Origin of the sequence: Nonomuraea sp. ATR24 (assembly GCF_041950485.1) — a bacterium.
GTDB lineage: Bacteria > Actinomycetota > Actinomycetes > Streptosporangiales > Streptosporangiaceae > Nonomuraea > Nonomuraea ceibae.
Genome location: NZ_JBGNUU010000003.1, coordinates 513157 through 567827 on the forward strand (window position 1 = coordinate 513157; position 54671 = coordinate 567827).

Sequence of the window (54671 nt, forward strand, 5' to 3'; positions counted from 1 at the left end):
GGTATCCGCAGGTGGCCCCGGTGGAGGAGATCCTGCCGGGGGCCGCCGCCTGGGTGCGGCGATTCGGCGCTTAGATGGGGGGATGTCCGAGCTGAGAAACAAGGTGCTGGTCGTCGGGATGGACGGCCTGCGCTTCGATCGTGTCCTGGCCGTGCGGCCTCCCGTGCTGACCTCGCTGATGGCGTCCGGCGTGTACGGGACGAGCAGGCTTCCGTACGGTGAGCGGGAGGCGCCCCGTACGGAGTCGCCGGGGGAGGTCGTGCCGGAGCCGCATGAGGCGGCGCCGGGGACGATCCGGGCGCGCACCGACTCGGGGCCGGGGTGGTCGTCGATCGCCACCGGGGTGTGGCCCGACAAACATGGCGTCGTGGACAACGGGTTCAGCGGCCAGCAGTTCACGAAATATCCGGACTTCTTGACTCGGGCGCTCCACGCCCGCCCCGGCCTCACCACGGCCGCGCTGTTCTCCTGGGCGGCGCTGGACGAGCACGGCGCGTTCGGCCGCGACATCGGGACCCGGGTGGTGCTCGACGGGTTCGCCATGACGTTCGCCGCCGCCGACCGGGAGATCGCGGCCAAGGCCGAGCGCCTCCTGGCGGACGCCGGGCCGGACCTGACGTTCGTCTACCTGGGCGACACGGACGAGGTCGCCCACGACCTGGGCCCGCACGCCCCCGAGTACACGGCGGCGCTCCTCCTCCAGGACGCCGACCTGGGCCGGTTCCTGGACGCGGTGCGCGCCCGGCCGGGGTTCGCGGGCGAGCGCTGGACGGTGCTGGTCACCACGGACCACGGCCACGTCGACGAGGGCGGCCACGGCGGCACGTCCGACGAGGAGCGCACGGTCTTCGTCGCCGCCGCCCGGCTGGGCGAGGACCTGGGCGGGGCGGAGCTGCCCGAGGCGCGGCTGGTGGACGTGGCCCCGACGGCACTGGCGGAGCTGGGCGTGGAGCCGGACCCGGCCTGGGGGCTGGAAGGGCGATCAATTTTCATCACTTGTTGAATTTCTGCCGGGAAAGGGGAACACTCGTCATGACGGCGCGTTGACGGCAGGAGAGCGACCGATGACGACGGCACTGGACTTTTCCCGGATCGACGGCGGCATGCTGGACGAGGTGGGCGGCAAAGGGGCCAACCTGGGCGAGCTCACCCGGGCCGGGCTGCCCGTCCCGCCCGGCTGGGTGCTCACCACCCGCGCCTACCGGCAGGCCGCCGCCGCGGCGGGCCTCGACGGCGTCATCGCCGCGGGCGGCGACGGGCTGGCGGAGAAGGCCAGGTCACGGCTGCTGGAGACGCCGGTGCCGCCGGAGGTCGCCGAGGCCGTGCTGGCCGCGTACACGCCGGGGCGGGCCGTCGCCGTGCGGTCCTCGGCCACCGCCGAGGACCTGCCGTTCGCCAGCTTCGCCGGCCAGCAGGACACCTACCTCAACGTGGTCGGCGAGCAGGCGCTGCTCGACGCGGTGCGCCGCTGCTGGGCGTCACTGTGGACCGACCGGGCCGTCGCCTACCGCGAGTCCAACGGCATCGACCACGCCGCCGTCTCGCTGGCCGTCGTCGTCCAGGACATGGTGGACGCGCGGGTCGCCGGGGTGATGTTCACCGCGAACCCGGTGACGGGGCGGCGGCACGAGGCGGTCATCGACGCCAGCCCCGGACTGGGCGAGGCCGTCGTGTCGGGCGCGGTCAACCCCGACCGGTTCGTCGTCCACGGCGCCGCCGTCGAGCGGCACGCCGGGGACAAGCGGGTGGCGATCCGCGCCCTGCCCGGCGGCGGCACCGAACGGGTCGAGACCGGGCACGAGGGCCTGTGCCTGACCGACGCCGAAGTGCGCGAGCTGGCCGCGCTCGGCGCCCGCGTCGAGGAGCACTACGGCGCTCCGCAGGACACCGAGTGGGCCATCGACGCCGCCGGACGGATCTGGCTCACCCAGGCCAGGCCGATCACCACCCTCTATCCGCTGCCGGAGCCGCGCGGCGACGGCCTGCGCGCCTACTTCTCCTTCAACGTGGCCCAGGGCGTCATGGGGCCGATCACGCCGATGGGGATCGCGGCGTTCCGGCTGGTCGGCTCCGGGGCCGCCACCCTGTTCGGGTTCGCGCCCGCCGACCCGCACGACGGGCCGCGCGCCATGACGGAGTCGGGGCAGCGGCTCTGGCTCGACCTCACCACCCCGCTGCGCAGCCGCGCGGGCCGCGTCATCCTGCCGAAGCTGCTGCGCGTCGGCGAGGCGCGCACGGTCGCGCTCGTCGACGGCCTGATGGACGACCCGAGGCTCTCGGTGATCCACCCCGGCCGCCGCCCGTTCGCCCGCGCCGCGCTCCGCTTCGCCCGCCGCGTGCGCGTCCCCGGACGGGTGTTCGAGGCGCTGACCAGGCCGGAGCGGGCGCTGGCCCGTACCCGGCGGCTGGGGGAGGAGCTGGACCGGCGGCTCGCCCTGCCCGCCGCCGCCACCCCCGCCGAGCGGCTGGCCCACGCCGAGCGGGCGCTGACCGCCACCTTCCCGGCCATCATCTCGATCATGCCGTACGCGCTCACCGGCTACGGCCTGTTCGCGCTGTCGTCGCGGCTCTCCGGCGTGCCGATCGGCGACATGCAGGACGTGCTGCGCAGCGTGCCGAACAACCCGACCACCCAGATGGACCTGGAGCTGTGGGCGCTGGCCACCCGCGTCGAGCCCGAGCCGTTCCGCACGCTGCCGGTGCCCGAGCTGGTCCGCCTCTACCGGGCCGGCGAGCTGCCGCCGCGCGCCCAGCGCGGCATCACGGCCTTCCTGGACACGTACGGGCACCGCGGCGTCGCCGAGATCGACCTGGGCGTTCCGCGCTGGTCCGACGACCCGTCGCACCTGCTCGGCGTGCTGGCCAACTACCTGCGCATGGACGGCGGGCCCGCGCCGGACGAGCTGTTCGCCAGGGGCGCCGCCGAGGCGGAGGCGGCCGTGGACCGCGTGGTGGCCGCCGCCCGCCGGCGGGCCCGGTGGCGGGGCGCCGTCGTGCGCTTCGGGCTGCGCCGCACCCGCAGGCTCGCCGGGCTGCGCGAGCTGCCGAAGTTCTACCTGGTCAAGGTGCTCGCGGCGGTGCGGCACAGCATGCTCGCCGTCGGCGCGCACCTGGCGGAACAGGGGGTCCTGGAGGCGGCCGGCGACGTCTACTTCCTCACGTTCAAGGAGGCCCGCGCCGCCCTGGCCGACGGCGACTTGCGCGACCTCGTGGCCGGGCGGCGGGCGGAGCGCGAACGGGAGGCGCGCCGCCGTCACGTGCCCAGGATGCTGCTGTCCGACGGCACCGAGCCCGAGGCGCTGGCCACCACCGCCGCGGCGGACGGCGCGCTGACCGGCACCGCCGCCTCCGCCGGCACCGTGACCGCCACCGCCCGGGTGGTGCTCGACCCGGTCGGAGCGCACCTGGAGCCGGGCGAGATCCTCGTCTGCCCGTCCACCGACCCCGGCTGGACGCCGCTCTTCCTCACGGCGGGCGGCCTGGTGATGGAGATGGGCGGCGCCATGTCGCACGGCGCGGTGGTGGCCCGCGAGTACGGCATCCCGGCCGTCGTCGGCGTGGCCGGGGCCACCCACCGCGTTGCCACCGGCGACACCGTCACCGTCGACGGCGCCGCCGGGACCGTCACGACGCCATGACCACGTCCGCGTAGCGGGCCTTCATCGTCGCCACCACCTCGTCGGGGTCGGCGGCCCAGACGTCGGCGTTGAAGATCTCCACCTCGACGTCGCCGGTGTAGCCGGCCTCGGCCACGGCCCGGGTGATCGGCGGGAAGCCGATCACCCCGTCGCCCATCATCCCCCGGCCCAGCAGCACGTCCGCCGGGAGCGGATGCAGGTAGTCGCACACCTGGTAGGAGGCGATCCGGCCGCCCGCGCGGGCGATCTGCTCGTGCAGCGCCGGGTCCCACCACACGTGGAAGGTGTCGACCACCACCCCGACCTGCTCCTGCGGATGGGCGAGCGCGAGGTCGAGCGCCTGGCCGAGCGTCGACAGCACCGCCCGGTCCGGGCAGTAGACCGGGTGCAGCGGCTCCAGCGCCAGCCGCACCCCCCGCTCCCCGGCGTACGGCGCGAGCGTGGCCAGCGCCTCGGTCACCCGCTGCCTGGCCCCGGCGACGTCCCGCGAGAAGCCGGCGGGCGGCGGCTCGCCGGGCGTCACCCCGGGCAGCCCGCCCACCACCATGACCAGGCAGGCGGCCCCCAGCTCGGCGGCCTCGTCCACGGCCCGCCGGTTGTCGTCCAGCGCGGCCCGGCCCCGCTCGCCGGACAGCTCCCCGGCGGTCAGGAAGCCGCCCCGGCACAGCGACGAGACTCGCAGCCCGCTCTCGCGCACCAGCCTGGCGCTGCGCGCGAGCCCGTGCTCGGCCACCTTCTCCCGCCACAGGCCGATCGCCTCCAGGCCGTGCCGGACGCACCCGTCGACGGCCTCGGGCAGCGTCCAGCGGCGGGTCGTCCACTGGTTCAGCGACAGGCTCACAGGCCGTTCACCTCCAGCAGCGCCTTCATCCGGTGCACGGCCAGCTCCTGGTCCGCCAGCAGCCCCGCCTGGTCGGCCAGCCGGAACACCTCCGCCAGGTGCGTGATCGAGCGCGCCGACTGGGCGCCGTTCACCATCGCGAACCCGTCCTGGTGGCCGTTCAGCCAGGCCAGGAAGACGATGCCGGTCTTGTAGTGATAGGTCGGCGTCTCGAAGATCTTGCGCGACAGCGGCACCGTCGGCGCCAGGATCTCCTCGTACTGGGCCAGCAGCCGCTCGCGGCCCGCCTCGTCGCAGGCGGCCTCGGCGGAGTCCAGCACCCGCAGCGCCATCGCGGCGACCGGCGCGATCGCGTCGAAGATGCCGAGCAGCGCGTGCGAGCCGGACCTGATCAGCGACGGGTAGTTGAAGTCGTCGCCGGTGTAGAGCCTCACCCCGCCGGGCAGCGCGGCCCGCAGCCGCACCTCGTGCTCCTCGTCAAGCAGCGACACCTTCACCCCGTCGACCAGCGGCGCGTGCGCGTGCACCAGCTCCAGGAACGACTCCGTCGCCGCGTTGACGTCCCGCGAGCCCCAGTAGCCGGCGAGCTGCGGGTCGAACATCTCGCCCAGCCAGTGCAGGATCACCGGCCGCCGCACCAGCCCGAACACCTTGCCGTACACCCGGTGGTAGTCGCGCGGCCCGCCCGCCAGCCGGGCGAGCTGCCGCGACGCCATGACGATCACGCCGGCGCCCGTCTCCTGGACGGTCTCCACCTGCTCGGCGTAGGCCGCGGTGACGGCGTCCAGGTCGGCGGCGTCCGGCGCGTGGTCGGTGCCCGCGCCGCACGCCACCAGCTCGGCCGGGTCGCCGAAGGCGCGCGCCTCGGCGGCGCTGCGCCGGATCAGCTCCCGCGTCGCCGCCCAGTCCAGCCCCATGTTGCGCTGCGCGGTGTCCATCGCGTCGGCCACCCGCAGCCCGTACGACCACAGGTGGCGGCGGAAGCCCAGCGTCGCGTCCCAGTCGACGGCGGCCGGGGCGCCCGGCGCGTTGCCGCCGCGCGGGTCGGCCACCACGTGCGCGGCCGCGTACGCCACCCGGCTCACGGCGGGCGTGCCGGACACCGGCCAGGTCACCGGCTCCCGCAGCGTGTAGGCGCCGCCCGGCAGGTCGATCCTCACAGCTGCGGCACCTCGATCCTGCGGCCCTCGGCGGACGAGCGCAGTCCCAGCTCGGCGAGCTGCACGCCGCGCGCGCCCGCCGCGAAGTCGTACGGGAACGGCGCGTCCTCCAGCACGTGCCGGACGAACAGCTCCCACTGGATCTTGAACCCGTTGTCGAACTCCCCGTTGTCGGGCACCTCCTGCCAGCCGTCGCGGAAGCGGGCGGTGGCGGGCAGGTCTGGGTTCCAGACGGGCTTGGGCGTGGCGGCGCGGTGCTGGATCCGGCAGCCGCGCAGCCCCGCGACCGCGCTGCCGTGCGTGCCGTCCACCTGGAACTCGACCAGCTCGTCCCGGTTCACCCGGACCGTCCAGGACGAGTTGATCTGTGCGACGATGCCGCCCGCCAGCCCGAACACGCCGTAGGCGGCGTCGTCGGCCGTCGCCTGGTAGGTCTCGCCCCGCTCGTCCACCCGCGCCGGGATGTGCGTGACGGCCTGGGCGTAGACGGACTCGACCCGGCCGAACAGGTTCTCCAGCACGTAGTGCCAGTGCGGGAACATGTCGAGCACGATGCCGCCGCCGTCCTCGGCCCGGTAGTTCCACGACGGCCGCTGGGCCTCCTGCCAGTCGCCCTCGAACACCCAGTAGCCGAACTCGCCGCGCACCGACAGGATGCGCCCGAAGAAGCCGCCGTCGATCAGCCGCTTGAGCTTGAGCAGCCCCGGCAGGAACAGCTTGTCCTGCACGACGCCGTTCTTGACGCCGCGCGCGGCGGCGGCCTCGGCCAGCGCGACCGCCTCCTGCACCGACTCGGCGGTGGGCTTCTCGGCGTAGACGTGCTTGCCCGCCTCGATGGCCTGGAGCACGGCCTTGACCCGGGCGGAGGTGACCTGGGCGTCGAAGTAGACGAGGTTGTCCTCGTCGGCGAGCGCGGACTCCAGGTCGGTGGTGTGGTCGGGGATGCCGTGGCGGGCGGCCAGCGCGGCCAGCTTGTCGGCGTTGCGGCCGACGAGCACGGGCTTCAGCGTGACGCGGCTGCCGTCGGAGAGCGTCACACCGCCCTGCTCGTTGATCGCCAGAACGGAACGGACCAGGTGCTGGCGGTAGCCCATCCGTCCGGTCACGCCGTTCATCACGACGCCGATGGTGCGCACGCTCATGGGAGTCCTTTCAAGGAAAGCGCTTTCCCGAACGGTACGGCGGAGCCGCCGGAGGCGTCAAGTGCCTTACTCCCGGGACTCCAGCCTGGCCAGTGCCGCGGCGATGGGACGAGCGGTCAGCCCGAGCTGCCACTCGCGGGCGCCCAGCCCGCGCAGCCTGGCCGTCACGCTCTCGTCGGTGATCTCCTCCGGCGGCTCCCACGTGAGCCTGCGCACCGCGTCGGGCTGCAACAGGTTCTCCGTCGGCATGTGGTGCTCGTCGGCCAGCGCCGACACCACCGCGCGGGCCGCGGCCAGCCGCCTGGCCGCCGCCGGGTCGCGGTCGGGCCACCGGTTGACCGGCGGCGGCCCGTCGCCCGGCGTGCTCGGCTGCGGAAGCTGCCCGTCGGGCAGGGCCCGCGCCCTGGTCACCGCGGCCAGCCAGTCGTTCATGTGCCGGCGCGCGCTGCGCCCGGTGAACGCGGAGATCTCGGTGAGCGCCTTCTTCGTGCGCGGCCCCTCCAGGGCAGCGCTGACGATCGCCGCGTCGGGCAGCACCCGGCCCGGCGCCAGGTCGTTCTCGCGGGCGATCCGGTCGCGCATCGTCCACAGCTCGCGCACGATCGCCAGCGCCCGCACGCTGCGCACCTTGTGGATGCCGGACGTGCGCCGCCACGGGTCGGAGCGCGGCGCGGGCGGCGGCGTGCCGAGCACCGCGGCGAACTCCTCCTGCGCCCACTCCAGCTTGCCGCTCTCGGCCAGCTCCTCGTGCAGCGCGTCACGGAGCTCGACCAGCACCTCCACGTCGAGGGCGGCATAGCGCAGCCAGTCCTCGGGCAGCGGCCTGGTCGACCAGTCGGCGGCCGAATGGCCCTTCTCCAGCCGCAGCCCGAGCACCGTCTCCACCATCGTGCCGAGCCCGACCCGCTCGTAGCCGAGCAGCCGGCCGGCCAGCTCGGTGTCGAACATCCGGCGCGGCCGGAACCCGATCTCCATCAGGCACGGCAGGTCCTGCGAGGCGGCGTGCAGCACGACCTCGGCGCCGGCCAGCGCGGCGTCCAGATCCGACAGGTCGGGGCAGGCCACCGGGTCGATGAGCGCGGTGCCGGCGCCGGCGCGGCGCAGCTGCACCAAGTAGGCGCGGTTGCCGTAGCGGTAGCCGGAGGCCCGCTCGGCGTCGACGGCGACGGGGCCGGTGCCCGCGCCGAACGCGGCGACGGCACGGGCCAGCGACGCGGCGTCGGCCACGACCGGCGGGATGCCCTCGCGCGGCTCGAGCAGCGGGACCACGGTTCGTTCTTCTGTCATGAGCGCACCGCCCTCACGACCACGCTGCTGTGTTGACTTGTGCCCTCACTTCGTTCGGTCACTCTCCGGATCATCGCGTCGGCGGGGCATGGCGGCCACATCCGGCGGAAGCGGCGGAATCCCGGCGGCCACACACATGAGATCGCACCAGGCGGCCACATGGCCGGACAGGTCCTCCTCTGCGGGGGACCAGGACGCCCGCAGCTCGAGCTCAGTGGTGACCGGGTCCTCGGCCTTGTTGCCGAAACCCTCGGACACCGCTCTGGTCACGGTACCGCCAGCCGCGGAGTAGTCGGCGTGATGGGCGTCGAGCGCCTCGGTCAGCCAGCTCCACGCGACGGGCCCGAGCAGCGGGTCGGAGGTGATCTCCGGCTCCATGTCGGCCCGCACGTAGGCGACCAGCCGGAACGGGCCGTCCCAGCCGCGCTGGCCGTCGGGGTCGTAGAGCAGGATCAGCCGCCCGACCGCGAGCTCGTCGTCGTCGCGGTAGACCGACGCGCCGATCGCCGCCGAGTGCGGGGCCAGCCGCTGCGGGGCCGGCAGGTCCTCGAGCTCGATCTCCGGCCGGACCTCGGCCGGCCGCAGGCTCTCGACCGCGCGCCTGAAGGCCGCGGGAACCGGTGGGCGGTCACCGAGGGTCATAGTCGAAGAGTAGGTCGAAGCGGGACGGAAGGGGACCACGGGGGTACTCATCGGTGGCGATCAAACCGCGGCCGTCACCAGCGGCCGGGCGCATTCGGCCAGGCCGAGCCAGATCGCGTGCCCGCACTCGGCGCACGCCCACTCGGGGCACTCGCCGGGCTCGTGCCCGTCGGAGCAGGCCGGGCGCTCGAACAGCCGCTCGCCGGCGCACGTCACGCAGTGTCCAAAACGGTGCTCCCCCTGGAGCACGGAACTCCGCAACGCGGTCATCGCACCAGTCATCGAACCGGGGCCTTTCTTCGGGACGTGGCTTCGACGTTGGCACGAGCCGCCGACATTTCCCCGCAACGCGCTCGGCGTGTCCCGAAAGTGGTCGCTGAATCGATGCCGCGCGGTGGGTTTGCGAAGTTTTGGCCCAGCCGAGACCGCCTCTCTGGTCGCCCATGGGGTGTGCGCGACCCGTGAAGGGTCCCGACGCCGGGCCGGCCGGTAAACATGCATTCCGCTATCTGATCATGAATTGGGGCGCGCCAGGCATATTTTTCCGACACCGCCCTCCGACACCGCCTTCCGGTGGCGGGGGCGAGCGCACCTCATGGCACCCTTGAGGGGTGAATCTCGCCGACTCAGCGTTCCTGCGTGCCTGCCGCCGTCAGCCCGTCCCGCACACCCCCGTCTGGTACATGCGGCAGGCCGGTCGTTCGCTGCCCGAATACCTGAAGGTCCGCGAGGGCGTCCCGATGCTGACCGCCTGCGCCACGCCCGACCTCATCGCCGAGATCACCCTGCAGCCGGTCCGCCGCTACGGCGTCGACGCGGCCATCTTCTTCAGCGACATCGTGGTGCCCCTCAAGGCCATCGGCGTCGACCTCGACATCAAGCCCGGCGTCGGCCCCGTCGTCGCCGACCCGATCCGCGACGCCAGGGGCCTTCAGGCGCTGCGTCCCCTGGAGCCCGGGGACGTCCCGTACGTGACCGAGGCCATCCAGGCGCTCACCGGCGAGCTCGGCGGCACCCCGCTGATCGGCTTCGCCGGCGCGCCGTTCACGCTCGGCTCCTACCTGATCGAGGGCGGCCCGTCCAAGAACCACGACCGGACCAAGGCCATGATGTACGGCGAGCCCGCGCTGTGGCACGACTTCATGGAGCGGCTGACCGGCATCGTGCTGGAGCACCTGCGCATCCAGGTGGCGGCGGGCGCCTCGGCGATCCAGCTGTTCGACTCCTGGGTGGGCGCGGTGCCGATGGCCGACTACCGCGAGTTCATCCTGCCGCACACCCGCCGCATCTTCGCGGGCCTGCCCGACGTGCCGCGCATCCACTTCGGCGTCGGCACCGGCGAGCTGCTGGGCGTGCTCGGCGAGGCCGGCGCCGACGTGGTGGGCGTCGACTGGCGGGTCCCGCTCTCCGAGGCCGCCCGCCGGGTCGGCCCCGGCAAGGCGCTGCAGGGCAACCTCGACCCGGCGATCCTGCTGGCCCCGTGGGAGGTCGTCGAGCGCAAGGCCCGCGAGGTGCTGCGCGAGGGCGCCGCGGCCGAGGGCCACGTGTTCAACCTGGGCCACGGCGTGCTCCCCAACACCGACCCCGACCAGCTCAAGCGCCTGACCGACCTGGTCCACGAGGCCGCCTGACCAACCCCTGCGCCGTTCCTGCCGCGCCCCGGCTCGCCGAGCCGGGGCGCTTTCGCATGCCCGGTGACGCCGCTCGTGCCCGATCCGCCCGGCTTGGTGCGATGCTTCGGCTTACTGAGTATTGTGGGGGGACCGTCGGGGTTGGGGGGCGCGGATGGAGTTCGGGGTCCTGGGGCGGCTCACGGTCGTGCGTGACGGCGCCGAGGTCGAGCTGACGGCCAAACAGCGCGCCCTGCTGGCGGTGCTCCTGAGCCGCGCGGGCAGGCGCGTCCCCGACGGGGTGCTCGCCGACGCCGTCTGGGGCGCCGCCCGCCCGTCGGGCTCCACCGTCCGCTGGCACGTCCACCAGGTACGGCAGCGCCTCGGCGGCGACCGGATCAGCCGCGACGGCGACGGCTACCTGCTGGCCGTCGAGCCGCACGAGCTCGACGCGCTCCGGTTCGAGGAGCTGTGCTCGCGGGCGGCCCCGGCCGCGGCGGCGGGCGACCACCGGGCGGCGGCCCGGCTCTACGGCGAGGCGCTGGCCTGCTGGCGCGGCGACGCCTACGAGGGCCTGGACGCGCTGCGCGAGGAGGCGGCCAGGCTGGAGCGATCACGTGTCTCGGCGCGCGAGGGCCGCGCCGAGGCGCTGATCGCGCTGGACCGCCCGTCGGAGGCCGCCGCCGAGCTCGCCGCCCTGGTGGCCGCCCACCCGCTGGACGAACGGCTGCGCGCGCTGCACCTGCTCGCGCTGCACCGGTCCGGCCGACGGGCCGAGGCGCTGACCGCCTACCACGAGGGCCGCGAGCTGCTGGTGGCCGAGCTCGGCCTGGAGCCGGGCCACCACCTGCGGGCGGCGCACGCCCGGGTGCTGGGCGACGAGGAGCGGGCCGTCGCCACGACGCCGCGCCAGCTCCCGCCCGGCGTCACCGCGTTCACCGGCCGCGCTCGCGAGCTGGCCGCGCTCGACCGCTGCGCCGGCGACGGCGCGGTGGCGCTGGTCGTCGGCCCCGGCGGCGTCGGCAAGACCGGGCTGGCCGTGCACTGGGCGCACACGCGGGCCGCCCGCTACCCCGACGGCCAGCTCTACGCGGACCTGCGCGGCCGGACGCGCCCGCTGCCGCCGGAGGAGGTGCTCGGCCGGTTCCTGCGCGCGCTCGGCGCCGGCGGCGTGCCCGGCTCCCTGGAGGAGCGCGCCGCCCTCTACCGGACGCTGCTGCGCGAACGGCGGATGCTGGTGCTGCTCGACGACGCCGCCGGAGCCGCCCAGGTGCGTCCGCTGCTGCCCGGCTCGGCCGGGTGCGGCGTCGTGGTGACCGGGCGCGGCGCGCTCGACGGGCTGGTCGCCGGGCAGGGCGCCCGGCCCGTCCCGCTCGGCGAGCTGCCGCCCGGCGAGGCCGCCGAGCTGATCGGCCGGGTCGCCGGCGGACCGGCGGGCGTCAGAGGCGGGCCCGCCGAGCTGGCCGAGCTCGCGCGGCTCTGCGACGGGCTGCCGCTCGCGCTGCGCATCGCCGGGGCGCGGCTGGCCACCCGGCCCGGCTGGACCGCCGCCGGGCTGGCCGCCCGGCTGCGCCGCGAGTGCGGCAGGCTCGACGAGCTGCGCGCCGGCGACCTGGACGTGCGCGCCGGCCTCGCGCCCGGCCACGGGGCGCTGGGGGAGCGGGAGCGGCTGCTGTTCGGCCTGCTCGGGCTGCTGCCGCCGCTGGCGGACTTCGCCCCGTGGACCGCCGCGGCGCTGCTCGGCGTCCCCGTCGGCGAGGCCGCCCGGCTGCTGGACCGGCTCGCCGACGCCCAGCTCGTCCGGCACCGCCGCGTCGACGCCGCCGGGCAGGAGCGCTACCGCCTCCCCGACCTGACCCGCCTGTACGCCGCCGAGCGCGCGGCCGCGGACGTGCCGGAGGACGAGCGGCGGGCGGCCGTCCCGCGCACGCTTGCCGCGCTGCTGGCGCTGGCGGGGGAGGCCCTGCGCAGGGTGAGCCCCGGCGGCCGCCCGCCCGGCCGCGACCGCGCGCCGCTCTGGCAGGCGGGGCCGGGCGAGGTGGAGGCGTTGCTGGGCGGCGACCCGCTCGGGTGGCTCCGCTGCGAGCGCGGCACACTGGCGCGCGCGGTGCCGGCGGCGGCCGGGCTGGGGGAGAGCGGCCTGTGCCGGGACCTGGCGCTCGCCGGGGCCCGGCTGTCCGACCTCCTCCGGCACCCCGGCCCGCCGCCGCCCGCGACCGCCCCCGGTCGCCGCCGGGTCGCGGGCGGAGCCGGGCAGGACGGGCCCGCCATCCCCGGCGCCGCCGTGCTCCTCGCGGACCGGCCCGCCGACCCGTCCGGCGCCGGCCGCGCGCACGAGGCCCTGCGGCGCCTGCGGGCCTGACCGCCCGGCGCGCTCACCCGGCCGGGAGATCCGGTCAGACAGGGGCCGCGTCCTTCACCGGCGGGGCCGGAGCCGGATCGTCGGATCCGTCCGTGCCGTCGGTGCCGTCGGTGCCGTCGGTGCCGTCCGTGTTGCCGATGCCGCCGGGGCCGCCGCCTCCGGCCCGGCGGCGACGCCGTACCAGGAAGATCGCCAGCGCGAGCGGCGGCACCACCACGACCAGCCACGGCAGGACCGTCCCCAGCACGGTGAGCAGCACCTTCACGAAGGACACCAGCCCGTTCCAGCCGCTCTTCAGCCCGCCGAGGAACCCCGCCGGCTCGTCCGAGGGCTCCTCCACCACCACGACCGGCCCCACCAGCCGCAGCGACAGCGTGGCCATGCCGACCTGCGCGGCCAGCTCCTTCTGCTGCGCCTGGAGCGACTCCAGATCCGCCTCGCGGCCGGCGATCTCCCGCTCCACGTCCAGCACCTGGCCGATCGTGTCGGCGCGCTTCAGCAGGCTGCGCAGCGACTCCAGGGCCTGCTCGGCCGACTTCAGCCGGCTCTCCACGTCGGCGACCTTCAGCGTGACGTCCTCGGTGCCCTGCTCCAGCCTGAGCTGCCTGCCCAGGTCCTTGCCCAGCGTGGCCAGCACCTCGTTGTAGCGGGCGGGCGGGATCTTGAACTCCAGGAGCGCCGAGGCCCGCGCGTCGTCGGACGAGCGGCTCTCCTCCCTGGCCAGGTAGCCGCCCGCCGTGGTGACCGTCTGCTTGGCCTGCTGGACGGCGGCGGCGACGTCCTCGGCCCGTACGGTCATGCTCGCCTTGTAGATCACCTGACGGTTCTGCTGGGTGACCTCGACGCCCGACGCCGCGTTCGCCGGGCGCCTCTGCGCCGGTGTGGGCCGCGCGGTGGCGGCGCTCTCCGGCGCCGTCACGTCCCGCGCGACCGCCTTGGCGGAATCGACCTGCGCCATCGGCACGTCCGCCCCGCCCGTGGCGCTCTCGCCGGCGCCCCCGCAGGCGGACAGCAGCAGCGCGGCCAGGACGCCCGTCAGCACGATCTGCGATCTCCTCATGCCCCTAAGACGGACCCCTGTGCGCACCGGTTTGAACCGTCGCGTCACGGTACGGTCACACGCCCCGGCAACGGGGCCGCGCCCGCGGGACGGTAGCGTCTGAACCGTGGCAGGCAAACAGGCACACGTGGTCGTCATCGGCGGCGGGATCTCCGGGCTGGCCGCCGCCTGGCACCTCAGGCAGGGCGCGGGCGAGCGGGTCAAGGTGACCGTCCTCGACGCCGCCCCGCGCATCGGCGGCAAGCTGTACGCGTCCGAGGTCGCCGGCGTCAGCGTCGACGCGGGAGCCGAGTCCATGCTGGCCAGACGGCCCGAGGGCAAGGACCTGGCCAGGGCCGTCGGCCTCGGCGACGACCTGGTCAGCCCAGGCTCCGCCGGCTCGGCCGTCTACACCAGGGGCGCGCTGCGCCCGCTGCCCAAGGGCCAGTTCATGGGCGTGCCCGGCGACCTGGCCGAGCTGGCCAGATCCGGCATCGTCTCGCCCGGCGGGCTGCTGCGGGTGCCGCTCGACCAGATCCTGCCCGCCACCCTCGTGCGCACCGACGTGTCCGTCGCCGCCTACATCCGCGCCAGGATGGGTCCCGAGATCGTCGAACGCCTGGTGGAGCCGCTGCTCGGCGGCGTCTACGCGGGCCGCGCCGACAAGCTGTCGCTGGAGGCCACGATGCCGCGGGTGGCCGCCGCCGCCCGCGCCGAACGCTCGCTGCTCGCCGCCGCCCGCCAGATCACCCGCGAGGCGCCCAAGAACGCCGGCCCGGTCTTCACCTCGCTCAGAAACGGCATCGGCAGCCTGCCCGAGGCCGTGGCCAAGGCGTCCGGCGCCGACATCAGGACCGGCGTCACCGTACGCGAGCTGGCCCGCACCGAGCACGGCTGGCGGCTCGTCACCGGCCCGGTGCCCAGGCCCGAGGTCGTCGAGGCCGACGCCGTCATCGTCGCCGTGCCCGCGGCCCCCGCGAGCCGCCTGCTCAAGGCCGAGGTGCCCAAGGCGGCGAGCGAGCTGGCCAGGATCGAGTACGCCAGCATGGCCGTCGTCACCCTCGCCTACCCGGTGTCCGCCTTCCCCGAGCCGCCCTCGACCAGCGGCTACCTCGTCCCGCCCGTCGACGGCCGGGCCGTCAAGGCCGTCACGTTCAGCTCCGTCAAGTGGCCGCACCTCGCCCGCGACCTGGTGATCCTGCGCTGCTCCATCGGCCGCGTCGGCGAGGAGCACCTGCTCCAGCGCGACGACGAAGACCTGGTCGCGCTCGCCCGCGCGGAGATGGCCGAGGTCATGGGCGTCCGCCAGGAGCCCGCCGACACCCGCGTCACCCGCTGGGGCGGCGGCCTGCCGCAGTACAACGTCGGCCACCTCGACCGGGTCGCCCGCGTCCACGCGGCCGTGGCCGGGCAGCCCTCGCTGGCCGTCTGCGGCGCCGCCTACGACGGGCTCGGCATCCCCGCCTGCGTCGCGACCGCCCGCACGGCGGCCTCCCGGATTCTGGACCACCTGGGCCGAGGAGGAGAATGACAGGCATGACAGAGGGCACGACGCGGCTCAAGGCCCGCGATCTCAATCAGGTGATCCGTTACACGATGTGGTCGGTGTTCAAGGCCGCCGAGCCGGTCCCCGGCAGCCGGGAGAACATCGCCGACGAGGTCGAGGAGCTCCTGGAGCAGGCGGCCGGCAAGGACGTGGTCACCCGCGGCCTCTACGACGTGGCCGGGTTCCGCGCCGACGCCGACTACATGTTCTGGTGGCACGCCCCCACGGCCGAGGACCTCCAGGACGTCTACTCCCGCTTCCGCCGCACCGGCCTGGGCCGCCACAGCACGCCCGTCTGGTCGGCGATGGCGCTGCACCGGCCCGCCGAGTTCAACAAGTCGCACATCCCGGCGTTCCTCGCCGAGGAGGAGCCGCGGGCGTTCGTCAGCGTCTACCCGTTCGTCCGCTCCCTGGAGTGGTATCTGCTGGACGACGCCGAGCGCCGCGCCATGCTCGCCGAGCACGGCCAGATGGCCCGCGGCTACCCCGACGTGCGGGCCAACACGGTGGCGTGCTTCGCGCTCAACGACTACGAGTGGATGCTCGCCTTCGAGGCCGACGAGCTGCACCGCATCGTCGACCTGATGCGTGAGCTGCGCGCCGCCCAGGCCCGCCGCCACACCCGGCTGGAGATCCCCTTCTACACCGGCGTGCGCAAGCCCGTCCAGGAGCTCGTCAACGCCCTTCCCTAGCGAGCCGTCCCGGGCTCCCGGGTTGGCCTGATCGGCTGACGGGACCGCACCCTGTTTGTCACAATCAGGGCAGTTGCCGGGTCCGGCCCCAGGGAGCGCCCACGTGAAGGAGCGCACAGGTCACCACCGCGCCACCGCCGCGCGGCCGTCCCTCTTCGGCCGGACCGGGGCCGCGACGCCACGCGCCCGTCGAGGCCGCCGTCGGCGCCCCTCGCGCAGGCCGTGGGGCCTTGCGGTGGCGGCGCTCGCCGCGCTCACGGGTTGCGTGCTCACCGGCGCCCTGCTCACCGCCCACGGGCCCCTGTCAACGACCGCCCCGGACGATGCGTACGCCCAGCCGCCCGCTCCATCGGAGACGTACCTCCGAGGAGGGACGGGCACGGAGGGGCCGGGGACCGGCACGGACGGCGGGGACGGGCGCGGGGGCCAGGCCGTGGCGACCGGCTCCGGCGAGCCAGCAGGTCACCCCGGCGCTCCTGGTGAGGCCGTCCCCGGTGAGGGAGCGGGCGGGACCGTCCACGAGCCGGATGGTGCGGAGGGGGATCCGTCCAGGCACACCGATCATGACGCGGTCACGTACTTCCGGAGCCGGTGGGACGACAGGGCGGCGGGCCACGTGAAGGACATCCGCACCATCGGCGGATATCTCCGCATCTACACCACCCTGCCGGAAACGGCGGGCAACTCCCGGCAGGCCCTCACCCTGTGCGAGCGCGGCCTGAGCTACCTCCAGGACACGGGCACCGCTGCCCCGGTGGTCTTCGTGCACGCCAGGTTCGGCGAGAACGGCAACCCGGTACTCGCCAACATCCTCGGCCCCGGCGACACCACCTGCCGCGTCACCCACCCCGCCCCCGGCTGACGGAGGCGAGGGGCAGATGGGGGCCCGTCCCGGAGCCGCCTCGGTGGCGGGACCGGGGGCTCGACGGGACGGGCTTCACGAGATCACCCGCGGGCCGTTCCGGGCGCTGGCGCGCCACCCGGCCGGCCGGGCCGATCGCCGGCGGCGCCAGCACGGGCGTGGGCTGTGCCGCTCGGGCGATCCTGCGTGTGATCTCACCCCATGGAGGAGGCGATGACACCCCCTTGTCGTCAAAGACGCATTTTCGCCCCAGATTGGATGCTTCCCCCTGCGGAGATCTCCTTTTGCCGTATCTCGTACCCTGGACGTATGGACAAGGTGGTCAAGAGCGAGGCCGAGTGGCGGGTCCAGCTCTCTCCCGAGGAGTTCCGCGTGCTCAGGCAGGCGGGCACCGAGGCGCCGTACACCGGCGAGTACGTCGACACGAAGACCGAGGGCGTCTACACGTGCCGCGCCTGCGGGGCCGAGCTGTTCACCTCCGGCACGAAGTTCGAGTCGCACTGCGGCTGGCCCAGCTTCTACGAGCCGTCGGAGAACGACGCCGTCACGCTGATCGAGGACCGCAGCCACGGCATGGTCCGCACGGAGGTGCGCTGTGCCCGCTGCGACTCGCACCTGGGGCACGTGTTCCGCGGCGAGGGCTATCCGACGCCGACCGACGAGCGCTACTGCATCAACTCGGTGTCGCTCCGGCTCGACCCCTCGGAGTGATCGTCCTGCGACTCCGCGTATCGATCGCCGGGTCAGGGTAAACATTTCCCGTGCGTCCTGTGCACTTTCGTCACCGCTGGGTGACGATCGAGACGATCGGCCGTGTCGTCACCCAGCGGTGCGACGTGTGTGCGAAGACCCGGGTGCGGGTGCGGTGAGCCGGCGTCCTTCCGGGGTTCTGTCGGGGGCGCCGGGTAGGTTGTGACGCATGGCATCGCCGTACATCGAGCTTGAGGTGGGGGAGCGGACCGTCAAGGTCACCAACCCCGACAAGGTCTACTTTCCGGAGATCGGCGCGACCAAGCGTGAGCTGGTCGAATACTACGTGAGCGTGGGCGACGGGGTGCTGCGCGCGCTGCGCGACCGGCCGACCAACCTCAAGCGCCACCCCGACGGCGTGCAGAACGACGCCATCTACCAGAAGCGGATGCCGCCCAAGCATCCCGACTGGCTGCGGACGGTCACCGTGACCTTCCCCAGCGGGCGCACCGCCGACTCGCTGCGGGTGACCGAGGTGGCCTCGATCGCCTACTGCGCCAACCTCGGCACCATCGACTTCCACCCGTGGCAGGTGCGCGCGGCCGACGTCGAGCATCCCGACGAGCTGCGCGTCGACCTCGACCCGCAGCCGGGGCTGGAGTTCGGCGCGGTCCGCCGGGCCGCCGCGCTGACCCGCGAGGTGCTCGACGAGCTCGGCATGACCGGGTTCGTCAAGACGTCCGGCAACCGGGGCGCGCACATCGCGGTCCGCATCGAGCCGCGCTGGGACTTCGTCCAGGTGCGCCATGCCGGCATCGCGCTCGCCAGGGCCGTCGAGGCGCGCGATCCGGGCCTGGTGACCACCGCCTGGTGGAAGGAGGAGCGCGGCGACCGCGTCTTCATCGACTTCAACCAGAACGCCCGTGACCGCACCGTCGTCAGCGCCTACTCGGTGCGCGCCCAGCCGCACGCCCCGGTCTCCACGCCGCTCACCTGGGACGAGCTGGCCGACGCCGACCCGCGCGACTTCGACATCCGCACGGTCCCGGCCCGCTTCGCCGAGCTCGGCGACGTGCACGCCGCGATCGACGACCGCGCCCACTCGATCGAGCCGCTGCTGGAGCTCTACGCCAAGGACGAGCGGGGCGACATGCCCTATCCGCCCAACTATCCGAAGATGCCCGGCGAGCCCAAGCGCGTCCAGCCCAGCAAGGCCCGCGAATAATGAATGGCGATCCTCGCATCCCGGGCATTACGCTCGCGGCTGTGTCGAACGACGTCCATACTCCGGCCCTGGGAAGGTGAGTTGATGTTCCGCCCTGCGCCATGCGCGCCTCGTCACTTCGTCATCCGCATCTGCCCCTGACCCGGGGCGAGGCCCGCACGGCGCTTCCTTGCTGCTCGACAAGCACCATTCCGGCAAGGAGAACCCAGGGTGTCCACCAACAAGATCCGTACCGTCACCGACACGTTCGCGTGCGTGCGCTGTGGGCTGACCGTGGCCGCAGCCGGTCCCGACGGGACCCGGCGCAACCACTGTCCGAGCTGCCTGCACTCGCTGCATGTCCTCGACCGTGCCGAGGGCGGCCCGTCCGAGTGCCGGTCGCGCATGACCCCGATCTCGATCGCGGTGCTGCGCAGCGGCGACTGGATGATCATCCACCGCTGCACCCGGTGCGGTGAGCTGACGTCCAACCCGATCTCCGGGGACGATAACCAGCTCATCCTCATGCGCATGGCCGTACGCCCGCTCGCTCAGCCGCCGTTTCCGCTGGAAACGTTCGGCGACCTGTGACGGGAGCGGACATGCCACGCAGGAAACCGGACCCGCGCAGGCCGCAGCGGCGCAAGGACGTCCGTCACGGCGAGCCGGGCGACGCGTTCCGATGCGTCGGCTGCCGCCTCGACGTGCCCGTCCTCGCGCCGGGCACCGCGCACCGCAACCACTGCCCGCACTGTCTGACGAGCCTGCACGTCGACCACCGCGTCCCCGGTGACCGGCGGGCGGGCTGCCGCGGGCGGATGGCGGCGCTGAGCGTGTCCGTGCGGCACGACGGGGAGTGGCTGATCATCCACCACTGCCAGTCGTGCGGCGGGCTCAGCGCCAACCGCATCGCGGGCGACGACAACGCGCTCGCGCTGCTCCGCATCGCGATGCGCCCGCTGTCGGACCGGCGCCTGCCGGTCAACGCGCTGCTCACGCTGTAGCGCGCCGCAGGAAGGCACGGGACCCATGACGAAGGGTTCCGTGCCTTCCGCCTTTCACGGGCCGCTCCCCCGGGGAGGGAACCTTTCATCGGCCGCTTCACCCGGGAGGGAACCTTTCACCGGCCGCTTCTCCGGGGAGGGAAGGGGCATGAAGGCACGGGAGATCCGCGTCAGGATGCGCCCCCGGGCGGTCGACGAGCCGCACCGCGCGGCGAGCGAGCTGGAGTTGCTGTTCGACCTCACGTTCGTGGTGGCGATCGCGGCCGCCACCGCGCAGTTCGCCCACGCCGTGGCCGACGGCCACGCGCTGCCCGGGCTGGTCCTGTTCCTCCAGGTGTTCTTCGCGATCTGGTGGGCGTGGATGAACTTCACCTGGTTCGCCTCGGCCTACGACACCGACGACGTGCCCTACCGGCTGCTCACGATGGTGCAGATGGGCGGCGTGCTCGTGCTCGCCGCCGGGGTGCCGGCCGCCGCCGACCACGCCGACTTCGGCGCGGTCACGCTCGGCTACTTCATCATGCGCATCGCGCTGGTCGCCCAGTGGGTGCGCGCCGCCGTCGAGGACCCGGCGGGCCGCCGCACCGCGCTGCGCTACGCGGCGGGCATCACGGTCGTGCAGGCGGGGTGGGTGCTGCGTCTCGTCCTCGTGGAGGCGGGCGCGGTGCCGGAGGGGGCGCGGCTGCCGCTGTTCGTCGCGCTGGCCGCCGCCGAGCTGGCGGTGCCGGTCTGGGCCGAACGCGCCGGCCGGACCCACTGGCATCCGCACCACATCGCCGAACGCTACGGGCTGTTCACGATCATCCTGCTCGGTGAGAGCGTCCTGGCCACGACCCGGGGCGTCGCGGGCGCGCTGGCGGCGGCCCGGACGAGCGCGCCCCTGGTCGTCATGGCCGTCTCGGGGCTCGTGCTGCTGTTCGCGCTGTGGTGGATCTACTTCCTCCTGCCCGCGGGCGAGGGGCTGGAGGAGCGCCCCCATCTGTCCTATCTGTGGGGGTACGGGCATTACGGCGTGTTCGCCGCGCTGGCCGCGCTCGGCGCCGGGCTGGAGGTGGCCGCCGAGCAGACCGGGCACGACGTCACCGCCACGCCCCTGGCCATCGGCTACGCCGTCGCGATCCCGGCCGCGGTGTTCCTCGTCCTGTTCCGGCTGATCCACGGGACCGTCGTGCGCGCCCGCGTCACCCATCCGGCCGTGGTGCTCGCGTACGCCCTGGTCATCCTGCTGCTGCCGCTCGCGGCGCCCCGGGCGGGGGTGTCGGCCGTGGTCGCGGGGATCGCGGCCGCCTGCGTGCTGCTGATCGTCACCGTCGTCGCGATCGGCCGCCGGCCCCCGGCGGTCAGTCGCCGAACTCCAGATGCAGGGCGCGGGTGAAGTCGGCGACGGCCTCCTCGTGCCGGTCGAGGTCCTGAAGGATCTCGCCGCGCACCCGGTAGGCCCAGATGTACTCCTCGTCCAGCTCGACGGCCCGGTTCAGGTCCTTCAGCGCCGCCTCGTTGTCGCCCAGCTCGCTCAGCACCGCGCCCCGGCTGCCCAGCGCCCGGTCGTTGTCGGGGTCGAGCTCGACGGCCCGGTTGAGGTCGGCCAGCGCCTCCTCGTAACGGTCGATCATGCGCAGCGCCTCGCCGCGCCTGCTCAACGCCCGGACGTAGTCGGGGTCGGCCTCCAGGGCGCGGCCGTAGTCGGAGATGGCCTCGGCATACAGGCCCATCCGCTGGTAGAGGTCGCCGCGGGCCAGCCACGAGTAGGCCAGCTCCTCGTTCAGCGCGATGATCTTGGCGTGCTCGTCCAGCGCCTCGTCGAACCGGTCCAGGTCGGCCAGCGCGTCGGCCTTGGCCTCCAGGATCCACAGCGACTCGGGCGAGAGCGTCAGCGCGTGCTCGAAGTCGGCCATGGCCTCCTCCATCCGGCCCATCGACGCGTACGCCTGGCCTCGCGAGCCCAGCGCGTAGGAGCTGTCGGGCTCCAGCCGCAGCGCCTCGTCGAAGTCGGCCACCGCCGCCTCGAACCGCTCGACGATCCGGTGGCTCTCCCCGCGCAGCCGCCAGGCCCGCGCGTTGCCGGGCACGAGCGCGATCGACTCGGTCAGGTCCGCGATCGCCGCGTCGTGCCGCCCCAGCGCGATGTACGACTCGGCGCGGCTGCGCAGCACCGAGGCCCGCGACTGGGCCGCCGCCTCGGACAACCCCGTCAGCTCCGGCAGCTCCGGCATGATCCCCTCGCTCATGAGCGCAATCTATCGCGCGACATACGCATCACGATCGGCTTTTCCGGGGCTGATCGCGTACGCCGGTGATCGCGCCGGTGGCGGGCCGAATCGACCGCCCGCACCCCGACCGTAAAGCCGATTACGGCGAAAAATCCCGACATAATGGCCAACTGTGCGCATTGACCTCACCTGGCCGGATTCCGCCGACGAAGAGCTCCAGTCCGCCGTCCACCGCGTGATGCACGCCGTCGCCGGGCTCGGCGGAGCCATCGGCTACCCGGAGCCCCCCGGCCGCGAGCAGACCGACCCCTGGCTGGAGGAGGTGCTCAAGGCCGTCAGGGACGGCGACGCCCGCCTCGCCCTGGCCCGCGTGGACGGCACGGTCCAGGCGATGGGTCTGTGGCGGCGCTCCCCGCACGCCGTGTTCACCCGCACCGCCGAGGTCGCCAAGATCATGGCCCACCCGTCGGCGCGCGGCCTGGGCCTCGGCAGGCTCGTCGTCTCCGCGCTCACGGCCGGCGCCCGCGCCGCCGGGCTGGAGACGCTCACGCTCAGCGTGCGCGGCAACAACCACGGCGCCATCGAGCTGTACGAGGAGCTCGGCTTCACCGAGTGGGGCCGCCTGCCGAACGTGGTCGAAGTGGGCCGCGAACGCTACGACGAGGTGCACATGTCGATCGCCCTCGGCCGGGCGCCCGACGTGATCCCGCGCGGCTCCGGCCCCGGCGGCCCCGGCTCGTCCCCCCGCCGCCGCCCCTAGCCCACAGCCCGGGCACACCGGGCCGCCGAGGCGGGCGCCGCCCGCACCGCCGGACACCCGCGCCGGGCCATGAGCGCGTGCGGGTCGTCCAGGCCCGTCAGGCGCACTCCTCACGCCCGGGGAACCCGGCCTTCCGGGCGCGGGCCCGGCGGGTCATAGGATCGGGGGCATGGAGCTGGTCCCCGGCGTGCACGTCGCCGTCACCGACCGCCACGGCGGCGTCAGCGCCGGCCCGCACGGCACCCGCAACCTCGGCGGCGGCACCGGCGACGACCCCGCCGCCGTCCGCGCCAACCGCGCCGGCGTGGCCGCCGAGCTCGGCGTGCGCGCGATCGTGTTCATGCGCCAGGTGCACGGCGCCGAGATCGCGTACGTGAGCGAGCCGTTCGGCGACGACCCGCCGCCCGTCGACGGCGTGTTCACCACCGAGCCCGGCCTCGCGCTCGCCTCGCTCGGCGCCGACTGCCCGGCCGTGCTCGTGGCCGACCCGGTCGCGCGCATGGTGGGCGCCGCCCACTCCGGCCGGCCCGGCACCGAGGCGGGCATCGCCGCCGCCCTGGTCGCCGCGATGGCCGGCAAGGGCGCCGTGCCCGCCCGGATGGCCGCGCTGATCGGGCCCGGAGCCTGCGGCCGCTGCTACGAGGTGCCCGCCGAGCTGCGCGACCGCGTCGCCGCCACCGTGCCGCAGACGCGCTCCACCACCTCCTGGGGCACCCCGGCGCTCGACCTGCGCGCCGGCATCGAGGCCCAGCTCCGCGAGGCCGGCGTCGCCGACGTCCGCCACGACGACCGCTGCACCATCGAGACCGCCGACCTCTACTCCCACCGCCGCCACGACCCCGGCCGCTTCGCCGGCCTCATCTGGCTCACCTGACCCCGCCGCTCTCCCACCCGTCCGGAGAGCACCGAGCCCCACCGGAACACCCTGCGGTTCCCAGCGAGAGCCTTGGGCGGCCGCCGGGCTTCTCCGATCACCCGCCGCGTGCCCTTGAGCGCCCTGAGCGCCCGCCGTCGACCTCCGTGCGCCCGGGGTCGCCGTCCCCGCGCGCCCGGCGGCGACCCTCCTGAGCGCCCGCTCGGTGCCCGCCCCGAGAGACCGGCGGCGGCCCTATCTGGGCGCTCGCGCGGTGCCCGCCCTGGGGGACCGGCGGCCCTTCCTGAGCGCTCGCCGGGTGCCCGGTGGCGGTCAGCCCTCGGCGGGTGCCGTCCCGGTGGCCGGGCCCCGCAGGGCCGTGGTGGGCGTCGGTCCGGGGGCGACAAAGACGGCGGCGGTTTTTCGTCGATCTTCACGCCTCCCCGTACGGGCGCGTCCTGACAGCGTGGACGGCAGGACGAAAGGGGACACCTCGTGCATGACACGTTGACCGCGGGCGCATCCGTCACCGGCCTGGGAGCGACCACCCCGCTGGGTGGTGACGTGGCCTCCACGTGGGCCGCGATGCTGGCGGGGCGCTCCGGCGCCGCGCTGGTCGAGGAGGAGTGGGCGGCCGGCCTGCCGGTGCGGATCGCCGCCCGGATGAGCGTCGACCCGGCCGAGGTGCTGGGCCGGGTGCCGGCCCGGCGGCTGGACCGCTGCCAGCAGGCGGCGCTGGTCGCGGCGCGGGAGGCGTGGGCGGACGCGGGCGCGCCGGAGGTGGAGCCGGAGCGGCTGGCCGTGGTGATCGGCACGGGCGTCGGCGGGGTGCTGACGTTGCTGGCGCAGGACGACTTGATGGAGGCGTCCGGCCCGCGCAAGGTGTCGCCGTACACGGTCCCGATGCTCATGCCCAACGCCGCAGCCGCCGTGGTGAGCATCGAGCTGGGCGCGCGGGCGGGCGCGTACACGCCGGTGAGCGCCTGCGCGTCCGGGGCGGAGGCGATCGCGATGGGCCTGGACCTGATCCGGCTGGGCCGCGCCGACGTGGTGGTCGCGGGTGGCGCGGAGGCGTGCGTGCATCCGCTCACGCTGGCGGGGTTCGCGCAGGCGAGGGCGTTGTCGCGGTTCGACGGCCCGCCGGAGGAGGCGTCGCGGCCGTTCGACGCGGCGCGGGACGGGTTCGTGCTCGGGGAGGGCGCGGCGGTGCTGGTGCTGGAGCGTGAGGGGTTCGAGGCGGGGCGCGGCGCCCGTGCGCACGCCACGCTGGCGGGCGCGGGCACCAGCTCCGACGCCCATCACATCACGGCGGGCACGGCGGAGGGCCAGGTGCGCGCGATGCGGCTGGCGCTGGACTCGGCCGGGCTGAGCCCGCTGGACGTCGGCCACGTCAGCGCGCACGCGACCTCCACGCCGACGGGCGACCTGACGGAGAGCGCGTCGATCGCCGAGGCCGTGGGCGTCCACCCGGCCGTCACCGCGGTCAAGTCGATGACCGGTCACCTGTGCGGCGCCTCGGGTTCGCTGGCGGCGATCGCGGCGATCCTGTCGCTGCGCGAGGGGGTGATCCCCGCCGTGCGCAACCTGGCCGACCCGGACCCCGAGGTGAAGCTCGACCTGGTGGCGGGCGCCGCCCGCCGGGGCCGGTGGCGGGCGGCGATGGTCAACTCCTTCGGCTTCGGCGGGCACAACGCCAGCCTGGCCTTCACCGCCTAGCGGGCGAGGATGTCGTCCAGGTCGTAGGAGACGGGCCGGTCGAGCTGCTCGTACGTGCACGACTCGGGGGTGCGGTCGGGCCGCAGCCGCCGCCACTGGGCGGTGTGGCGGAACCGGTCGCCCTCCATCTGGTCGTAGGCCACCTCGATCACCAGCTCGGGCCGCAGCGGGATGAACGACAGGTCCTTCTTGGCGTTCCACCGCGAGATCGCGCCCGGCACCCGCTGCCCGCCGGTGGCCGGGGTGGCGGCGGGCTGGCCGATGCCGGCGGCGGCCTGCTCGGCCCAGTGGCCCCACGGGTGCTCCGACAGCTCGGCGATGTACGGTCGCAGCTCCTCGACGAGCTCGGCCCGCCGCGCCATGGGGAACGAGGCCGCCACGCCCACGTGGTGCAGGCGGCCGTCGTCGCCGTAGAGGCCGAGCAGGATGGAGCCGACGATCGGGCCGCTCTTGTGCTCGCGGTAGCCGGCGATGACCACGTCGGCGGTGCGCTCGTGCTTGACCTTGAACATGGTCCGCTTGTCGGGGATGTAGGGCTGGCCGCCGGGTTTGACGATGATGCCGTCGAGCCCGGCGCCCTCGAACATGTCGAACCACTCGGCGGCCTGGGCGTCGTCCGTCGTCACCGGAGTGAGCCGGACGGATCCGCCTTTTTCGGGAAATATCTCGACCAGCCGCCGCCGGCGCTCCGCGAACGGCGTCTCCATGAACGACTCGTCACCCAGGGCCAGCAGGTCGAAGGCGACGAACGAGGCGGGCGTCTGCTCCGACAGCATCTTGACCCGCGACGCCGCCGGATGGATGCGCTGCTGCAGCGCCTCGAAGTCGAGGTGCGACCCGCGCGGCAGCACGATCTCGCCGTCGACCACGCACCGGTCGGGCAGCTCCGCCTTGGCGGCCTCCACCAGCTCCGGGAAGTAGCGGGTGAACGGCCGCTCGTTGCGGCTGCCGAGATAGACCTCGTCGCCGTCGCGGAACACGATGCACCGGAACCCGTCCCACTTCGGCTCGTAGAACAGGTTGCCGTCCTGCTTGGGCATCGCCTTGACCGGCTTGGCCAGCATCGGCGCGACCGGCGGGCGCACGGGCAGGTCGAGGTCCGGGATCGGCTCCGGCTCCTTGGCCGCCTTCTTCCCCCGTGGCGCGGTCGGCTCTGTCATGGGCCAGACTCCTTCGTGTAGCGGCAGAAGAGGACCCCCTCCTCTTCCAGCACCTGGCTGAGCTCAAGCTTGACGTGTGACGGCGCGCCGTTGAGGATGCGCGCCGCGTCGCCGCCGATCAGCGCCGGGCTGACGGTCAGGCACAGCTCGTCGACGAGCCCGGCGGCGGCGAGCTGGGCGTTGACCAGCGGCCCGCCCTCGCACAGCACCCGGGTCAGGCCGCGCTCGTGCAGCGCGGCCAGGGCGGCGGCCAGGTCGACGGACTCCTCGCCGGCCACGATGACGTCGGCGACCTCGGCGGCGGCCTTGCGCCGCTCGGCGGGCGCGCTCTCGCAGGTGACGACGATGGTCCGGCTGACGCCGCCGTCGAACAGCGGCCCGGCCAGGTCGAGGCCGAGGCTGCGGGTGATCACCGCGATGGGCGGCGCGGCGGGCCGGCCCGCCCGCATCTCGCGCCACGACTCGCGCGGCCGGACCGCGCCGTAGCCCTCGGCCCGGACGGTGGCGGCGCCCGCCACGATCACGTCGGCCAGCCCGCGCAGCACCCCGAAGACGCGCCGGTCGCCCTTGCTCGACAGCCCGCCGGACAGCCCCTCGACCCACGCGCCGCCGTCGGCGCTGGCCACCATGTTGAGGCGCAGCCACGGCCGGTCGGGATAGGCGTAGGCCCGCTCGATGTCGGGATTGTCTTCTATGTCGGGATGGATGCGACGCACCCCTCTACCTTGGCACACGCCTGTGACAAGTCATGGATGCCGGGGCTGGCGCAGCACCTGCAACGATCGGGAGGTGACCGCCACCAGGTCGCCGGGCCGCCACCCCTCGTCGACGAACACGCTCTCCAGCGTCTCGTGGCTGGTGTCGATCTCGGGGATCCAGGTGCCGCCGAACTCCTCGCCCGGCAGCGTGAACGTCATGTCCTCGTGATGGGCGTTGATCAGCAGCAGGAACGAGTCGTCGGTGATCTTCTCCCCGCGCGGCCCCGGCTCGGTGATCGCCTCGCCGTTGAGGTAGACCATGAGCGACTTGGCGTAGCCGATGTGCCAGTCGCCCGCCGTCATCTCCGCCCCGCCGGGCGTCAGCCACACCAGGTCGCGCAGGCCGTTGCCCGAATGCCGCCCGTGGAAGAAGCGCCGCCGCTGGAACACCGGGTGCTCCCGCCGCAGCTGCGACAGCCTGCGCACGAACTCCAGCAGGTCCGACTCGGTGTGCAGCATCGACCAGTCGACCCAGGCGATCTCGTTGTCCTGGCAGTAGGCGTTGTTGTTGCCCCGCTGGGTCCGGCCCAGTTCGTCGCCGTGGGAGAGCATCGGCACGCCCTGCGACAGGAAGAGCGTGGCCAGGAAGTTGCGCCGCTGCCGGTGCCGCAGCCCGACGATGCGCGGATCCTCGACCGGCCCCTCGGCCCCGCAGTTCCACGACCGGTTGTCGTCGGTGCCGTCGCGGTTGTCCTCGCAGTTGGCCTCGTTGTGCTTGTGGTCGTACGAGACCAGGTCCGTCAGCGTGAAGCCGTCGTGGCAGGTGACGAAGTTGATCGAGGCCACCGGCCGCCGCCCGGACGTCTCGTACAGGTCTGCCGAGCCCGTCAGCCGCGAGGCGAACTCCGGCAGCGCCGAGTGCGTCCCCCGCCAGAAGTCGCGCACGGTGTCGCGGTACTTGCCGTTCCATTCGGTCCACAGCGGAGGGAAGTTGCCCACCTGGTAGCCGCCGGGCCCCACGTCCCACGGCTCGGCGATCAGCTTGACCTGCGAGATCACCGGGTCCTGCTGGATCAGGTCGAAGAACGCGCTCAGCCGGTCGACGTCGTGCAGCTCCCGCGCCAGCGCCGAGGCCAGGTCGAACCGGAACCCGTCGACGTGCATCTCCAGCACCCAGTAGCGCAGCGAGTCCATGATGAGCTGCAGCGCGTGCGGCGAGCGCACGTTGAGCGAGTTGCCGCACCCGGTGTAGTCCAGGTAGTAGCGCCGGTCGCCGTCGTGCAGCCGGTAGTAGGCGGCGTTGTCGATGCCGCGGAAGCCCAGCGTCGGCCCCATGTGGTCACCCTCGGCGGTGTGGTTGTAGACCACGTCGAGGATCACCTCGATGCCCGCCTCGTGCAGCGCCCGCACCATCGCCTTGAACTCCGGCACCTGCTCGCCCCGCGTGCCGGAGCTGGAGTAGCCGCCGTGCGGGGCCAGGTAGGCCATCGTGTTGTAGCCCCAGTAGTTCGTCAGCCCGCGCGCCACCAGGAAGTGCTCGGGCATGTAGTGGTGCACCGGCATCAGCTCGACCGCCGTCACGCCGAGCGACACCAGATGGTCGATGATCGCCGGATGCCCCATCCCCGCGTACGTCCCGCGCAGGTCCTCGGGCACGCCGGGGTGGCGCATCGTCAGCCCCCGCACGTGCGCCTCGTAGATCACGCTCTGGTGGTACGGGACCCGCGGCGACCGGTCGTTGCCCCACTCGAAGAACGGGTTGATCACCACGTTCTTCGGCATGTACGGCGCGCTGTCGGCCGAGTTGGGCCGCGACGGATCGGTGAAGTGGTAGGGGAACAGCGCCTCGTTCCACGTCAGCTCGCCGTCGACGGCCTTGGCGTAGGGGTCGAGCAGCAGCTTGGCCGGGTTGCACCGGTAGCCCTGGGCCGGCTGGTAGGGGCCGTGCACCCGGTAGCCGTAGCGCTGCCCCGGCATGATCCCGGGCAGGTAGCCGTGCCAGACGAACCCGTCGACCTCGGGCAGGTCGATCCGCTCCTCGGAGCCGTCGTCGTGGAACAGGCACAGCTCGACCCGCTCGGCCACCTCGGAGAACACCGAGAAACCGGTGCCCACGCCGTCCCAGGTGCCACCGAGTGGATAAGGTTCGCCCGGCCAGACTTCGCGCATGTGACCCGATTGTCGCACGCGATCGCGGTCCCGCTACAGGAGTTCGGCGCGCAAGCTGATCGTGGTGCCCGCGAGCGCCTTGCTGACCGGGCAGTTCGCCTTGGCCGTCTCGGCCGCCTCCTGGAACTGCGCGGCGTCGATCCCCGGCACCCGGCCCTGCACGGTGAGCACGATGCCGGTGATGCCCTCGCCCGGCTGGAAGGTGACGTCGGCGCTGGTCCGCAGCGACTCCGGCGGCGTGCCGGCGCCCGCCAGGGCGTGCGAGAGCGCCATGGAGAAGCACGAGGAGTGCGCGGCGGCGATGAGCTCCTCCGGCGACGTCCGGCCGGCCGGCGCCTCGGCCCTGGACGGCCAGGACACCTCGAACGTGCCCACCCCGGACGTGTCGAGCGAGACGGTGCCGGACCCGTCGAGCAGGGCCCCCTTCCACTCGGTCGTGGCGGTGCGCGTGGTGGCCATGAATGTGCTCCCTCTGCTTCTGGACGTGCGACGACTCGTGGTGTCTTCTGACACTATCCCGGCCCGGCGGGCGCGCCGGGCTCCGACATCCGTCTGCCCTTTTCCGGCGAATAGTGACATGCTCGGGTCGCGGCACACCCGCCGCCTAGGTCCGGATCACGGGAGTGTGGTGCCAGTGGAGGCACCGTACGACGACCGCCTGCTGCACCAGCGGGTGGTCGGCGGCGACGAGGCCGCGCTCGGGGAGATCTACGATCGGCTCTCCTCGCTGATCTTCGGTCTCTCCCTGCGCGTCACGCGGGACCGGGTGATCGCCGAGGACATCACGCAGGAGGTGTTCCTCATCTTCTGGGAGCGCCCGCTGGCCTACGACCCGGGCCGGGGGACGCTGCGCGCCTGGCTCGCCACGATCGCCCACCGCCGCGCCGTCGACCACGTGCGCGCCGAGGAGCGCCGCCGCGTCTCCACGCTCGGCCCCCGCCTGTTCGAACGGGCGCCCGACCGGCTGGAGGACACGGTGCTCGCCGCCGACCAGGCCGAACGGGTGCGGCAGGCGGTCACGGCGTTACCCGACGCCCTGCGCGAGGCGGTCGAGCTCGCCTACTTCGGCGGCAGGACGTACCGGCAGGTGGGGGAGGAACTGGGCGTGCCCGAGGGCACGGCCAAGTCGCGCATCCGGCTGGCGCTGCGCCGCCTGGCCGGCGCGCTGGCAGAGGAAGAGGTGTGATGGAGCCGCTCGAGCGTCTGTACCTGGACGCGCTGCTCGAGGACCCGGTGGAGCCCACGGGCACGCTGCGTCCGCAACTGCTGGCCGGGGCCAGGGCGCGGCGCCGGCCCGCTGCCCCCACCGCGCCCTGGGCCGAGCCGTACGCCGGCCGCGTGGCCGCCCTGGACGCGCTGCTCGCCTCGGCCGTGGACGACGACTGGTCCCGCGTGATCGTCGAAGGCTGGACGCTCCAGGAACTCGTCGCGCACCTGGCCGCCAAGGACGGCCTGCTCGCCGCCTCCGTCGGCGCGCCCGTCCTGGGGCCCGAGCTCACCGCCGCCGACTCGGCCACCCGCACCGCGCACGTACAGGCGTACGAGCGCTCCCGCGACCCCGAGCAGACCCGCAGGGACTGGCGGGCGCAGGCCGACGCGCTCTGCCGCCACCTCGCCGGCCTGCCCGCCGGCACCCCCGCCACCCTCGACGGCCTGGAGGCGCCCGCCGCCGACCACGTGCTGGCCAGGATGCTGGAGACGTGGGTGCACACCGACGACGCCGCCCGCACCGCCCGCGTCAGCCTGCCGCACCCGCTGCCCGGCCACATCCACCCGGTCGCCGACCTGTGCGCCCGGCTGCTGCCGTGGACGATGCTGCTGTCGGGCCTGGACGCGTCCGGGCGCGGCGTGCGCGTCACCCTCACCGGGCCCGGCGGCGGCGAGTGGAACGTCGCCCTCGGCGTCGAGGACCCCGCCCCGCCCGCCGAGCCCGACGCGGGCATCACGGCGGACGTGGTCGCGTTCTGCTTCCTGCTGGGCGGACGCGGCGACCCGGCGAGCTTCCCCGCCGAGCTGACCGGCGACCGGGCGCTGGCCCGCGACGTCCTCGCCACCGCACCCGCCCTGTCAGGCCCCTGAGGGGCGCTGAGAGCTCCTGAGAGGCTTTACAGGGCCCGGCTCAGGCCTCGGTGACCAGCTCCACGGCGTACGGGTCGTCGGACTCCTCCAGCACCCGCTTGGCGCCCTGCTGCGCCCGCTCGTCGCCGCGCGCCCGCAGCCCCCGCGTCGCCTCGGCCACCGTGCGCAGGTCGGCGTCGTCGAGCCGGGCCGCCAGCGCGTCGCGGATCTGCGGCGTGTCGGCGTCCAGCCCGGCCAGCCCCGCCGTGGCCCAGTCACGCACCTCGGTCTCGTCGTCGCGCGTCATGTCGATGAGCAGCGCCAGCCCCTCGGCGTGATCCGGCGGCAGCACGTCGGCCAGCGCGATCGCGTCGGTCATCGTGCGCTTGTGACCCGGACGGCCGATGACGTCGAGCACCTGCGGCAGCGCCCTCGGATCGCCCGTGTGGCCCAGCGCGGCCAGCACCGAGCGCAGCACCTGAGGGTTGCCCTCGGTGGTCGTCATCTTCTGCAGCAGCGGCAGCGTGCGCTCCAGATAGGGCTTGTCCTCGCTCGTCACGCCGAACTGGGCGATCGCGTCGACGCCGAACTCACGCTCCCTGGCGTCCTCGCTCACGCACAGCTTCGCCAGCGCCTCGTACGTCTCGTCGTCGGCCCGCTTGCCCAGCGTGTCGGCCACCACCCACCACGTCTCGGCGTCCTCGTCCACGTCGCGGTGCGCCAGCGCGCGCGCCACCAGCCGGTCGATCGGCGTGTAGACGCCCGCCGCGTCCTCCAGCAGCGTCGCGATCGCCGCGTGGCCGCGCTGCGCCTGCACCTGCTCGCTCTGCGACCCGTCGGCCGAGCGGCCCGCCACCGTCACCAGCTCGGTGCCGTCCTTGGCGAACTGCCGCGCCACCACGTACTCCCAGTCATCCTGCCCGATCTGGTCGAGCAGCGCGCTCTCCAGGTGCACGCCCAGCCAGTCGGCCGCGATGTCCAGCGGCGTGTCGCCGTCGCCGTCGTACTTCTCCGGGTCGGCGCCCGCCGCCAGCAGCTCACGCACCACGCCCAGCGCGCCGCGCCGGGCCGCCAGCGACAGCGGCGTGTCGCCGGACTCGTTGACGGCGTCGACGTCGGCGCCCGCCTCGATCAGCACCCGCGCCGTGTCGGCGCTGCCGTTGGCGGCGGCCCACATCAGCGCCGTCCAGCCGCCGCTCTCCCGGCCGTCGGCCTCCGCGCCGGCCGCCAGCAGCGCCCCGGCGGTCTCCACCCGGTCCCAGGCGGCCGCCGCGCACAGCGGCAGCCCGCCCTCCTCGTCCGCGCCCTCGCTGGCCACGTTGGGATCGGCCCCCTGGGCGAGCAGCTCGCCCACCGCCTCGGTCTCGCCGTTCAACGCCGCCCGGTAGAGCTGTTCCTCATGCATGACAGGGACCCTAGCCTGGCCCGGCCGCGCCGCGGGACCAAGCCGGGGCCCGTGTCACCAACTGATACGCACAGGAAGGGGGTGAGCGGTTCGGGGGATGCCGATTCCTTCTTCGGGAGGATCGCAAACCCCCGCAAACGCGATATGTTGCGAGTATGACTGACCCTGGGGAGGTACGGGCCTCCGACGCCGAGCGGGAAGCCGTGGTGGAGATGCTGCGGGAGGCCTCCGTCGAAGGACGGCTCACGCTCGCCGAGCTGACCGACCGCACCGAGGCCGCCTACACCGCCACCACGCACGCCGAGCTGGCCCTGCTCACCCAGGACCTGCCCGCGGCCCCGGCCGTCCCCGGTCAGGTCCAGCCGCGCGAGGGCAGGAAGCGGCGCTGGTTCGTGGGCATCATGGGCGACACCAAGCGGCGCGGCACCTGGCGCATCGACCAGGAGCTCGGCGCCGTCGCGGTGATGGGCGACGTGCTGCTCGACCTGCGCGAGGCCGAGGTGCGCACCGATCTGGTGGAGATCACCGCCGTGTCCGTGATGGGCGACGTGAAGATCATCGTGCCTGACGGGGTCAACGTGGACCTCGACGGCGTGGCCATCATGGGCGACAAGCGCGTCGACGTGCAGGAGGCCGCACCCGGCACCAGCGCGCCCGTCGTGCGCGTGCACGCCTACGCGGTGATGGGCGACGTCAAGGTGCTCGGCGACTCGCGGGCCAAGCCGCTCAAGCGGCGCTGGTCGGCCTGGCGCGAGCACTGGCGGGAGCTGCACGGCGACGACTGGAACGAGCGCCGCTCCCTCGACCGGGGCTACTGAGACCCGGGCTGCTGAGACCCGGGCTGCTGAGACCGGGGCTGCTGACGGGCCCGCCGCCCGTTCACGCCGGGCGGCGGGGATCAGCTCATGAGGCCGCCGCGTCCACGGGGGCGCGCAGCGCGGCCTCGTAGCGCCGCAGCACCACCTGGGCCAGCTCCGGGGCAGGGCCGAGCACGTCGGCGACCACGTCGGCGCCGGCGGCCAGCGTGTCGCGCCGCACCTTGTCGGCGAAGTAGCCGGGGGCCAGCAGGTAGGGCGCCACCGCCACGCGGGGCGCGCCCGCCCGCCTGAGCAGCGCGACCGCCTCCGCGGGCGTCGGCCCGGCGGCCGACGCGTACGCCGCCGTCACCGCCCACCAGCCGCCGCCACCGCTGACAGGGCCCGTTGCGCGGCCGCCCAAGGGGCCGCTCAAAGGGCCGCTCAAAGGGCCGCTCGTGGGGCCGCTCAATGGGCCGCTCGCACGGCCGGGGGAGGGGCGCCAGGTGCGGGCCAGGGCCGCGACGACCGCGTTGGCGCGCGCGTCGCTGGAGCCCGCCGAGACGAGCACCACCGCCGTGCCGGGATCGCCCGGCGTCACGCCCGCCTCCGCCAGCCGGCGCTCCAGGACGGACACCAGCAGCGGGTGGGGGCCGAGCGTGTCGCCGTAGTGGACGCGCAGCAGCGGATCGCGGGCACGCGCCTCGTTGAGCGCCGCCGGCAGGTCGACACGGCTGTGGTAGGCCGCCGTCAGCAGCAGCGGCAGCACCACGGCCTCCGCGTGCCCGTGCAGCGCCTGCGCCAGCGTCGGCGCCGAGTGGTCCAGGTACGCGCCGCGCACCGGCAGTCCGGGCCGCGCCCGCCGCACCTCCTCCAGCAGCGCCTCGACCGTCGCGGCGGCCCTCGGGTCGCGCGACCCGTGAGCCACGGCGACCAGCGGCACCCCGCCGCCGGGCGGAGAGCCGAGCGGCCCGCCTTGGCCCGCCCCGTCTGCCAACGGGGCGGGCCGGCGGCCGGGAGTTACAGGTGAATGCCGCATTCGACCTTCCCCAGCCCCGCCCAGCGGCCGCTGCGCGGATCCTCCCCCTCGGCGACCTGGCGCGTGCACGGCGCGCAGCCGATCGAGGGGTAGTTGTCGTAGTGCAACGGGTTGATCAGCACCCCGTTGTCGGCCATGTAGTTGTCGACGTCGTCCTGGGTCCAGGAGGCGATCGGGTTGACCTTGACCATCTGCCGCTTGGCGTCCCATTCGACGACCTTGGTGCCGGTCCGGGTGGCGGACTCGTCGCGGCGGATGCCGGAGATCCACGCCAGGTAGGGCTCCAGGGCCCGGTTGAGCGGCTCGACCTTGCGCAGGTAGCAGCACAGATCGGGGTTGCGGCCGAACAGGCGCGGCCCGAGGTCGCGGTCCTGCTCCTGGACGGTGCGCGACGGCTTGACGTTGATCACGTTCACGTCGTAGACCTGCTGGACCGCGTCGCGGGTGCCCACGGTCTCGGCGAAGTGGTAGCCGGTGTCGATGAAGAGCACGTCCACGCCCGGCTTGACCCGGCTCACCAGGTCGATGAGCAGGGCGTCGCTCATGGAGGAGGTCAGGCAGAGCCGGTCGCCGAACGTCGCCGCCGCCCAGCGGATGATCTCGCGGGCGGGCGCGTCCTCCAGGAAGACGGCGGCCGACTCGACGATGTCCTGCAGGTCCAGCGTGCCGCGTTGCTGCGTCAGCCCGGCCTCGATGTCGACGAGCGTCACAGGTTCACCCCGATTCCGAGAAACTTCAGCTTGAAGGCGCGCGAGCAGGCGCGGCAGTACCAGCCGCCGTCGCCTTCGTACGGTTCGAGGTCCTCATCTCCGCAGTAGGGGCAGTGGAAGGGCACGGCGCGTGCGGTCATTTGAGGTCCGCCTCGTCGGCGCGCTGCACCCAGTCGGCGAACGTCTCGCCTTCCTTCTTCTGCTCGTCGTAGTGCGTCACGACGCGCTCCACGTAATCGGGCAGGCCCTCGACGGTGGTCTTGAGGCCGCGCACCTTGCGCCCGAAGCCGGAGTTGACGCCCAGCGAGCCGCCCAGGTGGATCTGGTAGCCGCCGACCTGGTTGCCGTTCTCGTCCATGACGAGCTGGCCCTTGAGCCCGATGTCGGCGGTCTGGATGCGGGCGCAGGAGTTGGGGCAGCCGTTGACGTTGATGGTCAGCGGCTCGTCGAACGTCGGCAGCCGCCGCTCCAGCTCGTCGATCAGCCGGGAGGCGCTGGCCTTGGTCTCGACGATCGCCAGCTTGCAGAACTCGATGCCGGTGCAGGCCATCGTCTGGCGGCGGAACGTCGAGGGGTTGACCTTGAGGTCGTTGGCCTCCAGCTCGGCGACGATCGAGTCGACCTGGTCGGGGGCGACGTCGAGGATGACCATCTTCTGCTCGACGGTGGTGCGCACCCGGTCGGAGCCGTGGCGCTCGGCGATGTCGGCGATCAGGCGCAGCTTGTCGCCGTCGAGGCGGCCCACGCGGGGCGCGAAGCCGACGTAGAAGTTGCCGTCGTGCTGCGGGTGGACGCCGACGTGGTCACGCCGGTTGGCGCGGGGCAGCGCGGGCGCGGGGCCGTCGGGCAGCTTCTCCTTGACGTACTCCGTCTCCAGGACCTCGCGGAACTTCTCCACGCCCCAGTCGTTGACCAGGAACTTCAGCCGCGCCCGGTGCCGCAGCCGCCGGTAGCCGTAGTCGCGGAAGATGCCGATCACGCCCGCGTAGACGTCGGCCGCCCGCTCGGGGGCGATGAACACGCCGAGCCGCTTGGCCAGCATCGGGTTGGTCGACAGGCCGCCGCCGACCCACAGGTCGAAGCCCCGCTCGCCCTGCTCGTTGACGACGCCGACGAACGCCACGTCGTTGATCTCGTGCACGGTGCAGTGGGCCGAGCAGCCGCTGAGCGCCGTCTTGAACTTGCGCGGCAGGTTGGAGTAGGCGGGATTGCCGATGAACTTCTCGTTCAGCTCGCGGATCTGGGCGCTGGCGTCGATCACCTCTTCGGCGTCGATCCCGGCCACCGGGCACCCGATGATCACGCGCGGGGTGTCGCCGCACGCCTCGGTCGTGCTCAGGCCGACGGCCTCCAGCCGCTCCCAGATGTCGGGCACCGACTCGATCTCCACCCAGTGGAGCTGCACGTTCTGCCGGTCGGTGATGTCGGCGGTGCCGCGCGCGTACTCGTTGGACAGGTCGGCGATGACGCGGAGCTGGCGGATGTCGAGCTGGCCGCCGTCGATGCGCACCCGCAGCATGAAGTAGCGGTCGTCGAGCTCCTCCGGGTCGAGGATCGCCGTCTTGCCGCCGTCGATGCCGGGCTTGCGCTGGGTGTAGAGGCCGTACCAGCGGAAGCGGCCGCGCAGGTCGGCGGGGTCGATCGAGTCGAAGCCGCCCTTGGAGTAGATGTCGATGATCCGCTGGCGGACGTTGAGCCCGTCGTCGGCCTTCTTGCTCTCTTCGTTCTTGTTCAGCGGCTCTCGGTAACCGAGGGCCCACTGGCCTTCGCCGCGCGGGCGCTTGTGGTGCCGGCTGGCAGGGGTGCTCATTGCGCGTCCTTTTGGGTTTATGGGCGCGCGCAGCGTTCCTCCTGCCTCGTCATCGAGTGCAGGGGAGAGGAGGTGCGACGCGCTCAGCGGAAGAAATCTGCGGTTACCGGGCGTCGCAACAGATGGCACTGCGGACACGCTGAAGGTCGACGTGGCGTCGGCCGACGAGCATGGGGTCCGCTGGCATGCCTCGAAGATACCCCGGCGGCGATCGATGTCCAAGACCGGGTCCAGACTCTGGACTCGCCCGGTACGTTCGCGGTATGTCTCCCCTGATGACGGCCCTGCTCATCGTCGCGGCCCTCTACGTCGCCTGGACGGTGCTCGCCAATCTGCCGCGCCGGGGGCGCTCGGCCTCCCACAGCGGGGCGGACCGCGCGGGCGTCGTCGTCTACTGGCGGCCGGGCTGCCGCTACTGCATGCGGCTGCGCACCGGGCTGCGGTTCACGCCGCTCGCCTACGCCGAGGTGAACATCTGGCGCGACCCCGAGGCGGCGGCGTTCGTCCGGTCGGTCAACGGCGGCGACGAGACGGTGCCCACCGTCACCGTGGGCGGCCGGGTGCTGGTCAACCCGTCGAGGCGGCAGCTCCTGGAGGCCGCCGGTCAGGCCGGCTAGCCCTGGCGCAGCCAGTTGACGACGGGCTCGTCCGGCTCCGGCTCGGGCTCCTGGTGCTGGCAGTCGCACCACGACCCGCCCCGGCACTCGTCGTGACGTCGTTCCTTGCAGCGTTCGCAGATCACCCCTGCATTATCAGGGTGATCCCCGATGTGGGCCGGGTACGCACGGTGACATGCTGTGACCATGCGCACCATCCTCAACGTCATCTGGCTCGTGTTCGCCGGCATCTGGCTCGCCATCGGCTACGCGCTCGCCGGGATCGTCTGCTGCGTCCTCATCATCACGATCCCGTTCGGCATCGCCTCGTTCCGGATCGCCGCCTACGCGCTGTGGCCGTTCGGCAGGACCGTGGTGCGCGACCCCGAGGCCGGGGCGCTGACGCTGATCGGCAACGTGATCTGGTTCCTGGTCGCGGGCATCTGGCTGGCGATCGGGCACGTGCTCACGTCCATCCCGCTGTTCGTGTCCGTCATCGGCATCCCGCTGGGCGTGGCCAACATCAAGATGATCCCCGTCTCACTTCTCCCGCTGGGCGCACGCATCGTCGACAACGCCTAGGGCAGGACGAGGGGGACGTAAGCTGTCCCCGAGAGTCACTGCGAAATAGCGTTGGGTGCCATGACGTCCACGGATGCGCCTGGCCGGTCCAAGAGGCGGCTCGCCGCCCAAGCCCGGGCGAGGCTGAGCTGGGTGCGCGACACGAGGTCGTGGGCGACCGCCCGCGCCGCGACCAACGCCGGCGTCAACTACCGGGTCACCGGCCTGGCGGGCGAGGCCGCGTTCTTCGCCCTGCTGTCGCTGCCCCCGTTCGTCCTGGGACTCATCGGCGTGCTGGCCAAGCTCGGCACCTGGCTCGGCAGGCAGCGCGTGCGCGACATCGAGGCGTGGGTGATCGACCAGGCCGGGCTGCTGTTCACCGACGACGCCGTCACCGGCGTCGTCCGCCCCTTGCTGGCCGACGTGCTGCGCGACGACGCGAGCAAGGTGTCGATCATCTCGCTGGGCTTCCTGCTGTCGCTGTGGTCGGGCTCGCGCGCCCTGTACGTGTACGTGGACCTCATCTCCGTCGCCTACGGCCTGGGCGAGGAACGCGGCATCATCCGCACCCGCCTCATGTCGTTCGGCCTGTACGTGGTCGGGCTGGTCATCGGCATCATCGTGATGCCGATCCTGGTCATCGGGCCGACGCTGCTGCGGGGCGTGCTGCCGGGCCAGTACGGCGTGCTCATCGACGTGCTCTACTGGCCGGTGGTGATCGTCGGCTCGGTGCTCTTCCTGACCGTGCTCTACCACGTGAGCGTCCCCGTGCGCACGAAGTGGTACCGCGAGCTGCCCGGCGCGATCCTCGCGCTCATCCTGTGGATCGTCTGCGCCGCCGTGCTGCGCGGCGTGCTGGCCGCCTGGTTCACGCCCGTCTCGGTGTACGGGTCGCTCGCGGCGCCCATCGCGGTGCTGCTCTGGCTCTACATCACCGCGCTGGCCGTGCTCATCGGGGCCATCCTGAACGCCGAGGTCGACCGGCTCTGGCCCGGCCTCGGCCGTGCGAAATGACCGTCGTTCCGCCATAATCGCCCCGATGGAGGCGCAGCAGAGGGTCGGTCCGTACGTCCTGCTCCGCAAGCTCGGCGAGGGCGGGATGGGCTTCGTCCACCTGGCCCGCGACGGGTCCGGCAGGCAGGTCGCGCTGAAGATGATGCGGCCCGAGCTCGCGGCCCGCGAGGAGTTCCGGCGCAGGTTCGGCAAGGAGGCGGAGGCGGCCCGGCGGGTCGCCCGGTTCTGCACCGCGCCCGTGCTCGACGCCGGGTTCGACGGCGGCACGGCCTACCTCGTCACCGAGTTCGTCGAGGGTCCCGACCTGGCCGGGGTGATCCGGCGGCACGGGCCCATGACGGGCTCCAACCTGGAGGCGCTGGCCGTGGGCGTGGCCACCGCGCTGGCCGCCATCCACCAGGCCGGCGTCGTGCACCGCGACCTCAAGCCGTCGAACGTGCTGCTGAGCCCCGTGGGGCCGCGCGTGATCGACTTCGGCATCGCGCAGCTCGCCGACACCGCCGACCTGCCCTTCACGGTCGCGCAGAGCATGGGCACGCCCGCGTACATGTCGCCCGAGCAGGCCAGGGGCGAGCCCGTCACCCCCGCCGGCGACGTCTTCGCGTGGGGCGCGCTGATGGCGTACGCGGGCACCGGCAGGCCGCCGTTCGGCACCGGGGGCGTCGCCGAGGTCGTCTACCGGGTGGTCAACCACGCGCCCGTGCTCGACGGGCTGGACGAGCGCATCCGCTCGCTGGTCGAGCGCGCCCTGGACAAGGACCCCGCCCGGCGGCCCACCGCCCAGCAGCTCCTCGACCGGCTGCTGGGCCGTACGGAGGTCCAGGTGGACGCCGCCACGCGGGTGGTGTCGGAGACGTGGACGCCCGTCCTGGCGCCGGCCGGCGGCGCGCCCGCGGCGTCCTACCCCGCGAGCTCCTTCCCCGCGAGCTCCTTCCCGGCGGGCCCCGGCGGCGGGAACGGCGGCGGGAACGGTGACGGCCGGCCGGGACCCGGACCGGCCGGGCGGCGCGGTGGGGCGGCAGGGCGCGGGCGGCGGTGGGTGCCCGTGGTGACCGCGCTGCTGGCCGCCGCCGTCGGCGCCGGCGTCACCGTGGCCGTCCTGCGCCCCTGGGAACAGGCCGCCGGCGAGCCCGGCACCCCCGCCGCCGCCAGCACGATCGACGCGCTCGGCAGCAGGCTGAGCGTCCAGGTCGACTCCCTCGTCCGGCAGGGCGGCACCGTCCGCCTGCAGTGGACCGTCAAGAACGTCGGCGAGGAGAACGCGCCCCTCGCGGGCAAGCTCGGCCGAGGCGCCCTCGACTCCACCGCCTCGCGGGTCAGCCTGGTCCCGCCCGGCGTCGGCTCGCCGATCTACCCGGCGAGCAAGGACGGCGGCTGCGACTGCACCGACCTGCCCGTCGCCCCCTTCCAGGGCGGCGACCAGGTCCAGCTCTACGCCATCTACGCGAACGTGCCCGAGGACGTCGCCCGCGTCGACGTCGACATGGGCCCGCTCGGCGTCATCAGGAACGTGGCCATCACCCCGAGCTGACAGCCCCCGCGCTTCCGATATCGTCAAGGCGTCGCGACTGGCGCAATCGGTGGGATCGACCACCAGGGAGCGGAAGGAGCGGAGGCCGTGCGCCTGGGTCTTCGCAGGATGTCAATGATGACAGGAGACTCATGAGTTCTCTCGCTAGCGTCGACCCGCAGATCGCCGAGCTCATCAAGGCCGAGGAGCGCCGCCAGGCCGACACGGTCAAGCTCATCGCCTCGGAGAACTACGTGTCCAAGGCGGTGCTCGAGGCGACCGGCACCGTCCTGACCAACAAGTACTCCGAGGGCTACGCCGGCAAGCGCTACTACGAGGGCCAGCAGGTCATCGACCAGATCGAGACCGTGGCCGTCGACCGCGCCAAGGCGCTGTTCGGCGTCAACCACGCCAACGTCCAGCCCTACTCCGGCTCGCCCGCCAACCTGGCCATCTACATGGCGTTCCTGCAGCCGGGCGACACCGTGCTGGGCATGGGCCTGCCGTTCGGCGGCCACCTCACGCACGGCTGGTCGGTCTCGGCCACCGGCAAGTGGTTCAACCCGGTCCGCTACGGCGTCCGCCAGGACACCGGCCGCATCGACCTCGACCAGGTCCGCGAGCTGGCCCTGGAGCACCGGCCCAAGCTCATCTTCTGCGGCGGCACCGCCATCCCGCGCACGATCGACTTTGAGGGCTTCGCCGCGATCGCCCGCGAGGTGGGCGCCGTGCTGGCCGCCGACATCGCGCACATCGCCGGCCTCGTCGCCGGCGGCGCCCACCCGTCGCCGGTCGGCCACGCCGACGTGATCTCCACCACCACCCACAAGACGCTGCGCGGCCCCCGCGGCGCCATGCTCATGGCCACCGCCGACGAGCACGCCGCCGCGCTCAACAAGGCCGTCTTCCCCGGCCTGCAGGGCGGCCCGCACAACCACACCACCGCGGCCATCGCCGTCGCCCTGCGCGAGGCGTCCACCGACGACTTCAAGGCCTACGCCCACCAGGTCGTCGCCAACGCCAAGGCGCTGGCCGACGAGCTCGCCTCGCGCGGCTTCGACCTGGTCTCCGGCGGCACCGACAACCACCTGATCCTGCTCGACCTGACGCCCAAGGGCATCGGCGGCAAGCCGGCCGCCCAGGCGCTCGACCGGGCCGGGCTGGAGACCAACTACAACACGGTGCCGTTCGACACGCGCAAGCCGTTCGACCCGTCGGGCATCCGCATCGGCACCCCGTCCGTCACCTCGCGCGGCATGCGCGAGGCCGAGATGCGGCAGATCGGCGCCTGGATGGACGAGGTCGTCACCGCGCTGTCCAAGGGCGACGCCGAGGACGTGATCACCCGCGTGCACCGCGAGGTCAGCGAGCTGACCGCGCAGTTCCCCGCGCCGGGCCTGTAAGCGAGTCCCCCGGGCGACCGGGAACGCCCCGCCGCACGGGCTCTCTCGTGCGGCGGGGCGCCGTCGCTCCCGGGGCGGGCCGGATGCCCCGGAGCGAGGGCCGACCGGCGAGCGGGGAAGGCCGCCGTCGGCCGTGGGTGGTTCGTCCCGGAGGTGACCGGCGTGTCCCCTGATCACGCCGGTCACGTACTCGTCGTACGAAAGCAGTACGGACGGCGGGCGGCCCCGGGTTCAACGGACGACGGGAAATCCTCCGTACCTGGACCGCCTCCGTCACACCTTCACGGTCAGCAGGGTGGCGCCCTCGGTGGTGACCACCTCGAAGTGGTCGATCCGGTCGAGCGGCAGCGCGCTCGCGCCGTGCACGTACAGCGGCCCGGGAGAGCCCGGCACGCCGTAGCCGGCGGGCGGGACGGCCCAGCCCATCATGATGCGGCGGTCGCCGTCGCGCGACACCGCGACCAGCGCGCACTCCAGCGGCCCCTTGACCCCCGCCAGCTTGAGCGCCGCGTGCGTGCCCCAGCCCTTCGACTCCAGCACCAGCCCGCCCGTCACGCCGCCGCTGCCGACGCCCTCGACCGGCGTGCCCGCGGCGTAGAACCGCTCGGCCGGGCCGACGCCGTCGTGCGGCGAGGCGACGGGCGCGGCCGGCGAGCCGCCGCCGAACTGGGCGCCCGCCACCAGCCCGCCCGCCACCAGCGTCACCGCCGCCGCCACCCCCACCAGGAACGTGCCCCGGCGCGACCGCCGGTCGGCCGCCTGCTTGCGGCGCAGCAGGTCGATCACCTCGGCGGGCTCCTCACCCCGCGGCGGCTCGTCCTCCAGCGGACCCAGCCCGGTCAGCGCCTGCGCCACCCCGGACAGCTCCGACAACTCCGTCACACACGACCGGCAGTGCGCCAGATGCTCCTCGAACGCCCGCCTGTCGTCGTCCTCCAGCAGGCCCAGGGCGTAGGCGCCGACATCGGTGTGCTCCACACGCGCGGTCATGCCGTCACCCCCCTCTCCTCCAGCGCCACCCGCAGCGCCCGGACCGCGTAGTAGACCCGGGACTTCACGGTGCCCACGGGGATGCCGAGCGCCTCGGCGGCGTCGTTGACCGACCGGTCCCGCAGGATCGTCTCGTTGAGGATCTCGCGATGGGCCGGCGACAGCGCCCGAAGCGCCTCGGACACGACCACCTGGTGCAGCAGCTTCTCCATCTCGTCGGGCACGGGCAGGCTCTCCAGCGGCCCGTCGCCCAGCTCCGCCGGGCGCGACTCCCGCCGCCGCCGGTCATCGATCACGATACGTCTGGCGACGGTCGCGAGCCAGGGCATGAGCGAGGCCGCGTCAGGATCCAGCCGCTCGGCGCTGCGCCAGGCCCGGATCATGGTCTCCTGGACCACGTCCTCCGCCCACTGCCGGTCACCCGCCGTCAGCCGGACCACGAACGCCAGCAGCGGCCCGTGATACTGCCGGTAGAGCGCGGACACGACCACCTCCGGGTCGGGCCGCGCCCGCCTCATCCAGTGCCGTAACCGCATGGGGGCTGCCCCCTCTGCCGAGGGTGGGGGATACGTGCTCAGTCGCATCTTTCCCCTTTCTCGCGTCCGTCGGCAGGGGGTACGGCCCGCGTCCCCGCCCGGGTTCAACCGGGGCGGCCGGGCGGCGTCCGAAAACCGGATTGCGTCCCTCCCGGCGGGTGCCGTAAAGTCGCCTCGCGAAACGGATCGAGAAGGAGGTGAGGACCCATGCGGATTGTCCTGTGCTGCGTGCCGTCCGACATCCTCCGGGGACTCCTCTAGTCACCCGGCATTCCTTCTCCGCCAAAGGTGTAATCCGTTGCTTCACGATCTTTCCCTGCTCGGCTGGACCGCGTCCCGCGCCGCCGAGCTGCCCGACGGCGCCGTCCCCGGCCGGGTCTCGCGGGTCGACCGCGGCGCCGCCGAGGTCATCGCCGCCGACGGCCAGCACAACGCCCGCTACGGCGCCCGCGTGCGCCGGGCCGCCGCCCAGGACCCCGTCGCGCTGCCGTGCGTCGGCGACTGGGTGGCGCTGCGCGCGCTGCCCGAAGGCCGCTACGAGCTCGACGGGGTGCTGCCCAGGACGACCGCGTTCGTCCGGGGCGGCGTCAGCCGCGACTCGCGCGGCGGCCTGTCCGGCGACGGCCAGGGCCAGGTGCTCGCCGCCAACGTCGACATCGTCTTCGTCGCCGAACCGTCCATGCACTCCACCGACTACGCAGACCTCGGCCGCATCGAACGCCTCGTGGCGCTCGCCTGGGAGTCCGGCGGCACGCCCGTCGTGCTCGTCACCAAGGCCGACCTGTTCGAGCAGGGGCTCGACGAGCTCCTGACCGACGTGCGCGCCGCCGCCCCCGGCGTCGACGTGCACGCCGTCTCCTCGCTGCGCGGCGAGGGCGTCGAGCTCGTACGCGGCTACCTCGACGGCTCACGCACCGCCGTCATCCTCGGCCCGTCCGGCGCCGGCAAGTCCACGCTCGTCAACGCCCTCGCCGGCGACGGCGTCATGGACACCCAGCAGGTACGCGCCGCCGACGGACGCGGCCGGCACACCACCGTGCACCGGGAGCTCATCCCGCTGCCCGGCGGCGGCCTCGTCATCGACACGCCCGGCATCCGGCGGGTCGGCCTGTACGAGATGAGCGAGGGCGTGGACCTCGTCTTCGCCGACCTGGAGGAGCTCGCGTCCCGCTGCCGCTTCCAGGACTGCGGGCACGACAGCGAGCCCGGGTGCGCCGTGCTGGCCGCCGTCGACTCCGGCGAGCTGCCCGAACGGCGCCTGCAGAGCTGGCGCAAGCTCCAGCGGGAGGCCGCCTGGATGGCCGCCCGCACCGACGCCCGCCTCCGCAAGGACCTGCAGAACCGGTGGAAGGTCATCCACAAGGAAATGCGCCGCTCCGGCCGCAACCGCCCCTGACCCCACCCGGCAAGCGGCACACCCCGCGCAGAGGGGCCGACCGCCCCCGGGCCGGTCGGGCCCTCGGGGCGGGCCGCCGTACGGGGCCCGCTCCCGCTGGGGGCGGGCCGCCCTACGGGGCCCGCTCCCTCCGGAGAAGGCCGCCGCCCTCCGGAAGGGAGCTCCGGGAGCGCGGCCGCCGAGGGCTGCCCCCGGAGGGCCGCACCCGGGACCGCCCGGCGCAAGGCCCACGCCCCCGCAAGGCCCACGCCCCCGCAAGGCCCACGCCCCCGCAAGGCCCACGCCCCCGCAAGGCCCACGCCCTCGGGGCCGTTCCCCGGGAGGGCGTTGCCTTCAGGGGGTGCGCTCCCGTCGGAAAGGGGTGATTCCGCCGGGGGCTACCCGAGAGAACGGCTCCTTCCGGCAAGGGGTGTCTCTCTGAGGGGGCGGGTCCTCCGTGAGAGGGCTTTCGGTGGGCACGGCCCGAAAGGGCGGGCGTCCCAAAGGTGGGATCGTGGGAAGTGGGGTGTTGCGGGTACGGGGGACGTATGGAGCGGATGTTCGCCGATCGGGCCGAGGCCGGGAGGTTGCTGGCCGAGCGGCTGGAGGTGCCCGAGCCGGTGGTGCTGGCGCTGCCGCGCGGCGGGGTGACGGTGGCCGAGCCGATCGTGCGGCGGCTCGGCGGGACGCTGGACGTGCTCGTCACCCGTAAGATCGGCTACCCGCCGCAGCCGGAGCTGGGGGTGGGGGCGATCGCCGAGGGCGGTGAGCCGGTGTTCGACGGCGCGCTGCTGGCCCGGCTGGGGCTGACGCCGGGGGCGCTGGCCGAGGTGGTGGAGGCGGAGCGGCGTGAGCTGGCCCGCCGGGTGGCGGCGTACCGGGGGGATCGGCCGCTGCCGGAGCTGGCGGGGCGCGAGGTGGTGGTGGCCGACGACGGGCTGGCGACGGGGGCGACGGCGCGGGCGGCGCTGCGGGCGGTGGCGGCGGCGCGCCCGGCGCGGGTGACGCTGGCGGTGCCGGTGGGAGCGCCGGAGACGGTCGAGGCGATGCGCCGGGAGGCGGACGAGGTGGTGGTGCTCATCGAGCCGCCCGACTTCCGGGCGGTGGGCCAGTGGTACGCGCACTTCGAGCAGTTGTCCGACGCCGACGTGCTGGACGTGCTGGACCGGAACCGGTGAGGGTGACGTCAGGCGGGCAGGACGGCCCACACGATCTTGCCGGGGCCGCCCGGGGCGACCCAGCCCCAGCCGGAGCAGAGCGCTTCGACGAGCCGCAGCCCGCGCCCGTACTCGGAGAAGATGTCGGCGCCCGCGGGCGACGGCGGCGTGGAGCTGTAGTCGGTGACGACGCACGCCACCTCGCCGCCGTGGCGCAGGAGGCGGAGCTGGATGGCGCCGCCTCCGTGGCGCATGGCGTTGGTCACCAGTTCGGACACGACCAGGGTGGCGTCGAAGGCCGCCCGCTCCGCCCCCCACGAGCCGAGCGTGCGGTCGACGAATCGCCTGGCCATGGCCACGCACCCGGGCTCGAACGAGCTGAGTTCGTGAAAGGGGAAGACCGCGTCGCCGTCGCCGGTGCGGCCGTCCAGTATCGCGGACGTCAGCCACGCCGGTGGCCGGGTAGCGCTGGAGGCTTGCGGCCGGGCGTCGAAAGTCGTCATCCTTGGCCCCCGAGGCGCGGTTTCTGGTGATCCATTCCCCATCTTTACGACCGTGCGGCACAGATGCAAGACTTTTCGATGTTTACCGATGCAGAATGCATCTGCACGTGCAGATGATCTGGGAGCGATGGACGTGAGCGCAGAGAGTGCCGAGAGTGCCGAGGGTCTCGGAAGCACGATCCTGAAGCATTCGACGGGGAGCCCGACGGTGCTGCGGATCCTGCTAGGGACGCAGCTGCGCCGGCTGCGCACCGAGCGCGGCATCTCGCGCGAGGACGCCGGCTATTCGATCCGCGCCTCCCACGCCAAGATCAGCAGGCTGGAGCTGGGCCAGGTCAGCTTCAAGGAGCGCGACGTGGCCGACCTGCTGACGCTGTACGGGGTCACCGACCCGGACGAGCGGGCGCCGCTGATCGCGCTGGCCAAGCAGGCCAACGCGCCGGGCTGGTGGCACAAGTACGGTGATCTGCTGCCGAGCTGGTTCGAGGTGTACATCGGCCTGGAGGGCGCCGCCTCGGCCATCCGCACGTTCGAGAACCAGTTCGTGCCCGGTCTGCTGCAGTCGCCGGCCTACGCCAGGGCGGTGATCGAGCTGGGCAACGAGCGGGCGGCCCCGGACGAGCTGGACCGGCGGGTGCAGTTGCGGGTGGCCCGCCAGCGGCGGCTGACCGGGGACGACCGGCTCAACCTGTGGGCCGTGATCGACGAGGCTGTGCTGCGGCGGGCGCCTGGCGGCCCGGAGGCCATGCGGGAGCAGATCGAGCACCTGCTGGCCATGACGGCGGAGCGCAACGTGACGGTGCAGGTCATGCCGTTCGACCGGGGCGGGCACGCGGCGGCGGGCGGCTCGTTCAGCATCCTGCGCTTCCCGGAGCGCGAGCTGCCGGACGTGGTCTACATGGAGCAGCTCACCAGCGCCCTCTATCTGGACAAGGCGGCCGAGTCCGAACATTACGTCAAGGTGATGGACCGATTGAGCGTGCAGGCTCAGGAGCCGAAGGAGAGCAGGCGGTTCCTCGAGAGCCTGCTTGACCGGTGAAAACGCGTGTGATCCACGGCATAGCGGATTTTTGGTCATCCCGTATATGGCGATGGGCTCGTCACCGTATTGTCTGCTCGTAAGCACGGATGCACGTGCATCCGTATGGCCGAGGAGCTGCCCCCATGCTTGAGTTCCGCAACGGAACGCCCGCGCGTCGTCTGCCCGTCGTCTGGCGCAAGAGCGCGCGCAGCAATCCCAACGGCAACTGCGTCGAGGTGGCGCCCCTGCCCACGGGCGAGGTGGCGATGCGCAATTCACGCTTCCCGGACGGGCCGGCGCTGGTCTACACCAGGGCGGAGATCACCGCATTCGTCCTCGGGGCCAAGGACGGGGAGTTCGACGACCTGCTGGTCTGAGCCGGTCTGAACGAGGGCATGCGAAAGCCGCCGTCCGGGATTGGACGGCGGCTTCGTCGTGCGCGGGGTGAGCTGCCTGATCAGGCAGTTGTCCCGACCGGGTTCGCCGGAGCCTGAGCGCGGTGTGCCAGGCTCCGGTTCATCGGGACAACTGCGTGATCACGCGATGATCTGCGCGGGGAATGCTGCCGGGTGTCAGGCGGCGGAGATGCCGGCGCTGGCGGCGCGGCGCATGCGACGGCGACGCTCGGAGGCGCGCTCGTCCTCGTTCAGGCCACCCCACGTGCCGTACTTCTCCGGACGGGACAGCGCGTAGTCCAGGCACTCGTTGCGGACCGGGCACCCGGCGCAGATCGCCTTGGCCTTCCGCTCACGTACGTCACGCTCGGGCTGCCGCTCTCCGTCAGGGCCGAAGAAGAGCACGAGGTCCTCACCCCGGCACGCGGCATCATCCTGCCAACCCCAGCTGGGGCGCGGGCGGGCGAGCTGCCGACGTACCTGAGACATGAGAAAACCACCTTCTTGAGAGGTATTTCGGTAATTGAGCCGCATTGGACGCTTTCGGCGTCACTGTTCCAACGCAAAGCGAGACCGTGATGTTCCCTTGGTCAGGTGAGGGCTGGCGTGGCGTACCGCACAGGCGTGAGCCTGTCCAGCGAAACCAGCCGGTAGGTGGTGATCGTCTCGGCGCAACCCGTGCCACACGGCGCTTGGCACGCCGATGGCTTGACCACAACCTGGAACCGGACGTCTCCGCAGCGCACGATGGCTTCGGTGACGTCGCCGTCCGACCTTGAGGATTCCACGGCCACCGCGCCGACGGAGCGCTCTCCCGTATGGGCTCGGGCGAAGTGCTCCACGGCTTGCAATGGCTCAGGGATGCCTGCGCGTCCCCGGAGACGGTCGAGAATGACCTCGCCCGACCGGTACGCGTCTGCCGCTGCGATCGCAGCAGCCTGAGACATGCTGCCGTAGAAAATTCCGTGTGGCAAGCACACAAGGTTGGCGGCGTAGCGATCGCCGCCAACGTGTGACGTTTCCCACACTCTGTCCGGCAGAAAATCCGCCAGCGACCGAGCGAGGGGCAATCCAATGCGGGCGCAGCACGCGTTGCGCTTGGCGTGCGTGCACACCAGAAATACCGGCTCGTCTTCAAGTATGCAGGACTCGGGGACCACTCCGGCCACCAGCGCGTCCAGGTCAAGATCGTCAGGACCTGCGACGACACCGCTGGCCAGCCAGGGCGCGTCTCCGACCCCGTACGCCAATAGCACACGGATGTCCTGGTTCCGTGGGCGGGTGCGGCGTCCGGGACGGCGGATCAGCTGCGGCCTGATACCGCGTTCGAGGGCTCTGGTGACGAGTTTGGCGATGTTCTCAGGAAGTTCTGAGCTTTCCAGGCGGGCCGGCCACGGGCCCTCGTGCTCGACGAGCAGCCACAGCCTGGCCCCCACCGTCGCACTGGCCAGGGTGGGTATGCCACCGGTGTGGCACCCCTCCGCGTGTTCACAGCCCTTCGCCACACCGTCCCCCTTCCGCGAATTAGGTAAGACTAACCTAACGGGATGGCGAGGTGTCAGGCGATCGCCGATTCCGCCGCTCCGGCCGCCGCCTGCCGGTCCTCCGGCACCAGCCCGAGCCGGGTCCGCCGGTCGAGCAGGTCGGCGGCGTCGAGCGCGCCCTCGTGCCGCGCCGACCACAGCAGGTCGCCCGCGCTCAACCCGAGCCCGACCGGCTCCGGGTGGTCGCGCACGAGCGGCCACACCGCCGCGGCCTCGGCCCCGTAGCGCTCGGTCAGCCGCCGCCACGTGCCCGCCGCCCCCTCCGGCACCGACGACGGCCGCCGCGCCGGCCCGGCGCCCACCAGGGGGAGCGAGGCCGTGCGGCACCGGCCCGCGCGCAGCCCCGCCAGCTCCGCGGCGCGGTCCACCGCGTCCTCGGCCATCCGCCGGTACGTCGTCAGCTTGCCGCCGACCACCGTGACCACGCCGTCGCCCGCGAGCACCGCGTGCCGCCGCGACAGGTCGGCCGTCCGTCCGTCGGCCGCCAGGAGCGGCCTCAGGCCCGCGTACGCGCCCGCCACCGCCTCCCGTGTCACCTCAGCCCCGACAACCCCGTTCAGCACCTCCAGGAGCGTCCTGACGTCCTCCTCGGGCGCCTCGGGCACGTCGGGCACCGGCCCGTCCACCGCCACGTCCGTCAGCCCCACGTGCACCCGGCCGTCGGGCTGCGGCAGCACCAGCGCGAACCGGTTGCGCTCGCCCGGGATCGGCACGTGCATCCCGGCGTACATGCCCGGCAGCGTGCCCGGCCGCAGCACCAGGTGCGTCCCGCGCGAGGGCCGCAGCCGCACCGACGGGTCCAGGCCGCCCGCCCACACGCCCGTCGCGTTGATCACCACCCGGGCCCTGATCGCGAACTCGCGCCCGGTCAATTCGTCCCGCACCCGCGCGCCCGTGCCGGTCAGCTCCAGCGCCCGGCACCGGGTCAGCACCCGCGCGCCCTGCCCGGCCGCCGTCCTGGCCACGGCCACGACCAGCCGGGCGTCGTCCAGCAGCCGCCCGTCCCACGACAGCAGCCCGCCGCGCAGGCCCTCGCCGTCCAGCGCCGGGACCAGCCGCCGCGTGCGCTCCGCCGTCAGCCGCGACGGGCCGGGCAGCAGCCGCCGCGGCGTGCGGGCCGCCGCGCGCAACCCGTCGCCCAGCCGGTAGCCGGCCATCACCAGCGCCTGCTGCCGCCGCGACACCTCCCGCGTCAGCGGCAGCACGTACGGATGCGCCCGGACCAGGTGCGGGGCCGTGCGCCTGAGCAGGAAGCCGCGCTCGACCGCGCTCTCGTACGCCACCCCGACCTGGCCCTTGGCGAGATAGCGCAGGCCGCCGTGGATCATCTTGGAGCTCCATCTGGACGTGCCGAACGCCAGGTCGTGGGCGTCGATCGCCGCTACGCTGAGCCCCCGGGACGCCGCGTCCAGCGCCGCCCCCGCGCCCGTCGCGCCCAGCCCCACGACGAGCACGTCGACCCGCTCCTCCGCCACGAGCTCCAGTTCGCGGCTCCTCCTGCCGGCGTTCAGCGAGGTGTCCGGCGAGGTGTCTCGCTTAGTCAACGTAACCCTCCAGCAGTGTGCGCAGTTCGGCGTCCAGCTCGTCGAGCGTCACCGGGTCCAGCATCGTCGGCGCCGACAGCAGCCACGCCTGCGCCACCAGCAGCACCGCCCGCGCCTTGCGGGCGTCGCCCAGCGCGGGCTCCAGCGCCGCCAGGGCCGCCTCGTGGCTGGCGCCCCGCCGGTGCAGCAGGTAGGGGAGCAGCAGCTCCGGGTCCGCCTCGACGATCTTGCGCCACAGCGGGTGCTCGCGCAGCCGCCGCACCCCGGTCACCACGGCCGTCACCGGGTCCGACAGGTCCAGCCCGGCGATCGCCGCCACCCACTCGCGCGTCATCAGGTCCGCGACCAGCGAGCGCACGTCCGGCCAGTGGCGGTAGATCGTCATCCGCGACACCCCGGCCCGGCGCGCCACGTCGGTCAGCGTCGTGCGCCGCACCCCGTAGGCCAGCACGCAGTCCCGGGCCGCGTCCAGGACGCCCTCATTGTGACGAATCGACGGCATGTGTCACAGTGTATGCGTGCCAACCGAACCCATGCTCTGGTCAGGGTGGGGCGACCCCGCCAAGGCCCGCGACCTGCCCGAGGAGATCACCCGGCTGCTGGGCGACCTGCTCGGCGTGCGCGCCCCGGCCGAGCCCGCCGCCACCCTGGAGTCCGTACGCCTGCCGCCCGTCTCGCTCGCCCCACGGCTGCTCACGGCGCTGGCCGGCCTGGTGGGCGCCGCGAACGTCGACACCTCCCGCGAGGCCCGCGTCCGGCACACGCGCGGCAAGTCCACCCCGGACCTGCTGCGCCTGCGCGCCGGCGACGGCGCGGACGCCCCCGACGCGGTCGTGCGGCCGGGCGGCCATGACGAGGTGACGGAGGTGCTGCGGCTCTGCTCGGCCGAGCGCGTCGCGGTCATCCCGTTCGGCGGCGGCACCTCGGTCGTCGGCGGCCTGGCGTCCCCGGGCCCCGGGTTCGCCGGCGTGATCAGCCTGGACCTGGGCCGGATGGACCGGCTCACCGGCGTCGACGCCGAGTCGATGATCGCCACGTTCGAGCCGGGCGTGCGCGCGCCCGAGGCCGAGCGGCTGCTGGCCGCGCACGGGCTCACGCTGGGCCACTTCCCCCAGTCCTACGAGTACGCGACGCTCGGCGGGTTCGCGGCGGCGCGCTCCAGCGGCCAGGCGTCGGCGGGCTACGGCCGCTTCGACGACATGGTCGCCGGGCTCACCCTCGCCACCCCGGCGGGCACGCTGGAGCTGGGCCGCGCCCCCAAGTCGGCCGCCGGGCCCGACCTGCGCCAGCTCGTCCTCGGCTCGGAGGGCGCGTTCGGCGTCATCACCTCGCTGCGCCTGCGCGTGCGCCGCCTGCCCGCCGCCCGCGGCTTCGAGGGCTGGCGGCTGCCGGACTTCGGCACCGGCGCCGCCGCCCTGCGCGCGCTCGCCCAGGGCGGCGCGCTCCCGGCGGTCCTGCGGCTGTCGGACGAGACCGAGACGATGATCGGCCTGGCCCGCCCCGACGCCATCGGCGGCGGCGACACCGGCTGCCTGCTGATCGCCGGCCACGAGACGCCCGCCGGCGGCTCCGCCGCGCTCGCCGAGGCCCGCCGCGCCGAGGTCGCCGCCGTGCTGGCCGGCCTCGGCGGCGCGCCGCTGGGGGAGGAGCCCGGCGAGTCGTGGGCGCGCGGCCGCTTCGAGGCGCCGTACCTGCGCGACTCGCTGCTCGCCGCCGGGGCCACCGTCGAGACGCTGGAGACGGCCGGCTTCTGGTCCGGCCTGCCCCGGCTGTACGACGCGGTCCGGCTCGCGCTGCTCGGCGCGCTCGGCACGCCGCTGGTCATGTGCCACATCTCCCACGTGTACGAGACCGGCGCGTCGCTCTACTTCACCGTCGTCATCGCCCAGGACGGCGACCCGGTGGCGCAGTGGGAGCGGGCCAAGCGGGCGGCGAACGAGGCCATCGTGACGGCCGGTGGGACGATCTCCCACCACCACGGTGTGGGCCGCGACCACCGTGACGCGCACGCCGCCGAGGTGGGCCCGCTCGGCTCGGCGATCCTGCGCGCGGTGAAGGCCCAGGTGGACCCGGCGGGCGTGCTCAACCCCGGGGTGATCGCCTAGGCGGGCGGCGTGTGGCCGTCGGCCTCCGACAGGGCCGCGGCGGCGTCGCCGTAACGCTGGAGCGACTCGTACACCTCGGCCAGGCACGCCAGCGACAGCACCAGCGCGGGGCCGCCCGCCTGGCGGGCCAGCTCGACCGACTCCGCGGCCAGCGGCAGCGCGTCGGCCGGGCGGCGGTGGCCGAGGTGCAGGCGGGCGGCCGTGCGCAGCGCGCGGGCCAGCAGCGGCGTGTGGGCGGGGTTCTCGGCCACGAGGGCGCGGCTCAGCGCGACGGCCCGGTCGGCGCTGCGCAGCCCGCCCCCGCCCCACCTGCGCCGAGTCGTCGCGTAGGCGAGCAGGCCCTCGACGGCCTCGACCCCCGTGGTGCCCCGCCGGAGCGCGTCATCGGAACCGTTCCGGGCCATGGGAGCCCTCCTTGGCGACGACAACCGCTTGCTTGGGGCGATTGAGGTTACACCATGGCGCACCTTCTGTGGCGGGTACGGCACGCTCCGTTTCAGGATGCGCTTCCCGGGCGGCACGGCAAAGATGTGGTCATGGTGGAAATCGCGGCAGAACGGGGGAAGCAGGCGTCCTCCCGGGTGTCCGAAGAGGGTGCCGGCTGGGCCTGCCAGGAGATCGGCACGTACGCCGGACTGCGGCCCGACCGGCAGGGCTTCAGCTGGCTCGACTTACGCACGCTGTGGAGGTCAAGGAACGAGATCCTCGCCGGCCTGTTCGGCGACCCGTCCGGCGAGGTGCGCCGCCGGTGGGTCGCGGCGCAGCGCGAACGCGGCGCCGGCGACAGGTTCGCGATCACGCCGGGGCTCGGCGACAGCTTCAGCTTCCTGCTGCTGGGCGACACCGGCGAGGGCGACGCCTCCCAGTACGCGGTCGTCCCCGGGATGCTCAACATCGGCGCAGGCACCGCCTTCGCGGTGATCGCCAGCGACGTCGTCTACCCCGCCGGGTCCGGCAACGAGTACCGCGACAAGTTCTTCCGCCCCTACAAGGACTACGACGCGCCGATCTACGCCATCCCCGGCAACCACGACTGGTACGACGGGCTCGGCGGCTTCATGCGGGTCTTCTGCGACGCGCCCCCGCTCAAGCCCAGGCCCGACCGGGGGCTGCGCGGGCTGCTGTGGCGCAAGCCCGAGACCGTCGACGAGAGCGCCCTGGCCGAGGCCCGCGCCCTGCGCGGCAAGCCCGCCCAGCAGGCCACCCAGCCCGGCCCGTACTGGGTCATCGAGAGCCCGTCGCTGCTCGTCGTCGGCGTCGACACCGGCATCAGGGGCGCGATCGACGCCGAGCAGGCCGACTGGCTGCGCCGCGTC

General features: G+C 73.6%; 57 protein-coding genes and 1 riboswitch (2 of these 58 only partly in view). Of the genes, 30 read left to right on the forward strand and 27 right to left on the reverse strand.

What is annotated here, in order from left to right; translation table 11 throughout:
* From ACBI99_RS09950 to ACBI99_RS09960, 3 genes are all read left to right on the forward strand, one after another.
* On the forward strand, nt 1-74 hold the final stretch of the coding sequence (locus ACBI99_RS09950) for a sugar phosphate isomerase/epimerase family protein (RefSeq protein ID WP_375072141.1). It extends 703 nt beyond the left edge of the window; only the last 74 of its 777 coding nucleotides appear in the window; its start codon lies off the left edge, out of view; the stop codon is at nt 72-74.
* An 8-nt stretch (nt 75-82) separates the two neighbouring features.
* Nucleotides 83-1003, forward strand: a complete 921-nt coding sequence (locus ACBI99_RS09955; protein WP_375072142.1) for an alkaline phosphatase family protein — start codon at nt 83-85, stop codon at nt 1001-1003.
* Nucleotides 1004-1064: 61 nt separating this feature from the next.
* Complete coding sequence (locus tag ACBI99_RS09960; RefSeq protein ID WP_375072143.1) at nt 1065-3638, forward strand: PEP/pyruvate-binding domain-containing protein; 2574 nt, start codon at nt 1065-1067, stop codon at nt 3636-3638.
* Here the strand turns inward: ACBI99_RS09960 and ACBI99_RS09965 are convergent.
* From ACBI99_RS09965 to ACBI99_RS09990, 6 genes are all read right to left on the reverse strand, one after another.
* Complete coding sequence (locus ACBI99_RS09965) at nt 3625-4479, reverse strand: sugar phosphate isomerase/epimerase (protein ID WP_219518003.1); 855 nt, start codon at nt 4477-4479, stop codon at nt 3625-3627. The genes ACBI99_RS09960 and ACBI99_RS09965 overlap by 14 nt on opposite strands.
* Nucleotides 4476-5639: a dihydrodipicolinate synthase family protein gene (locus ACBI99_RS09970; RefSeq protein WP_219518004.1), complete on the reverse strand. Its 1164-nt coding sequence runs from the start codon at nt 5637-5639 to the stop codon at nt 4476-4478. Before ACBI99_RS09970 ends, ACBI99_RS09965 begins: the two co-directional genes overlap by 4 nt.
* The gene (locus ACBI99_RS09975; RefSeq protein WP_219518006.1) at nt 5636-6781 is read right to left on the reverse strand and encodes a Gfo/Idh/MocA family protein; all 1146 of its coding nucleotides are present in this window, start codon (nt 6779-6781) and stop codon (nt 5636-5638) included. Before ACBI99_RS09975 ends, ACBI99_RS09970 begins: the two co-directional genes overlap by 4 nt.
* 66 nt (nt 6782-6847) lie before the next feature.
* Nucleotides 6848-8068: an HRDC domain-containing protein gene (locus ACBI99_RS09980; RefSeq protein WP_375072144.1), complete on the reverse strand. Its 1221-nt coding sequence runs from the start codon at nt 8066-8068 to the stop codon at nt 6848-6850.
* Nucleotides 8069-8113: 45 nt separating this feature from the next.
* Complete coding sequence (locus ACBI99_RS09985; RefSeq protein WP_219518010.1) at nt 8114-8710, reverse strand: DUF3000 domain-containing protein; 597 nt, start codon at nt 8708-8710, stop codon at nt 8114-8116.
* A 60-nt stretch (nt 8711-8770) separates the two neighbouring features.
* Nucleotides 8771-8926, reverse strand: a complete 156-nt coding sequence (locus ACBI99_RS09990) for a hypothetical protein (protein WP_219518012.1) — start codon at nt 8924-8926, stop codon at nt 8771-8773.
* A gap of 395 nt (nt 8927-9321) precedes the next feature.
* Here ACBI99_RS09990 and hemE point away from each other — a divergent pair, with 395 nt between their 5' ends.
* Nucleotides 9322-10341, forward strand: coding sequence for a uroporphyrinogen decarboxylase (gene hemE, locus ACBI99_RS09995; RefSeq protein WP_375072145.1), 1020 nt, complete (start codon nt 9322-9324; stop codon nt 10339-10341).
* 154 nt (nt 10342-10495) lie between these two features.
* Complete coding sequence (locus ACBI99_RS10000; protein WP_375072146.1) at nt 10496-12682, forward strand: BTAD domain-containing putative transcriptional regulator; 2187 nt, start codon at nt 10496-10498, stop codon at nt 12680-12682.
* A gap of 34 nt (nt 12683-12716) precedes the next feature.
* Here ACBI99_RS10000 and ACBI99_RS10005 read toward each other — a convergent pair whose 3' ends face one another.
* On the reverse strand, nt 12717-13742 hold the full coding sequence (locus tag ACBI99_RS10005; RefSeq protein ID WP_375072147.1) for a DUF4349 domain-containing protein: 1026 nt from the start codon (nt 13740-13742) through the stop codon (nt 12717-12719).
* 106 nt (nt 13743-13848) lie between these two features.
* Here ACBI99_RS10005 and hemG point away from each other — a divergent pair, with 106 nt between their 5' ends.
* The 8 genes from hemG to ACBI99_RS10045 all read left to right on the forward strand — a co-directional run bounded on the left by hemG (nt 13849) and on the right by ACBI99_RS10045 (nt 21094).
* Complete coding sequence (hemG, locus tag ACBI99_RS10010) at nt 13849-15252, forward strand: protoporphyrinogen oxidase (protein ID WP_219518727.1); 1404 nt, start codon at nt 13849-13851, stop codon at nt 15250-15252.
* Nucleotides 15249-15959: a hydrogen peroxide-dependent heme synthase gene (gene hemQ / locus ACBI99_RS10015; protein WP_372455458.1), complete on the forward strand. Its 711-nt coding sequence runs from the start codon at nt 15249-15251 to the stop codon at nt 15957-15959. Before hemG ends, hemQ begins: the two co-directional genes overlap by 4 nt.
* 103 nt (nt 15960-16062) lie before the next feature.
* Complete coding sequence (locus ACBI99_RS10020) at nt 16063-16821, forward strand: hypothetical protein (protein ID WP_375072148.1); 759 nt, start codon at nt 16063-16065, stop codon at nt 16819-16821.
* Nucleotides 16822-17130: 309 nt separating this feature from the next.
* Nucleotides 17131-17532 (forward strand): peptide-methionine (R)-S-oxide reductase MsrB, encoded by a 402-nt coding sequence (msrB, locus tag ACBI99_RS10025; protein ID WP_219518735.1) that lies wholly within the window; start codon nt 17131-17133, stop codon nt 17530-17532.
* A gap of 208 nt (nt 17533-17740) precedes the next feature.
* Nucleotides 17741-18736, forward strand: coding sequence for a non-homologous end-joining DNA ligase (ligD, locus tag ACBI99_RS10030; RefSeq protein WP_219518737.1), 996 nt, complete (start codon nt 17741-17743; stop codon nt 18734-18736).
* Between the two features lie 210 nt (nt 18737-18946).
* Nucleotides 18947-19306: an RNHCP domain-containing protein gene (locus ACBI99_RS10035; protein ID WP_219518740.1), complete on the forward strand. Its 360-nt coding sequence runs from the start codon at nt 18947-18949 to the stop codon at nt 19304-19306.
* Between the two features lie 11 nt (nt 19307-19317).
* Entirely contained in the window at nt 19318-19719 is a 402-nt protein-coding gene (locus ACBI99_RS10040) for an RNHCP domain-containing protein (protein ID WP_219518742.1), read from the forward strand.
* 148 nt (nt 19720-19867) lie between these two features.
* Nucleotides 19868-21094: a low temperature requirement protein A gene (locus tag ACBI99_RS10045; protein ID WP_375072149.1), complete on the forward strand. Its 1227-nt coding sequence runs from the start codon at nt 19868-19870 to the stop codon at nt 21092-21094.
* On the opposite strand, the gene ACBI99_RS10050 is transcribed toward ACBI99_RS10045, so the two are convergent.
* Nucleotides 21060-21947 (reverse strand): tetratricopeptide repeat protein, encoded by an 888-nt coding sequence (locus ACBI99_RS10050; RefSeq protein ID WP_357589548.1) that lies wholly within the window; start codon nt 21945-21947, stop codon nt 21060-21062. The genes ACBI99_RS10045 and ACBI99_RS10050 overlap by 35 nt on opposite strands.
* A 154-nt stretch (nt 21948-22101) precedes the next feature.
* On the opposite strand from ACBI99_RS10050, the gene ACBI99_RS10055 reads away from it, so the two are divergent.
* The 3 genes from ACBI99_RS10055 to ACBI99_RS10065 all read left to right on the forward strand — a co-directional run bounded on the left by ACBI99_RS10055 (nt 22102) and on the right by ACBI99_RS10065 (nt 25258).
* On the forward strand, nt 22102-22689 hold the full coding sequence (locus tag ACBI99_RS10055; RefSeq protein WP_219518748.1) for a GNAT family N-acetyltransferase: 588 nt from the start codon (nt 22102-22104) through the stop codon (nt 22687-22689).
* 169 nt (nt 22690-22858) lie between these two features.
* Nucleotides 22859-23563 (forward strand): peptidoglycan editing factor PgeF, encoded by a 705-nt coding sequence (pgeF, locus tag ACBI99_RS10060; RefSeq protein WP_219518750.1) that lies wholly within the window; start codon nt 22859-22861, stop codon nt 23561-23563.
* 474 nt (nt 23564-24037) lie between these two features.
* A complete protein-coding gene (locus ACBI99_RS10065) occupies nt 24038-25258 on the forward strand; it encodes a beta-ketoacyl-[acyl-carrier-protein] synthase family protein (protein WP_375072150.1) in 1221 nt (406 codons plus the stop codon).
* Here the strand turns inward: ACBI99_RS10065 and ACBI99_RS10070 are convergent.
* The 4 genes from ACBI99_RS10070 to ACBI99_RS10085 are packed head-to-tail and all read right to left on the reverse strand — an operon-like array spanning nt 25255 to nt 29744.
* A complete protein-coding gene (locus ACBI99_RS10070) occupies nt 25255-26418 on the reverse strand; it encodes an ATP-dependent DNA ligase (protein ID WP_375072151.1) in 1164 nt (387 codons plus the stop codon). The two genes, ACBI99_RS10065 and ACBI99_RS10070, sit on opposite strands and share 4 nt — an antisense overlap.
* Nucleotides 26415-27134 (reverse strand): pyrimidine reductase family protein, encoded by a 720-nt coding sequence (locus ACBI99_RS10075; RefSeq protein WP_375072152.1) that lies wholly within the window; start codon nt 27132-27134, stop codon nt 26415-26417. Before ACBI99_RS10075 ends, ACBI99_RS10070 begins: the two co-directional genes overlap by 4 nt.
* Before the next feature lie 30 nt (nt 27135-27164).
* Nucleotides 27165-29285 (reverse strand): glycogen debranching protein GlgX, encoded by a 2121-nt coding sequence (gene glgX, locus ACBI99_RS10080; protein WP_375072153.1) that lies wholly within the window; start codon nt 29283-29285, stop codon nt 27165-27167.
* Nucleotides 29286-29318: 33 nt separating this feature from the next.
* Nucleotides 29319-29744: an OsmC family protein gene (locus ACBI99_RS10085; RefSeq protein WP_219519331.1), complete on the reverse strand. Its 426-nt coding sequence runs from the start codon at nt 29742-29744 to the stop codon at nt 29319-29321.
* Nucleotides 29745-29913: 169 nt separating this feature from the next.
* Between ACBI99_RS10085 and ACBI99_RS10090 the strand changes: the two genes are divergently transcribed.
* Together ACBI99_RS10090 and ACBI99_RS10095 are read left to right on the forward strand one after the other, a co-directional pair.
* Nucleotides 29914-30471 (forward strand): sigma-70 family RNA polymerase sigma factor, encoded by a 558-nt coding sequence (locus ACBI99_RS10090; RefSeq protein ID WP_219519328.1) that lies wholly within the window; start codon nt 29914-29916, stop codon nt 30469-30471.
* The gene (locus ACBI99_RS10095) at nt 30471-31364 is read left to right on the forward strand and encodes a maleylpyruvate isomerase family mycothiol-dependent enzyme (RefSeq protein WP_246647068.1); all 894 of its coding nucleotides are present in this window, start codon (nt 30471-30473) and stop codon (nt 31362-31364) included. The genes ACBI99_RS10090 and ACBI99_RS10095 overlap by 1 nt, the downstream gene beginning before the upstream one ends.
* A gap of 40 nt (nt 31365-31404) precedes the next feature.
* Here the strand turns inward: ACBI99_RS10095 and ACBI99_RS10100 are convergent, their stop codons facing one another.
* On the reverse strand, nt 31405-32748 hold the full coding sequence (locus tag ACBI99_RS10100) for an ankyrin repeat domain-containing protein (RefSeq protein ID WP_375072154.1): 1344 nt from the start codon (nt 32746-32748) through the stop codon (nt 31405-31407).
* 155 nt (nt 32749-32903) lie between these two features.
* On the opposite strand from ACBI99_RS10100, the gene ACBI99_RS10105 reads away from it, so the two are divergent.
* Nucleotides 32904-33566, forward strand: coding sequence for a DUF1707 domain-containing protein (locus ACBI99_RS10105; RefSeq protein ID WP_357589536.1), 663 nt, complete (start codon nt 32904-32906; stop codon nt 33564-33566).
* Between the two features lie 85 nt (nt 33567-33651).
* Here ACBI99_RS10105 and ACBI99_RS10110 read toward each other — a convergent pair whose 3' ends face one another.
* The 5 genes from ACBI99_RS10110 to ACBI99_RS10130 form a co-directional block, all read right to left on the reverse strand.
* Entirely contained in the window at nt 33652-34470 is an 819-nt protein-coding gene (locus ACBI99_RS10110) for a sirohydrochlorin chelatase (protein WP_375072156.1), read from the reverse strand.
* A 92-nt stretch (nt 34471-34562) separates the two neighbouring features.
* Nucleotides 34563-35291: a phosphoadenylyl-sulfate reductase gene (locus tag ACBI99_RS10115; protein WP_219519602.1), complete on the reverse strand. Its 729-nt coding sequence runs from the start codon at nt 35289-35291 to the stop codon at nt 34563-34565.
* A complete protein-coding gene (locus ACBI99_RS10120) occupies nt 35288-35431 on the reverse strand; it encodes an Insertion element protein (RefSeq protein ID WP_219519600.1) in 144 nt (47 codons plus the stop codon). The genes ACBI99_RS10115 and ACBI99_RS10120 overlap by 4 nt, the downstream gene beginning before the upstream one ends.
* Entirely contained in the window at nt 35428-37101 is a 1674-nt protein-coding gene (locus ACBI99_RS10125) for a nitrite/sulfite reductase (RefSeq protein WP_219519598.1), read from the reverse strand. The genes ACBI99_RS10120 and ACBI99_RS10125 overlap by 4 nt, the downstream gene beginning before the upstream one ends.
* 103 nt (nt 37102-37204) lie before the next feature.
* Complete coding sequence (locus ACBI99_RS10130) at nt 37205-37393, reverse strand: putative leader peptide (RefSeq protein ID WP_375072157.1); 189 nt, start codon at nt 37391-37393, stop codon at nt 37205-37207.
* Here ACBI99_RS10130 and ACBI99_RS10135 point away from each other — a divergent pair.
* Nucleotides 37365-37718, forward strand: a complete 354-nt coding sequence (locus ACBI99_RS10135; RefSeq protein ID WP_246647105.1) for a glutaredoxin domain-containing protein — start codon at nt 37365-37367, stop codon at nt 37716-37718. The two genes, ACBI99_RS10130 and ACBI99_RS10135, sit on opposite strands and share 29 nt — an antisense overlap.
* On the opposite strand, the gene ACBI99_RS10140 is transcribed toward ACBI99_RS10135, so the two are convergent.
* The gene (locus tag ACBI99_RS10140) at nt 37715-37843 is read right to left on the reverse strand and encodes a hypothetical protein (RefSeq protein WP_281427552.1); all 129 of its coding nucleotides are present in this window, start codon (nt 37841-37843) and stop codon (nt 37715-37717) included. The two genes, ACBI99_RS10135 and ACBI99_RS10140, sit on opposite strands and share 4 nt — an antisense overlap.
* A 61-nt stretch (nt 37844-37904) precedes the next feature.
* Between ACBI99_RS10140 and ACBI99_RS10145 the strand changes: the two genes are divergently transcribed.
* The 4 genes from ACBI99_RS10145 to glyA all read left to right on the forward strand — a co-directional run bounded on the left by ACBI99_RS10145 (nt 37905) and on the right by glyA (nt 42185).
* Complete coding sequence (locus ACBI99_RS10145; protein ID WP_219519595.1) at nt 37905-38279, forward strand: YccF domain-containing protein; 375 nt, start codon at nt 37905-37907, stop codon at nt 38277-38279.
* 60 nt (nt 38280-38339) lie between these two features.
* Nucleotides 38340-39272, forward strand: coding sequence for a YihY/virulence factor BrkB family protein (locus ACBI99_RS10150; protein WP_219519592.1), 933 nt, complete (start codon nt 38340-38342; stop codon nt 39270-39272).
* A gap of 25 nt (nt 39273-39297) precedes the next feature.
* Nucleotides 39298-40803 (forward strand): serine/threonine-protein kinase, encoded by a 1506-nt coding sequence (locus ACBI99_RS10155; RefSeq protein ID WP_375072158.1) that lies wholly within the window; start codon nt 39298-39300, stop codon nt 40801-40803.
* 23 nt (nt 40804-40826) lie between these two features.
* A riboswitch (ZMP/ZTP riboswitch) is annotated at nt 40827-40909 on the forward strand.
* Nucleotides 40910-40934: 25 nt separating this feature from the next.
* The gene (gene glyA, locus ACBI99_RS10160) at nt 40935-42185 is read left to right on the forward strand and encodes a serine hydroxymethyltransferase (RefSeq protein WP_219519586.1); all 1251 of its coding nucleotides are present in this window, start codon (nt 40935-40937) and stop codon (nt 42183-42185) included.
* Nucleotides 42186-42458: 273 nt separating this feature from the next.
* Here glyA and ACBI99_RS10165 read toward each other — a convergent pair whose 3' ends face one another.
* Together ACBI99_RS10165 and ACBI99_RS10170 are read right to left on the reverse strand one after the other, a co-directional pair.
* Nucleotides 42459-43175 carry an anti-sigma factor family protein gene (locus ACBI99_RS10165; RefSeq protein WP_375072159.1) on the reverse strand — a complete coding sequence of 239 codons (717 nt, stop codon included), beginning with the start codon at nt 43173-43175 and terminating at the stop codon, nt 42459-42461.
* Entirely contained in the window at nt 43172-43660 is a 489-nt protein-coding gene (locus ACBI99_RS10170; protein WP_375072240.1) for a sigma-70 family RNA polymerase sigma factor, read from the reverse strand. The genes ACBI99_RS10165 and ACBI99_RS10170 overlap by 4 nt, the downstream gene beginning before the upstream one ends.
* A gap of 349 nt (nt 43661-44009) precedes the next feature.
* Between ACBI99_RS10170 and rsgA the strand changes: the two genes are divergently transcribed.
* Nucleotides 44010-45107 (forward strand): ribosome small subunit-dependent GTPase A, encoded by a 1098-nt coding sequence (gene rsgA / locus ACBI99_RS10175; RefSeq protein ID WP_375072160.1) that lies wholly within the window; start codon nt 44010-44012, stop codon nt 45105-45107.
* A gap of 527 nt (nt 45108-45634) precedes the next feature.
* Nucleotides 45635-46264, forward strand: coding sequence for a phosphoribosyltransferase family protein (locus ACBI99_RS10180; protein ID WP_219506743.1), 630 nt, complete (start codon nt 45635-45637; stop codon nt 46262-46264).
* An 8-nt stretch (nt 46265-46272) separates the two neighbouring features.
* On the opposite strand, the gene ACBI99_RS10185 is transcribed toward ACBI99_RS10180, so the two are convergent.
* Entirely contained in the window at nt 46273-46746 is a 474-nt protein-coding gene (locus ACBI99_RS10185) for an ATP-binding protein (protein WP_375072161.1), read from the reverse strand.
* Nucleotides 46747-46954: 208 nt separating this feature from the next.
* Here ACBI99_RS10185 and ACBI99_RS10190 point away from each other — a divergent pair, with 208 nt between their 5' ends.
* Nucleotides 46955-47785, forward strand: coding sequence for a helix-turn-helix transcriptional regulator (locus tag ACBI99_RS10190; protein ID WP_357589524.1), 831 nt, complete (start codon nt 46955-46957; stop codon nt 47783-47785).
* 125 nt (nt 47786-47910) lie between these two features.
* The gene (locus tag ACBI99_RS10195) at nt 47911-48144 is read left to right on the forward strand and encodes a DUF397 domain-containing protein (RefSeq protein ID WP_219506737.1); all 234 of its coding nucleotides are present in this window, start codon (nt 47911-47913) and stop codon (nt 48142-48144) included.
* A 195-nt stretch (nt 48145-48339) separates the two neighbouring features.
* On the opposite strand, the gene ACBI99_RS10200 is transcribed toward ACBI99_RS10195, so the two are convergent.
* The 4 genes from ACBI99_RS10200 to ACBI99_RS10215 all read right to left on the reverse strand — a co-directional run bounded on the left by ACBI99_RS10200 (nt 48340) and on the right by ACBI99_RS10215 (nt 51752).
* Nucleotides 48340-48651 (reverse strand): WhiB family transcriptional regulator, encoded by a 312-nt coding sequence (locus ACBI99_RS10200; RefSeq protein WP_125634885.1) that lies wholly within the window; start codon nt 48649-48651, stop codon nt 48340-48342.
* A gap of 101 nt (nt 48652-48752) precedes the next feature.
* A complete protein-coding gene (locus ACBI99_RS10205) occupies nt 48753-49667 on the reverse strand; it encodes a sucrase ferredoxin (RefSeq protein ID WP_375072162.1) in 915 nt (304 codons plus the stop codon).
* A 53-nt stretch (nt 49668-49720) separates the two neighbouring features.
* Nucleotides 49721-51250, reverse strand: coding sequence for a glycerol-3-phosphate dehydrogenase/oxidase (locus ACBI99_RS10210; RefSeq protein ID WP_364169103.1), 1530 nt, complete (start codon nt 51248-51250; stop codon nt 49721-49723).
* Entirely contained in the window at nt 51243-51752 is a 510-nt protein-coding gene (locus ACBI99_RS10215) for a helix-turn-helix domain-containing protein (protein WP_357589520.1), read from the reverse strand. Before ACBI99_RS10215 ends, ACBI99_RS10210 begins: the two co-directional genes overlap by 8 nt.
* Before the next feature lie 31 nt (nt 51753-51783).
* On the opposite strand from ACBI99_RS10215, the gene ACBI99_RS10220 reads away from it, so the two are divergent.
* Nucleotides 51784-53355: an FAD-binding oxidoreductase gene (locus tag ACBI99_RS10220; RefSeq protein ID WP_375072241.1), complete on the forward strand. Its 1572-nt coding sequence runs from the start codon at nt 51784-51786 to the stop codon at nt 53353-53355.
* On the opposite strand, the gene ACBI99_RS10225 is transcribed toward ACBI99_RS10220, so the two are convergent.
* Nucleotides 53352-53759 (reverse strand): hypothetical protein, encoded by a 408-nt coding sequence (locus ACBI99_RS10225; RefSeq protein ID WP_357589518.1) that lies wholly within the window; start codon nt 53757-53759, stop codon nt 53352-53354. The genes ACBI99_RS10220 and ACBI99_RS10225 overlap by 4 nt on opposite strands.
* Before the next feature lie 132 nt (nt 53760-53891).
* Here ACBI99_RS10225 and ACBI99_RS10230 point away from each other — a divergent pair, with 132 nt between their 5' ends.
* Nucleotides 53892-54671, forward strand: the 5' portion of a protein-coding gene (locus ACBI99_RS10230) for a metallophosphoesterase (RefSeq protein ID WP_219506730.1). It continues 705 nt past the right edge of the window; 780 of the gene's 1485 nt are visible here — the first part of the coding sequence; it begins with the start codon at nt 53892-53894; its stop codon lies off the right edge, out of view.

What these genes read in the sequence shown, in the direction of transcription:
- ACBI99_RS09980 (WP_375072144.1), bottom strand. Translation starts at nt 8,068, where the DNA reads ATGACAGAAGAACGAACCGTGGTCCCGCTGCTCGAGCCGCGCGAGGGC.
- ACBI99_RS10195 (WP_219506737.1), top strand. Translation starts at nt 47,911, where the DNA reads ATGCTTGAGTTCCGCAACGGAACGCCCGCGCGTCGTCTGCCCGTCGTC.
- ACBI99_RS10000 (WP_375072146.1), top strand. Translation starts at nt 10,496, where the DNA reads ATGGAGTTCGGGGTCCTGGGGCGGCTCACGGTCGTGCGTGACGGCGCC.
- ACBI99_RS10050 (WP_357589548.1), bottom strand. Translation starts at nt 21,947, where the DNA reads ATGAGCGAGGGGATCATGCCGGAGCTGCCGGAGCTGACGGGGTTGTCC.
- ACBI99_RS10220 (WP_375072241.1), top strand. Translation starts at nt 51,784, where the DNA reads ATGCTCTGGTCAGGGTGGGGCGACCCCGCCAAGGCCCGCGACCTGCCC.
- ACBI99_RS09985 (WP_219518010.1), bottom strand. Translation starts at nt 8,710, where the DNA reads ATGACCCTCGGTGACCGCCCACCGGTTCCCGCGGCCTTCAGGCGCGCG.
- glyA (WP_219519586.1), top strand. Translation starts at nt 40,935, where the DNA reads ATGAGTTCTCTCGCTAGCGTCGACCCGCAGATCGCCGAGCTCATCAAG.
- ACBI99_RS10005 (WP_375072147.1), bottom strand. Translation starts at nt 13,742, where the DNA reads ATGAGGAGATCGCAGATCGTGCTGACGGGCGTCCTGGCCGCGCTGCTG.
- hemQ (WP_372455458.1), top strand. Translation starts at nt 15,249, where the DNA reads ATGACAGGCATGACAGAGGGCACGACGCGGCTCAAGGCCCGCGATCTC.
- ACBI99_RS09960 (WP_375072143.1), top strand. Translation starts at nt 1,065, where the DNA reads ATGACGACGGCACTGGACTTTTCCCGGATCGACGGCGGCATGCTGGAC.
- ACBI99_RS10100 (WP_375072154.1), bottom strand. Translation starts at nt 32,748, where the DNA reads ATGCATGAGGAACAGCTCTACCGGGCGGCGTTGAACGGCGAGACCGAG.
- ACBI99_RS10120 (WP_219519600.1), bottom strand. Translation starts at nt 35,431, where the DNA reads ATGACCGCACGCGCCGTGCCCTTCCACTGCCCCTACTGCGGAGATGAG.
- pgeF (WP_219518750.1), top strand. Translation starts at nt 22,859, where the DNA reads ATGGAGCTGGTCCCCGGCGTGCACGTCGCCGTCACCGACCGCCACGGC.
- ACBI99_RS10105 (WP_357589536.1), top strand. Translation starts at nt 32,904, where the DNA reads ATGACTGACCCTGGGGAGGTACGGGCCTCCGACGCCGAGCGGGAAGCC.
- ACBI99_RS09955 (WP_375072142.1), top strand. Translation starts at nt 83, where the DNA reads ATGTCCGAGCTGAGAAACAAGGTGCTGGTCGTCGGGATGGACGGCCTG.
- ACBI99_RS10125 (WP_219519598.1), bottom strand. Translation starts at nt 37,101, where the DNA reads ATGAGCACCCCTGCCAGCCGGCACCACAAGCGCCCGCGCGGCGAAGGC.
- ACBI99_RS10165 (WP_375072159.1), bottom strand. Translation starts at nt 43,175, where the DNA reads ATGACCGCGCGTGTGGAGCACACCGATGTCGGCGCCTACGCCCTGGGC.
- ACBI99_RS10085 (WP_219519331.1), bottom strand. Translation starts at nt 29,744, where the DNA reads ATGGCCACCACGCGCACCGCCACGACCGAGTGGAAGGGGGCCCTGCTC.
- ACBI99_RS10040 (WP_219518742.1), top strand. Translation starts at nt 19,318, where the DNA reads ATGCCACGCAGGAAACCGGACCCGCGCAGGCCGCAGCGGCGCAAGGAC.
- ACBI99_RS10045 (WP_375072149.1), top strand. Translation starts at nt 19,868, where the DNA reads ATGAAGGCACGGGAGATCCGCGTCAGGATGCGCCCCCGGGCGGTCGAC.
- glgX (WP_375072153.1), bottom strand. Translation starts at nt 29,285, where the DNA reads ATGCGCGAAGTCTGGCCGGGCGAACCTTATCCACTCGGTGGCACCTGG.
- ACBI99_RS10180 (WP_219506743.1), top strand. Translation starts at nt 45,635, where the DNA reads ATGGAGCGGATGTTCGCCGATCGGGCCGAGGCCGGGAGGTTGCTGGCC.
- ACBI99_RS10200 (WP_125634885.1), bottom strand. Translation starts at nt 48,651, where the DNA reads ATGTCTCAGGTACGTCGGCAGCTCGCCCGCCCGCGCCCCAGCTGGGGT.
- ACBI99_RS10145 (WP_219519595.1), top strand. Translation starts at nt 37,905, where the DNA reads ATGCGCACCATCCTCAACGTCATCTGGCTCGTGTTCGCCGGCATCTGG.
- msrB (WP_219518735.1), top strand. Translation starts at nt 17,131, where the DNA reads ATGGACAAGGTGGTCAAGAGCGAGGCCGAGTGGCGGGTCCAGCTCTCT.
- ACBI99_RS09975 (WP_219518006.1), bottom strand. Translation starts at nt 6,781, where the DNA reads ATGAGCGTGCGCACCATCGGCGTCGTGATGAACGGCGTGACCGGACGG.
- ACBI99_RS10215 (WP_357589520.1), bottom strand. Translation starts at nt 51,752, where the DNA reads ATGCCGTCGATTCGTCACAATGAGGGCGTCCTGGACGCGGCCCGGGAC.
- ACBI99_RS10185 (WP_375072161.1), bottom strand. Translation starts at nt 46,746, where the DNA reads ATGACGACTTTCGACGCCCGGCCGCAAGCCTCCAGCGCTACCCGGCCA.
- ACBI99_RS10070 (WP_375072151.1), bottom strand. Translation starts at nt 26,418, where the DNA reads ATGACAGAGCCGACCGCGCCACGGGGGAAGAAGGCGGCCAAGGAGCCG.
- ACBI99_RS10135 (WP_246647105.1), top strand. Translation starts at nt 37,365, where the DNA reads ATGTCTCCCCTGATGACGGCCCTGCTCATCGTCGCGGCCCTCTACGTC.
- ACBI99_RS10225 (WP_357589518.1), bottom strand. Translation starts at nt 53,759, where the DNA reads ATGGCCCGGAACGGTTCCGATGACGCGCTCCGGCGGGGCACCACGGGG.
- ACBI99_RS10095 (WP_246647068.1), top strand. Translation starts at nt 30,471, where the DNA reads ATGGAGCCGCTCGAGCGTCTGTACCTGGACGCGCTGCTCGAGGACCCG.
- ACBI99_RS10150 (WP_219519592.1), top strand. Translation starts at nt 38,340, where the DNA reads ATGACGTCCACGGATGCGCCTGGCCGGTCCAAGAGGCGGCTCGCCGCC.
- ACBI99_RS10130 (WP_375072157.1), bottom strand. Translation starts at nt 37,393, where the DNA reads ATGAGCAGGGCCGTCATCAGGGGAGACATACCGCGAACGTACCGGGCG.
- ligD (WP_219518737.1), top strand. Translation starts at nt 17,741, where the DNA reads ATGGCATCGCCGTACATCGAGCTTGAGGTGGGGGAGCGGACCGTCAAG.
- ACBI99_RS10155 (WP_375072158.1), top strand. Translation starts at nt 39,298, where the DNA reads ATGGAGGCGCAGCAGAGGGTCGGTCCGTACGTCCTGCTCCGCAAGCTC.